The sequence below is a fragment of the Actinoplanes sp. NPDC051537 genome (genome assembly GCF_055586105.1).
Map to the genome: position 1 here is coordinate 209,763 of NZ_JBVJIU010000007.1, position 54,876 is coordinate 264,638.

At 72.2% G+C, this 54,876-nt stretch carries 58 protein-coding genes and 2 pseudogenes (1 of these 60 cut by a window edge); 28 read left to right on the plus strand and 32 right to left on the minus strand.

The features are described 5' to 3' along the window. Positions 1-233 precede the first annotated feature (233 nt). From mycP to ACZ6TB_RS18790, 3 genes are read right to left on the minus strand one after another with little or no spacing between them, the layout of a single operon-like run. Complete coding sequence (mycP, locus tag ACZ6TB_RS18780) at positions 234-1,475, minus strand: type VII secretion-associated serine protease mycosin (protein WP_465555783.1); 1,242 nt, start codon at positions 1,473-1,475, stop codon at positions 234-236. Between the two features lie 57 nt (positions 1,476-1,532). Continuing rightward, positions 1,533-2,294 carry a class I SAM-dependent methyltransferase gene (locus ACZ6TB_RS18785; protein WP_465555784.1) on the minus strand — a complete coding sequence of 254 codons (762 nt, stop codon included), beginning with the start codon at positions 2,292-2,294 and terminating at the stop codon, positions 1,533-1,535. Between the two features lie 27 nt (positions 2,295-2,321). After that, on the minus strand, positions 2,322-3,338 hold the full coding sequence (locus tag ACZ6TB_RS18790; RefSeq protein ID WP_465555785.1) for a phosphotransferase: 1,017 nt from the start codon (positions 3,336-3,338) through the stop codon (positions 2,322-2,324). 67 nt (positions 3,339-3,405) lie between these two features. Between ACZ6TB_RS18790 and ACZ6TB_RS18795 the strand changes: the two genes are divergently transcribed. From ACZ6TB_RS18795 to ACZ6TB_RS18805, 3 genes are read left to right on the plus strand one after another with little or no spacing between them, the layout of a single operon-like run. Next, on the plus strand, positions 3,406-4,020 hold the full coding sequence (locus tag ACZ6TB_RS18795; RefSeq protein ID WP_465555786.1) for an ArsR/SmtB family transcription factor: 615 nt from the start codon (positions 3,406-3,408) through the stop codon (positions 4,018-4,020). A gap of 2 nt (positions 4,021-4,022) precedes the next feature. Continuing rightward, on the plus strand, positions 4,023-4,676 hold the full coding sequence (locus ACZ6TB_RS18800; protein WP_465555787.1) for an SRPBCC family protein: 654 nt from the start codon (positions 4,023-4,025) through the stop codon (positions 4,674-4,676). 34 nt (positions 4,677-4,710) lie between these two features. Beyond that, positions 4,711-5,544: an alpha/beta fold hydrolase gene (locus tag ACZ6TB_RS18805; RefSeq protein WP_465555788.1), complete on the plus strand. Its 834-nt coding sequence runs from the start codon at positions 4,711-4,713 to the stop codon at positions 5,542-5,544. Here ACZ6TB_RS18805 and ACZ6TB_RS18810 read toward each other — a convergent pair. Further along, positions 5,495-5,701, minus strand: a complete 207-nt coding sequence (locus tag ACZ6TB_RS18810; RefSeq protein ID WP_465555789.1) for a hypothetical protein — start codon at positions 5,699-5,701, stop codon at positions 5,495-5,497. The genes ACZ6TB_RS18805 and ACZ6TB_RS18810 overlap by 50 nt on opposite strands. A gap of 180 nt (positions 5,702-5,881) precedes the next feature. Here ACZ6TB_RS18810 and ACZ6TB_RS18815 point away from each other — a divergent pair, with 180 nt between their 5' ends. From ACZ6TB_RS18815 to ACZ6TB_RS18825, 3 genes are all read left to right on the plus strand, one after another. Beyond that, positions 5,882-7,060 (plus strand): coiled-coil domain-containing protein, encoded by a 1,179-nt coding sequence (locus tag ACZ6TB_RS18815; RefSeq protein ID WP_465555790.1) that lies wholly within the window; start codon positions 5,882-5,884, stop codon positions 7,058-7,060. Between the two features lie 790 nt (positions 7,061-7,850). Next, a complete protein-coding gene (locus tag ACZ6TB_RS18820) occupies positions 7,851-8,174 on the plus strand; it encodes a hypothetical protein (protein WP_465555791.1) in 324 nt (107 codons plus the stop codon). Between the two features lie 324 nt (positions 8,175-8,498). Then, positions 8,499-8,837 (plus strand): RNA polymerase-binding protein RbpA, encoded by a 339-nt coding sequence (locus tag ACZ6TB_RS18825; protein WP_020517072.1) that lies wholly within the window; start codon positions 8,499-8,501, stop codon positions 8,835-8,837. A 74-nt stretch (positions 8,838-8,911) separates the two neighbouring features. Here ACZ6TB_RS18825 and ACZ6TB_RS18830 read toward each other — a convergent pair whose 3' ends face one another. From ACZ6TB_RS18830 to kdd, 9 genes are all read right to left on the minus strand, one after another. Further along, a complete protein-coding gene (locus ACZ6TB_RS18830) occupies positions 8,912-9,448 on the minus strand; it encodes an FxsA family protein (RefSeq protein WP_465555792.1) in 537 nt (178 codons plus the stop codon). A 51-nt stretch (positions 9,449-9,499) separates the two neighbouring features. Further along, a complete protein-coding gene (locus tag ACZ6TB_RS18835) occupies positions 9,500-10,285 on the minus strand; it encodes a polyprenol monophosphomannose synthase (protein ID WP_465555793.1) in 786 nt (261 codons plus the stop codon). Beyond that, on the minus strand, positions 10,282-11,889 hold the full coding sequence (gene lnt, locus ACZ6TB_RS18840) for an apolipoprotein N-acyltransferase (protein ID WP_465556054.1): 1,608 nt from the start codon (positions 11,887-11,889) through the stop codon (positions 10,282-10,284). Before lnt ends, ACZ6TB_RS18835 begins: the two co-directional genes overlap by 4 nt. Before the next feature lie 464 nt (positions 11,890-12,353). Then, a complete protein-coding gene (locus tag ACZ6TB_RS18845) occupies positions 12,354-13,631 on the minus strand; it encodes a glutamate mutase L (protein ID WP_465555794.1) in 1,278 nt (425 codons plus the stop codon). Next, entirely contained in the window at positions 13,628-13,993 is a 366-nt protein-coding gene (kal, locus tag ACZ6TB_RS18850; RefSeq protein ID WP_465555795.1) for a 3-aminobutyryl-CoA ammonia lyase, read from the minus strand. The genes ACZ6TB_RS18845 and kal overlap by 4 nt, the downstream gene beginning before the upstream one ends. Next, positions 13,990-14,730 (minus strand): lysine 5,6-aminomutase subunit beta, encoded by a 741-nt coding sequence (gene kamE, locus ACZ6TB_RS18855; RefSeq protein WP_465555796.1) that lies wholly within the window; start codon positions 14,728-14,730, stop codon positions 13,990-13,992. The genes kal and kamE overlap by 4 nt, the downstream gene beginning before the upstream one ends. Further along, positions 14,727-16,283 carry a lysine 5,6-aminomutase subunit alpha gene (gene kamD, locus ACZ6TB_RS18860; RefSeq protein ID WP_465555797.1) on the minus strand — a complete coding sequence of 519 codons (1,557 nt, stop codon included), beginning with the start codon at positions 16,281-16,283 and terminating at the stop codon, positions 14,727-14,729. The genes kamE and kamD overlap by 4 nt, the downstream gene beginning before the upstream one ends. 33 nt (positions 16,284-16,316) lie before the next feature. Continuing rightward, a complete protein-coding gene (locus tag ACZ6TB_RS18865; RefSeq protein ID WP_465556055.1) occupies positions 16,317-17,852 on the minus strand; it encodes an amidohydrolase in 1,536 nt (511 codons plus the stop codon). Then, positions 17,849-18,880, minus strand: coding sequence for an L-erythro-3,5-diaminohexanoate dehydrogenase (kdd, locus tag ACZ6TB_RS18870; protein WP_465555798.1), 1,032 nt, complete (start codon positions 18,878-18,880; stop codon positions 17,849-17,851). The genes ACZ6TB_RS18865 and kdd overlap by 4 nt, the downstream gene beginning before the upstream one ends. A 132-nt stretch (positions 18,881-19,012) precedes the next feature. On the opposite strand from kdd, the gene ACZ6TB_RS18875 reads away from it, so the two are divergent. Next, the gene (locus tag ACZ6TB_RS18875) at positions 19,013-20,374 is read left to right on the plus strand and encodes a KamA family radical SAM protein (RefSeq protein ID WP_465555799.1); all 1,362 of its coding nucleotides are present in this window, start codon (positions 19,013-19,015) and stop codon (positions 20,372-20,374) included. A 92-nt stretch (positions 20,375-20,466) separates the two neighbouring features. Here the strand turns inward: ACZ6TB_RS18875 and ACZ6TB_RS18880 are convergent, their stop codons facing one another. After that, the gene (locus tag ACZ6TB_RS18880) at positions 20,467-20,658 is read right to left on the minus strand and encodes a CsbD family protein (RefSeq protein ID WP_465555800.1); all 192 of its coding nucleotides are present in this window, start codon (positions 20,656-20,658) and stop codon (positions 20,467-20,469) included. A gap of 128 nt (positions 20,659-20,786) precedes the next feature. On the opposite strand from ACZ6TB_RS18880, the gene ACZ6TB_RS18885 reads away from it, so the two are divergent. Next, on the plus strand, positions 20,787-21,512 hold the full coding sequence (locus ACZ6TB_RS18885; RefSeq protein WP_465555801.1) for a class I SAM-dependent methyltransferase: 726 nt from the start codon (positions 20,787-20,789) through the stop codon (positions 21,510-21,512). Between the two features lie 379 nt (positions 21,513-21,891). On the opposite strand, the gene ACZ6TB_RS18890 is transcribed toward ACZ6TB_RS18885, so the two are convergent. Beyond that, complete coding sequence (locus ACZ6TB_RS18890; protein ID WP_465555802.1) at positions 21,892-22,371, minus strand: Lrp/AsnC family transcriptional regulator; 480 nt, start codon at positions 22,369-22,371, stop codon at positions 21,892-21,894. A gap of 123 nt (positions 22,372-22,494) precedes the next feature. Here ACZ6TB_RS18890 and ACZ6TB_RS18895 point away from each other — a divergent pair, with 123 nt between their 5' ends. After that, positions 22,495-23,052 (plus strand): hypothetical protein, encoded by a 558-nt coding sequence (locus ACZ6TB_RS18895; RefSeq protein ID WP_465555803.1) that lies wholly within the window; start codon positions 22,495-22,497, stop codon positions 23,050-23,052. A 55-nt stretch (positions 23,053-23,107) separates the two neighbouring features. Here the strand turns inward: ACZ6TB_RS18895 and ACZ6TB_RS18900 are convergent, their stop codons facing one another. Then, the gene (locus ACZ6TB_RS18900) at positions 23,108-24,247 is read right to left on the minus strand and encodes an acyl-CoA dehydrogenase family protein (protein ID WP_465555804.1); all 1,140 of its coding nucleotides are present in this window, start codon (positions 24,245-24,247) and stop codon (positions 23,108-23,110) included. Positions 24,248-24,256: 9 nt separating this feature from the next. After that, positions 24,257-25,249 carry a zinc-binding alcohol dehydrogenase family protein gene (locus tag ACZ6TB_RS18905; protein ID WP_465555805.1) on the minus strand — a complete coding sequence of 331 codons (993 nt, stop codon included), beginning with the start codon at positions 25,247-25,249 and terminating at the stop codon, positions 24,257-24,259. A 40-nt stretch (positions 25,250-25,289) separates the two neighbouring features. Between ACZ6TB_RS18905 and ACZ6TB_RS18910 the strand changes: the two genes are divergently transcribed. Both ACZ6TB_RS18910 and ACZ6TB_RS18915 read left to right on the plus strand, forming a co-directional pair. Beyond that, a complete protein-coding gene (locus ACZ6TB_RS18910) occupies positions 25,290-26,204 on the plus strand; it encodes a 5'-3' exonuclease (protein WP_465556056.1) in 915 nt (304 codons plus the stop codon). A 132-nt stretch (positions 26,205-26,336) separates the two neighbouring features. Beyond that, entirely contained in the window at positions 26,337-27,107 is a 771-nt protein-coding gene (locus tag ACZ6TB_RS18915) for a hypothetical protein (protein ID WP_465555806.1), read from the plus strand. Here ACZ6TB_RS18915 and ACZ6TB_RS18920 read toward each other — a convergent pair. Beyond that, the gene (locus ACZ6TB_RS18920; protein ID WP_465556057.1) at positions 27,046-27,294 is read right to left on the minus strand and encodes a hypothetical protein; all 249 of its coding nucleotides are present in this window, start codon (positions 27,292-27,294) and stop codon (positions 27,046-27,048) included. The genes ACZ6TB_RS18915 and ACZ6TB_RS18920 overlap by 62 nt on opposite strands. Next, positions 27,177-27,590 (minus strand): GNAT family N-acetyltransferase, encoded by a 414-nt coding sequence (locus tag ACZ6TB_RS18925; protein ID WP_465555807.1) that lies wholly within the window; start codon positions 27,588-27,590, stop codon positions 27,177-27,179. The genes ACZ6TB_RS18920 and ACZ6TB_RS18925 overlap by 118 nt, the downstream gene beginning before the upstream one ends. Before the next feature lie 47 nt (positions 27,591-27,637). Between ACZ6TB_RS18925 and ACZ6TB_RS18930 the strand changes: the two genes are divergently transcribed. Then, the gene (locus tag ACZ6TB_RS18930) at positions 27,638-28,195 is read left to right on the plus strand and encodes a TetR/AcrR family transcriptional regulator (RefSeq protein ID WP_465555808.1); all 558 of its coding nucleotides are present in this window, start codon (positions 27,638-27,640) and stop codon (positions 28,193-28,195) included. Positions 28,196-28,347: 152 nt separating this feature from the next. On the opposite strand, the gene ACZ6TB_RS18935 is transcribed toward ACZ6TB_RS18930, so the two are convergent. Next, entirely contained in the window at positions 28,348-28,710 is a 363-nt protein-coding gene (locus ACZ6TB_RS18935) for a hypothetical protein (protein ID WP_465555809.1), read from the minus strand. A gap of 199 nt (positions 28,711-28,909) precedes the next feature. Further along, positions 28,910-29,605: a DUF1775 domain-containing protein gene (locus tag ACZ6TB_RS18940; RefSeq protein ID WP_465555810.1), complete on the minus strand. Its 696-nt coding sequence runs from the start codon at positions 29,603-29,605 to the stop codon at positions 28,910-28,912. Between the two features lie 221 nt (positions 29,606-29,826). On the opposite strand from ACZ6TB_RS18940, the gene ACZ6TB_RS18945 reads away from it, so the two are divergent. Both ACZ6TB_RS18945 and ACZ6TB_RS18950 read left to right on the plus strand, forming a co-directional pair. Then, complete coding sequence (locus ACZ6TB_RS18945; protein WP_465555811.1) at positions 29,827-32,877, plus strand: putative bifunctional diguanylate cyclase/phosphodiesterase; 3,051 nt, start codon at positions 29,827-29,829, stop codon at positions 32,875-32,877. Positions 32,878-32,933: 56 nt separating this feature from the next. Beyond that, complete coding sequence (locus ACZ6TB_RS18950; protein ID WP_465555812.1) at positions 32,934-33,593, plus strand: GNAT family N-acetyltransferase; 660 nt, start codon at positions 32,934-32,936, stop codon at positions 33,591-33,593. A gap of 95 nt (positions 33,594-33,688) precedes the next feature. On the opposite strand, the gene ACZ6TB_RS18955 is transcribed toward ACZ6TB_RS18950, so the two are convergent. Beyond that, positions 33,689-33,949: a hypothetical protein gene (locus tag ACZ6TB_RS18955; protein ID WP_465555813.1), complete on the minus strand. Its 261-nt coding sequence runs from the start codon at positions 33,947-33,949 to the stop codon at positions 33,689-33,691. Positions 33,950-34,023: 74 nt separating this feature from the next. Between ACZ6TB_RS18955 and ACZ6TB_RS18960 the strand changes: the two genes are divergently transcribed. Next, the gene (locus ACZ6TB_RS18960; RefSeq protein WP_465555814.1) at positions 34,024-35,199 is read left to right on the plus strand and encodes an acyl-CoA dehydrogenase family protein; all 1,176 of its coding nucleotides are present in this window, start codon (positions 34,024-34,026) and stop codon (positions 35,197-35,199) included. A gap of 20 nt (positions 35,200-35,219) precedes the next feature. Here ACZ6TB_RS18960 and ACZ6TB_RS18965 read toward each other — a convergent pair whose 3' ends face one another. Beyond that, positions 35,220-36,800, minus strand: a complete 1,581-nt coding sequence (locus tag ACZ6TB_RS18965) for a purple acid phosphatase family protein (RefSeq protein WP_465555815.1) — start codon at positions 36,798-36,800, stop codon at positions 35,220-35,222. 22 nt (positions 36,801-36,822) lie between these two features. Further along, entirely contained in the window at positions 36,823-37,227 is a 405-nt protein-coding gene (locus ACZ6TB_RS18970) for a DUF1810 domain-containing protein (RefSeq protein WP_465555816.1), read from the minus strand. Positions 37,228-37,317: 90 nt separating this feature from the next. Between ACZ6TB_RS18970 and ACZ6TB_RS18975 the strand changes: the two genes are divergently transcribed. The 3 genes from ACZ6TB_RS18975 to ACZ6TB_RS18985 are packed head-to-tail and all read left to right on the plus strand — an operon-like array spanning position 37,318 to position 39,426. Beyond that, complete coding sequence (locus tag ACZ6TB_RS18975) at positions 37,318-37,800, plus strand: ricin-type beta-trefoil lectin domain protein (protein ID WP_465555817.1); 483 nt, start codon at positions 37,318-37,320, stop codon at positions 37,798-37,800. A 59-nt stretch (positions 37,801-37,859) separates the two neighbouring features. Further along, positions 37,860-38,753 carry a hypothetical protein gene (locus ACZ6TB_RS18980; RefSeq protein ID WP_465555818.1) on the plus strand — a complete coding sequence of 298 codons (894 nt, stop codon included), beginning with the start codon at positions 37,860-37,862 and terminating at the stop codon, positions 38,751-38,753. A gap of 49 nt (positions 38,754-38,802) precedes the next feature. Beyond that, the gene (locus ACZ6TB_RS18985; RefSeq protein ID WP_465555819.1) at positions 38,803-39,426 is read left to right on the plus strand and encodes a maleylpyruvate isomerase N-terminal domain-containing protein; all 624 of its coding nucleotides are present in this window, start codon (positions 38,803-38,805) and stop codon (positions 39,424-39,426) included. Position 39,427: 1 nt separating this feature from the next. Here the strand turns inward: ACZ6TB_RS18985 and ACZ6TB_RS18990 are convergent, their stop codons facing one another. After that, complete coding sequence (locus tag ACZ6TB_RS18990) at positions 39,428-39,889, minus strand: DUF4362 domain-containing protein (protein WP_465555820.1); 462 nt, start codon at positions 39,887-39,889, stop codon at positions 39,428-39,430. Between the two features lie 185 nt (positions 39,890-40,074). On the opposite strand from ACZ6TB_RS18990, the gene ACZ6TB_RS18995 reads away from it, so the two are divergent. Further along, the gene (locus ACZ6TB_RS18995; RefSeq protein WP_465555821.1) at positions 40,075-42,030 is read left to right on the plus strand and encodes a methyl-accepting chemotaxis protein; all 1,956 of its coding nucleotides are present in this window, start codon (positions 40,075-40,077) and stop codon (positions 42,028-42,030) included. Here ACZ6TB_RS18995 and ACZ6TB_RS19000 read toward each other — a convergent pair. The 3 genes from ACZ6TB_RS19000 to glgX form a co-directional block, all read right to left on the minus strand. Beyond that, complete coding sequence (locus ACZ6TB_RS19000) at positions 42,024-42,824, minus strand: transglutaminase domain-containing protein (RefSeq protein WP_465555822.1); 801 nt, start codon at positions 42,822-42,824, stop codon at positions 42,024-42,026. The genes ACZ6TB_RS18995 and ACZ6TB_RS19000 overlap by 7 nt on opposite strands. A gap of 546 nt (positions 42,825-43,370) precedes the next feature. After that, entirely contained in the window at positions 43,371-43,622 is a 252-nt protein-coding gene (locus ACZ6TB_RS19005; protein ID WP_465555823.1) for a hypothetical protein, read from the minus strand. Continuing rightward, on the minus strand, positions 43,610-45,718 hold the full coding sequence (gene glgX / locus ACZ6TB_RS19010; protein WP_465555824.1) for a glycogen debranching protein GlgX: 2,109 nt from the start codon (positions 45,716-45,718) through the stop codon (positions 43,610-43,612). Before glgX ends, ACZ6TB_RS19005 begins: the two co-directional genes overlap by 13 nt. Before the next feature lie 109 nt (positions 45,719-45,827). On the opposite strand from glgX, the gene ACZ6TB_RS19015 reads away from it, so the two are divergent. The 3 genes and pseudogenes from ACZ6TB_RS19015 to ACZ6TB_RS19025 form a co-directional block, all read left to right on the plus strand. After that, entirely contained in the window at positions 45,828-46,559 is a 732-nt protein-coding gene (locus ACZ6TB_RS19015) for an arylamine N-acetyltransferase family protein (RefSeq protein ID WP_465555825.1), read from the plus strand. A 45-nt stretch (positions 46,560-46,604) separates the two neighbouring features. Continuing rightward, complete coding sequence (locus ACZ6TB_RS19020; RefSeq protein WP_465555826.1) at positions 46,605-47,435, plus strand: hypothetical protein; 831 nt, start codon at positions 46,605-46,607, stop codon at positions 47,433-47,435. 256 nt (positions 47,436-47,691) lie between these two features. Next, positions 47,692-47,892 (plus strand): annotated as a pseudogene (locus ACZ6TB_RS19025) (replication-relaxation family protein); the annotation flags it as partial. A 180-nt stretch (positions 47,893-48,072) separates the two neighbouring features. Here ACZ6TB_RS19025 and ACZ6TB_RS19030 read toward each other — a convergent pair. The 3 genes and pseudogenes from ACZ6TB_RS19030 to ACZ6TB_RS19040 all read right to left on the minus strand — a co-directional run. Beyond that, positions 48,073-48,156: pseudogene (locus tag ACZ6TB_RS19030) on the minus strand (DUF4259 domain-containing protein); the annotation flags it as partial. A 22-nt stretch (positions 48,157-48,178) separates the two neighbouring features. After that, positions 48,179-48,619, minus strand: a complete 441-nt coding sequence (locus tag ACZ6TB_RS19035; RefSeq protein WP_465555827.1) for a hypothetical protein — start codon at positions 48,617-48,619, stop codon at positions 48,179-48,181. 51 nt (positions 48,620-48,670) lie between these two features. Then, positions 48,671-49,042: a VOC family protein gene (locus ACZ6TB_RS19040; RefSeq protein WP_465555828.1), complete on the minus strand. Its 372-nt coding sequence runs from the start codon at positions 49,040-49,042 to the stop codon at positions 48,671-48,673. An 86-nt stretch (positions 49,043-49,128) separates the two neighbouring features. Here ACZ6TB_RS19040 and ACZ6TB_RS19045 point away from each other — a divergent pair, with 86 nt between their 5' ends. The 4 genes from ACZ6TB_RS19045 to ACZ6TB_RS19060 are packed head-to-tail and all read left to right on the plus strand — an operon-like array spanning position 49,129 to position 52,921. Then, positions 49,129-50,541, plus strand: coding sequence for an MFS transporter (locus ACZ6TB_RS19045; protein ID WP_465555829.1), 1,413 nt, complete (start codon positions 49,129-49,131; stop codon positions 50,539-50,541). Positions 50,542-50,571: 30 nt separating this feature from the next. Beyond that, a complete protein-coding gene (locus ACZ6TB_RS19050) occupies positions 50,572-51,666 on the plus strand; it encodes an alpha/beta hydrolase (protein WP_465555830.1) in 1,095 nt (364 codons plus the stop codon). Next, positions 51,663-52,439: a class I SAM-dependent methyltransferase gene (locus ACZ6TB_RS19055; RefSeq protein WP_465555831.1), complete on the plus strand. Its 777-nt coding sequence runs from the start codon at positions 51,663-51,665 to the stop codon at positions 52,437-52,439. The genes ACZ6TB_RS19050 and ACZ6TB_RS19055 overlap by 4 nt, the downstream gene beginning before the upstream one ends. Before the next feature lie 8 nt (positions 52,440-52,447). Further along, entirely contained in the window at positions 52,448-52,921 is a 474-nt protein-coding gene (locus ACZ6TB_RS19060; RefSeq protein WP_465555832.1) for a P-loop nucleotide/nucleoside kinase family protein, read from the plus strand. Here the strand turns inward: ACZ6TB_RS19060 and ACZ6TB_RS19065 are convergent. Then, positions 52,903-53,595: an erythromycin esterase family protein gene (locus ACZ6TB_RS19065; RefSeq protein ID WP_465555833.1), complete on the minus strand. Its 693-nt coding sequence runs from the start codon at positions 53,593-53,595 to the stop codon at positions 52,903-52,905. The genes ACZ6TB_RS19060 and ACZ6TB_RS19065 overlap by 19 nt on opposite strands. Before the next feature lie 12 nt (positions 53,596-53,607). Between ACZ6TB_RS19065 and ACZ6TB_RS19070 the strand changes: the two genes are divergently transcribed. Next, the gene (locus tag ACZ6TB_RS19070) at positions 53,608-54,282 is read left to right on the plus strand and encodes an MOSC domain-containing protein (RefSeq protein ID WP_465555834.1); all 675 of its coding nucleotides are present in this window, start codon (positions 53,608-53,610) and stop codon (positions 54,280-54,282) included. Between the two features lie 170 nt (positions 54,283-54,452). Next, positions 54,453-54,876, plus strand: the 5' portion of a protein-coding gene (locus tag ACZ6TB_RS19075) for a TetR/AcrR family transcriptional regulator (RefSeq protein ID WP_465555835.1). It continues 182 nt past the right edge of the window; only the first 424 of its 606 coding nucleotides appear in the window; its start codon is at positions 54,453-54,455; its stop codon lies off the right edge, out of view.

Below are 54,876 nucleotides of genomic sequence, written 5' to 3' on the forward strand. Positions count from 1 at the left end.
CGCGCGGTGGGGTAGAGCGTGAGGCAGGGCAGGCAATGCCGCGCCGGCCCGGCGGGGCGAGCGCACGGAGAGGTCCGTCGTTTGCCCGCTGGGGGCGGGCAGATGGTGATGCCCCAGCGATGGCCTCGCGCTGGTGGGGACCGTGCGCGGACGCGGGCGGCACCCGCCCAGGCGGCCGGCGCCGCCCGCTACAGGCGGCCGGCGGCACCCGCCCAGGCGGCCGGCGGCGCCCGCTACAGGCGGACGCGGTCGGGCTCGGCGGCGTCCGGCTCGGGCTGCGCGGGATCGGCCGGCCGCCACCGGCGCTCGCGGCCGCGGCGGACGATCAGGGCGACGGCGGCCATCAGCAGCACCAGGCCGGCGCCGACCGCGGCGATCCACAACGCCATGTCCTGGGAGTGGGCCCGGCGCGACGCCAGGGCCTCGGCCGCCGGGTTGTTGGCGTGCATCACCTCGGGGGTGACGGGCGGGCGATTGCCGGCGGCCAGGGTCTCGGTGACCGCGCGGTACGGGTTGAGCAGGCCGGCGCCGTACTCGGGGCTCTTGCCGCCGCCGGGGGCCGGGTCGGCGGTGGCCTCCAGGCGGCGCTCGACGTCGGCGGGCGTGGCGTTCGGGAAACGCTCGAGGATCAGGGCGGCGGTGGCGGCCACCAGCGGCGTGGCGAAGCTGGTGCCGTCCTCGGCGGTGTGGCCGGCGCCGCGGGCGGCCATCGTCACGCCCTTGCCGATGGCGACCAGGTCGACGTAGCGGCCCTGCTGGGAGAACGACGCCCGGGTGCCGTCGGCCTGCACCGCGCCGACGCCGATGACGCCGTCGTAGTCCGCCGGGTACGGCACGGGACCGCCGCCGGCCTGGTCGCCGTGGTTGCCGGCGGCGGCGACGACCACGACGCCCTTCGCGATCGCGCGCTCGACGGCGGCCTCGACCTGGGCGTTGTCGGTGGTCATCACGAGCGACAGGTTGATTACCTGGGCGTGGCCCTGGTTCGCCGCCCAGTCGATGGCCTGCGCGAACTGGGCCGGGGTGCCGCGGTCGCCGACCGCCTTGCCGTCGATCTCCTGCTGCTCGCTGATGCGCACCGGCACGATCACGGCGCCGGGGGCGAGGCCCTGGAAGCCGGTGTCACCCTCGGGCTTGGCGGCGATCAGGCTGGCCACGCCGGTGCCGTGGCCGATGCAGTCCTGCAGGCCGTTGTCGTCGCCGTGCAGGAAATCCTTGCCCTGGTCGACCCGGCCGCGCAGCTGCGGATGGTTGCCGTCGACCCCGGAGTCGATCACCGCGACCCGCACACCCCGGCCGGTGGCCAGCGGCGCGAGCCGCTTCGGCGCGTACACCTGATCCTCCAGGGGTATGCCCTTGACGACCGGCAGCGGCTGGGCCGCCTGCTGGCACACCGCCGCGGCCCGGGCCGGCGCGGGCGCCACGAACACGGCGCACATCGCCACCGCAGCGGCCGCCAGTCGACGCCAGCCCATCGTGCCACTCCCCGATTCGAACGATTTGCATGGATGGTACCGAGGGGGTGCGACAGCTCAGCGGCAGGCGGTGATCAGCACGGTGTGCTTGCGCACCCGGAACACCCCGTCGGCCGCGATCCGTGCCTGCACGAGGTCCTGCACCGCCGCGCGCTGCGCCGCCGACAGCGGCCCCGCCGCCATGCTCTCCAGGTAGGCCAGCACCGGCGCCACGGCCGGCACCTCGAGATCGCACGGATACCGCTGCACCGTCACGTCCCGGAACACCCGGCCGGCCAGCGCCGGCCCGGTGGTCGCGCTGAAGTCGTTCTGGAACCGCCACAGGTCCACGCCGGGCCGGCCGATCGCGTCGCCGACCTCGGTCAGCTCGGCCATGTGGTCGAGCCCGTTGGTCGCCACCGCCACCCGCCCGCCGGGCCGCAGCACCCGGGCGAACTCCCGCAGCGCGGCCAGCGGATCGTCCACGTGGTACAGCATGTGGTTGGCGATCAGCGTGTCGAAGCTGCCGTCCGCGAACGGCAGCCTGGTCGCGTCGCAGCGCCGCACCTGGGCGCCGGGAATCGTGGCCAGCTGCGCGCACATGGCCGGCGAGAAGTCGGTCAGCGTCAGCCGCAACGCGTCGTGCCCGACGTGCGCCCACAGTTTCCCGGTGCCGGCGCCGACTTCCAGGACGTCGCCGGAAAGCGGCAGCCGGGAGGCCAGCCAGGAGAACCAGTCCTGCGGGTTGGTGCCGTAGCTGTGCAGGGCGATCCGGGCGGTGAGGTTCCCGGTGGTGCCGGCGTACTGCTGGACGGCGCGGGCGGACGGCGTCGAGGTCACGGCAGCGACCCTACCGAGATCGCGCCATCACCCGAGCACCTCGTCCGCCCACCGGGCGACCACCGCCAGGACCGGCGCCCGTCCCGCGAACGTGTCCGCGATCCCCCGCCGGTCGTAGGCGGCGACACCGGACGGGGGACGCATGGCCGCCATCACCATCCGCGGCGCGAGCCAGAAGTACTTCGCCGCCCCCGTGACCTTCATCGCCCGGCGCACCACCGCGGGGTCGAGGACGCCGGCCATCCCCCGCACGTATCCGTCGGTCACGACCCGAAGCACCTCGTCGAGCAGGCCGATATCGATCAGCCCGTCAAAGAACGTGTCGAGCGCCAGATTGGCCGCGTCCTCCCCCACCGCGCCGGGCCCGGTGAACGCCCAGTCGAACAGCACCGGCCCGCCCGGCGTCACGATCAGGTTCATCGGCCACACATCGTGATGGCACAGCGTGCGCGGAAGGTCATCGGCCAGCGCCAGCAGATCCGCCCGCCGCTCCCACTGCCGCCGCAACCCGTCGCGCAGCCCGGCCGGCCACGCCGCCGCCACGACCGGATGGTCCCAGTCCAGGTCGCCGGCGACCGGCTGGGCGAGCGTGTAGTCGCGCAGGAAGTCCGCCGCCAGCCACGGGTACGACGGCGGCCGCCCGACCCAGCCGGCCTGCCCGCGCCCGAGGGCGACGGCGAACGACCCGAGCTCGGCCGGGCCGCACGACGGACCCGGCCGGCCCGGCACGTCGGCCAGCCACAGCGCCACCGAACCGTCCGGGCGCGGGGTCACCGACTCCAGCGCGGGGGCGGCGATCCCCGCGTACGCGCTCATCGGAAGCCCGGCCTGGTAGGCGCGGATCTCGCGCCGCCAGTAGTTGAAGTGCCCGGGTGAGTCACTCGCCGCCAGGTGTGCGGCGGCGCCCGCCCGACGCGGCGTGACCAGCTTGAGGATCACGGTGTCCCGGTCCCGCCGCACCCGCCAGACCCCGCCGGTGACCTCGTTCGCGGTGGAGTGGGTCAGCGGCGTGGCCACCCATCCCGGCCGTAAAAGATCGTCCACGGGCACGAGAATAGCCGAACACGAAATTCGGCTGGACAACTTTTGTTTTCGGTGGGAGAGTCGTCCCATGCACGACGTAGCCGTCATCGAAGACCCCGCCGCCGCCGAGGTCTCCCTCGACCCGATCCGCAGCCGGCTCCTCGCCGAGCTCGCCCGGCCCGGCAGCGCCACCATGCTCGCCGCCAAGATCGGCCTGCCCCGGCAAAAAGTCAACTACCACCTGCGCACCCTCGAACAACACGGCCTCATCGAGCTCGTCGAGGAACGACGCAAAGGCAACGTCACCGAACGCATGATGCAGGCCACCGCCGCCTCCTACGTCATCTCCCCCGCCGCCATGGCCGCCGTCGCCCCCGACCCCGGCCGTGCCCCCGACCGACTCTCCGCACGCTGGCTGCTGGCCCTCGCCGGCCGCCTCGTCCGCGACGTCGGCACCCTGCTCACCGGCGCCACCCAGGCCCAGCAACGCGTCGCCACCTACGCCCTCGACGGCGAGATCCGCTTCGCCCACCCCGACGACCGCGCCGCCTTCGCCGCCGAGCTCACCGACGCCGTCACCCACCTGATCGGCAAATACCACAGCGACACCGGCCGCAAGCACCGCCTCATCGTCGCCGTCCACCCCGCCGTCGACTCCCAGTCATCCCCGCTGTCGTCCCCGCTGTCACCCCCGGAGAAATGATCATGGGCAAAGAGTTCGAAACCCACTTCGAAACCACCGTCGACGCCACCCCCGACCAGGTCTGGGACGCGATCGCCACCGGCCCCGGCATCTCCACCTGGTTCGTCGGACGCACCGAGATCGACCACGGCACCGTCCGCACCGCGTTCGGCGACGGCCTCATGCCCACCAGCACGATCACCACCGAAGATCAACCACACCATTTCGCGTACGGGTGGAAGCACGCACCCGACGGCCGATCCGTCGCCAGCGAATACCTCATCGAGGGCGCCGACCGATCCGCCACCGTCCTGCGCGCCGTCATCAGCGGCTTCCTCCCCGGCGACGACTGGGCCGACGAGTTCGAAGCCATGCAGCACGGCAACGCCATGTTCTTCGCCACCCTGACCGAATACCTGCGCCACTTCCCCGGCCGCACCCTCACCCCCGCCACCGAGTTCGGCCCGCCCGTCACCGACTGGGACGCCGCCTGGACCGACCTGCGCAAGACCCTCGGCCTCGGTGACGACCCGCAACCGGGCGACCGCACCGGCGACGGCGGCCACGTCTACTACGTCAACCCGCACACCCTCGGCATCCGCACCACCGACGGCCTCCACCGCTACCTGCGCGGCTTCCACGGCGCGATGGTCACCGTCCGCTCCGAACTCCCCTGACCCCCCGAACTCCCTCCCGAGGAAGGCCACCACCATGCCCACCGTCACCTCCGCCGACGGCACCACCATCGCCTACGAGACCACCGGCTCCGGCCCCGCGCTGATCCTCGTCGACGGCGCCATGTGCTACCGCGACTTCGGCCCCGCCCGTGGCCTGGCCCGCGAGCTCGCCGACACCTACACCGTCCACCTCTACGACCGCCGCGGCCGCGGCGAAAGCGGCAACACCCTGCCCTGGTCCCGGCAGCGCGAGATCGAGGACATCGCCGCCCTGATCGCCGTCGCCGGCGGCGAGGCGTACCTGGTCGGCACCTCCTCCGGCGCCGTCCTGGCCGCCGACGCCGCCGCCCACCTGACCGGCATCCGCGCCATCGCCCTCTACGAGCCGCCGTTCATCGTCGACGACACCCGCGCGCCCCGCGAGGAAACCTTCACCGCCGACACCGAGGCCCTGATCGCCCGCGGCGACCGCTCCGGCGCGCTGAAGAAGTTCATGAAGCACGTCGGAATGCCCGCCCTCATGGTCAACGTCATGGCCCTGACCCCGATGTGGAAGAAGCTCAAGACCGTCGCCCCGACACTCCCCTACGACCTGCACATCCTCGGCGACACCGGCCGCGGGGCGCCGCTCGACCCGGCGCGCTGGTCGGGGGCCACGATGCCGGCGCTGGTCATGGACGGGGGCAAGAGCCCGGCGTACATGCGCAATGGTTCGAAGGCTTGGAGCCGGGCCCTTCCCGACGGCGACTACCGCACCCTGCCCGGCCAGACCCATATGGTCAAGGCGGCGGTCATCGCGCCGCAGGTCAAGCAGTTCCTCAGTGCGGCCGGCCGAACCTCAGATAGAGAACCCCGCCGAGGGGAATGAGGAACACGATCACCAGCCGCCAGGTCTCCCGGGGCAGCACCGCCACGGCCGGCGCCCCGGCGAGATCGGCGAGACAGAACGCGATGAACCGGTAAATCACCGCGACGGCGCCCACCACCAGCAGCATCAACGCGGCAAGGCCCAGCGTCGCGCCCACCCGATGCAGATCCATCCCGACCGCCGCCCTCTTCCTTCGTCTCTCAAGTCTAGAGGCGGGTCGCCGTTGATTCCTTTTTGGTTTTCCTCGTCTTTTGACGACCGGTGACGGCGCGCACGCCACGTAGAGCGTCCTAGGATGCTGCCTTTGCGCAGTCGGCGCGCCTAGGGTCGGCAGGCGATGAGCGAGAACGACGCGACCACCGAGTCCGAGACCCGCCCCTGCGCCCACTGCGGCCGCCCGGTCCCGCAACGTGCCGCCGCCGGCCGGCCGTTCCGGTACTGCCGCGACAACGACGGCGAATGCCAGCGGGCCTCCCGCAACAGCCGCATGCGGCACCGCTCGTCCCCCGGCCTGGCCGGGCAGGTCGCCCGCACCTGGGAGGTCGTCGACCGCCTCGACCAGCTGGTCGTCACCCTCTCCGAGGCGCTGCACTCCGAGCTCTCCCCCGTCGGCGTCGAACGCCAGCTGGCCGAGCTGCGCGCCGAGACGTCCGGCCAGATCGCCGCCGCCCACACCGAACGCGACGACGCCCGCCGCGACGCCGACCGCGCCGAGACCTCCGCCGCGATCGCCCAGCAGCAGACCGCCGCCGCCGCGGCCGAACGGGACGAGGCCCGCCACGAGGCCGAGGAGTCCGACCGCCGGGCCGCCGCCGCCACCGAGGCCGCCGCCTCCGCCACCGCGTCCGCCGCCGCGGCCGCCGCCGCGGCCGCCGCCCTCAAGGACCGGGCCGAGACCGAACGCGACAACGCCCGCGCCGAGCTGGCCGCCTTCCGCGCCGAGCTGGCCGCCTTCCGCGAGCAGGCCCGCGCCGAGCTCGCCGCCGCCCACGAGGAGTCCCGCACCGAACTCGCGACCGCCCGCGACGAGCTGCGCCAGGCCCGCCGCGAACGGGACACCCTCGAGCAGTCGCTGGCCGGGGCGGTGCGGGAAGCACAGTCCGCGAACGCCCGCGCGTCGGACCTGCAGACCGCGCGGGGAGAGCTCACGGAGCGGCTCGCGGCCGCGACGAAGACCATTGAGGACGTACGCCGGGAAGCCGCGACCCTGACGGCGGCGGTCGCCGAGCGGGACGCCGCACTGAGCGCCGCTCGCGACGCAGCCCGTGAGGCCGCCCGTGACGCCGCTCGTAGCGCGCGGGAAGAGGTGAAGAGCGTGGCCGACCGGGCCGAGCGGGACCATGCCGACCTGGAGCGCAGGCTGGCAGGGGCGCGGGCCGAAGCGGAAGGGGCGCAGTCGCGGGTCGCGCAGCTGTCGGCTCAGATCAGCGATTTGGCGTCGGCGCTGGCGTCGCTGGGAGGCGCACGGCCCGCCCCGGCGCCGACGCAGGCGGACCGCACGCAGGCGCCCGCCTGAGGCACCCGGCTAGCACATCCGCCGACGAGCCGCGCGTTTTCCACATCGGCAGCTTGTCCACAGTCCCCCGGCATTCGAAGCGCCCCCACCGCATTTTCCGACCACAATGGCCGACGGGGGCTTCCCCCAGAGGAGGGCGGGCCCTGTGGTGACGCCATGATCCGCGGGTCTGATTTCGGGCGCTGAGTTCTTGCGACGTGTGGGTGACCGCTGGGCTGCCGGGGCAGCGGCGCTGCCTGGTTGCGGTGGGCTCGGCCCGATACGGCGGTGATTTGGGTCGCTTGCCCCTTTGGTTCCGCCCGACCTTCTAGACCTTGGAGAGTTCGTGCTCCCTGCGAGCAGAAAATCTACAAGATCTGCCGCGGCGACCTGCTTGGCGCGCGTCGTGGCGCGATTCGCGGCTGGGGTCGCGTTGTAGGCCGGAGGCGTTTAGGTCACCTGCATAGGCCGCGCCGGACCACGCCGCACCCGGATGGGCCGGCTGAACTGGGCCGGAGCGTATGGGTGAGCAGGGCGGGCACGCACGACGGATGCGGCGGCGCCTGGTGGTGAGCAGGGCGACGGCGCCGGACGGGTCTCGCGAGTGCGACGGATGCTGCGGCGCGCCGAGGTGAGCAGAGCAAAGGCGCCGGCGCACGGTGGCGCGTGGGGGTAAGCAGAGCAAAGACGCGGTGGCGCGTGGGGGTAAGCAGAGCAAAGAGGGGGCGGCGAGCGCGACGCCATGGCGGGGCATTGCGGGGCGGGCGGCCACCGTCGAATATGGAAGGCCGGCGACGGCGGGGGTGGCGGGGTGAAGAACGTTCTGCTGGTGGTCTATCGCGGGGTTGATCTCGACGAGGTGCGGGCGGCGGTCGGCGACCGGGACGTCCGATATGTCGTCGCGACGGGCCTTGACGAGGTGCGGGCGGCGTTCGCGGCGGGGACCGTCGATCATGTGGTCATGGGCGGCGGGCTTGATCTCGAGATTCGGCTCGAGGCGGTCCGGGAGGTCTTCCGGCTCAGCGAGGCGACTACCGTGCACCTGAAGGACCGGGCGTCGGGACCCGAGGGGTACGCGCGGTTCGTGGCGGCGGTGCTGTCCGGGGCCCTGGAGTATCGCGCGTCACGTGGGTGAACGTGGGGCAAACTCTGCTCAGGTTCGGCGGCGAGCGGACGAACATAACCGGACGACGAGCGGAACGGGGCGGCGAAATGCCGCGAAACGGGCTGGGTGACCGGGATCGCAGTAACCGTAGAACACCCATAAGCCGGTAAAGTGGACCAAGGTCCACTGCGGCACGGGGCTGCGGTGCCGGGAACGGGCCGGGTCCGGTTACGCTCGTAGCGTTAACACCGCCGTCACAACGGCGGTGCAGAGCTTTGGCGTCCGCTGGAATCTCACGGCCGCCCCTTTCGTTACATCAACGAGAGCAGCACCACGAGCGAGGGGAAGCCGATCATGGGCGAACGCATGCTGCGCGGCAGCCGTCTTGGCGCAGTCAGCTACGAGTCCGACCGCAACACCGAGCTGGCGCCCCGACAGACCCGAGAGTACCTGTGCGTCAAGGGTCACCAGTTCGAGGTGCCGTTCGCCGTCGACGCCGAGGTGCCCACCACCTGGGAGTGCAAGTTCGACGGCAGCGTCGCCCGTCTGGTGGACGGCAGCGAGCCCGAGCAGAAGAAGGCCAAGCCGCCGCGTACGCACTGGGACATGCTCCTGGAGCGGCGGTCGATCTCGGAGCTGGAGGACATCCTCAACGAACGGCTCCAGGAGGTCCGCACCCGCCGGGGTCGCTGACCAGCGCCACAGCTGGAAGCACCACACGAAAATGGCCGCCCCGATCAGGGGACGGCCATTTTTGCGTGCGTCAGCTATCGGAGGACTTCGCCCTCGATGACCTCGCCCTCGATCGCGCCGGCGGGGGCGGCGGGGGTGCGGACCGGCTGCTCGGGGATCACGTCGACGACCTCGACCGGGTCACCGCGGCGGACCTTGACCCGGCGCGGGCCGAAGAAGTCGCCGGCCACCGCGGCGCCGACCTGGCGCTCGGTGAAACGCTCGATGCCGCGGCGGGCGAAGACCCGGCCGGGCGGCACGAGCAGGGCGAGGCCGAGCACGCCGGTGATGAAGCCGGGCATGGCCAGCAGCAGCGCGCCGCCCAGGCCGGCCAGGGAGTTGCTCACCTCGGGGCCGGGCGGCCGGCCGGACTCGGCGGCGTCGCGGAAGGCCCGCCACCCGCGGATGCCCTCGCGGCGCAGCAGCGCCATGCCGGTGATGCTGAACGCCGCCAGCAGCAGCAGGGCCCATCCGCCGCCGATCGCGTGCGCCACGGTCAGGAACACCGCCACCTCGGCGACCGCGAGCGCGGCCAGCACGAGCGGCAGCAGGGCAAATCCTCGACGCTGCATGTGATCCTCCGTGTCACGCCTACTCCTCCAGCATGACACGGCGGCGCCCGGTCACGGCCAGGTCGAACCCTGGCTGGGCTTGCGCCCGAGGCGCCGCATCAGGTCGTCGCGGCGCGACTGCACCCCCCACACGGTGACCCTGAGCAGCTGTTCCTTGAAAATGTTGCCGCTCATCTTGCTGACGCCGTGTTCGCGCTCGGTGAACGTGATCGGCACCTCGACGAGCCGGAAGCCGTGCTTGTACGACCGCCAGGCGAGCTCGACCTGGAACGAATAGCCGGTCGAGGCGACGGTGTCCACGGTGATCGCGTCGAGCACCGGCATGCGGTAGGCGCGGTAGCCGCCGGTCGCGTCGCGGAACGGCATGCCCAGCGCCATCCGGATGTAGATGTTGCCGCCGCGGGAGAGCAGCAGCCGGCGCATCGGCCAGTTGTGCACGCTGCCGCCGGGGATGTAGCGGGTGCCGAGCACCACGTCGGCGCCGGCCAGGGCGTCGAGCAGCTTGGTCAGCTCCTCGGGGGCGTGCGAGCCATCGGCGTCCATCTCGACGACCGCGTCGTACCCCTTGTTCTTGGCCCAGGCGAAGCCGGCCTTGTACGCCGCCCCGAGCCCTTCCTTGCCCGCCCGGTGCAGCACGAAGATGTGGTCGTCGGCGTCGGCGATCTCGTCGGCGATCTGCCCGGTGCCGTCGGGTGAGTTGTCGTCGGCGACGAGGATGTCGACGGCGGGCACCGCGGCCCGGACCCGGCCGGTGATGGTGCGGATGTTGTCCGCCTCGTTGTAGGTCGGGATGACCACGAGGACCCGTCCCACTCCCGGGTAGCCTTCGTCGCTCACCGTGCCTCCGCCTTGTAGTCGCCGTTGACGCGCCGGACGCGCCGCCGCAGGGCGAACGCGCCGACCAGTGCGGCCACCGTCAGTGCGACGGCCGCGATCTCGGGCCACACGCCCAAGCGAGTCGCTAGCGTACGCGACGAACCCAGATGCATGGCACGCACCTGGACCGCCCTGACATTGAACCCCGTGTCCTGATGGACGCTGCCGTCGGTGTCGACGAAGCCGGACACGCCGACGGTGGAGACCATCAGCGAGTCGCGGCCGTGCTCGACCGCGCGCAGCCGCACCATGGCCAGCTGCTGGCGGGCCTCGGCCTCGTTGAAGGTCGCGTTGTTGGTCTGCACGGCGAGCACCTGGGCGCCGCCGGTGACCGTGTCGCGGACGATCCCGTCGTAGGCGACCTCGAAGCAGATCACGTCGCCGAGGGTCAGCGGCCCGGTCCTGATCACTCCGGGGTGGTCGCCGGGGAGCATGTTCCGCACCAGGTCGACCTTGTCGGTCACCAGGCGGGCGACCGAGCGCAGCGGCATGTACTCGGCGAACGGCACCGGGTGGCGTTTGACGTACTGCTGGGCGAGGTCGACGCCGGCGCCGGGCACCCACAGCAGGCCGGCGTTCTTGATGTCGTTCGGGTTGTCGGTCCGCAGGACGGCCCCGACCAGGATCGGGGCGCCGATCGCCGCGGTGGCCGCCGCGATCTCCGACGACGCGTCCTGGTTGCGCAGCGGGTCGATGTCGCTGGCGTTCTCCGGCCAGACGACCAGGTCGGGCCGGGGCTGCTTGCCGGCGGCGACGTCGGCGGCCAGCTGCAGGGTGGCCTTGACGTGGTTGTCGAGCACGGCCCGCCGCTGCTCGTTGAAGTCCAGCCCGAGCCGCGGCACGTTGCCCTGCACGATCGCCACGGTCTTGACCGGCCCGCCGGCGGACGCCACCGGCAGGGCGGCCGGCAGCAGAACCAGGGCGGCGAAGACGGCGGCGAAACCGAGCACCAGGCGCAGGCGGGCGCGGAACGGGCGCAGGAAGAACAGGGCGGTCAGGGCGCCGCCGGCGGCGGCCACCACGAAGGTGACGGCCGGGGCGCCGCCGTACGCGGCCAGGCGCAGGCTCGGCGCGTCGCCCTGGGAGAAGGCCAGCCGCCCCCACGGGAAGCCGCCGAACGGGGCCCGGTCGCGCGCGGCCTCCTGCGTCACCCAGAGCAGCCCGAGGAGCGGCGCCCACAACGCACCCTGCCACCGGTCCAGCAGCGGCCGCAGCCAGGCCGTGGCGAGGCCGGTGAGGCCCACGAACAGCGCCTCGGCCGTCGACAGCAGCGCCCAGGGCAGCCAGCCGGCGGCGAAGCTGGTCCACCGCAGCAGCGGGAAGAACAGCACCACCCCGGTGAGGAAGCCGAGCCCGAGCCCGGCCCGCAGCCGGCGGCGGTGGGTGGCGACGCCGAGCAGCGCCACGCCGACGGGGGCGAGCGGCCACAGATCGTAGGGCGGCAGGGCGAGAAGCAGGGCCGCGCCGGCCGCGATCGACAGGGCCACGGCCACCGGGAGCGGCAGGCGCCGAGGGGGCTCGCCGGGCGGCGTGGCCTGCGGCGCGGCCGGGGGCTGCAGCGTCATTTCCACCCGCGAGAGGCTACCGGCAGAAACTTGAAGGTGGGAACACGGGCGGGACGAGGCGCGGCCGGGATCGGCCGCGCCTCGTGTGCTCCCTTGTCGGTGCTGCTCATCCATCGGAGCGCGGCCGGTGGGTCAGCAGGACGTCCCGTACGCCTTCGGACCGGCGCGCCGGTGGCTGGCTGCCCCCGTCGTGCCGTTGTCTACTGGCGCCGTTCCGACCCCCTGCCCCCCGTCGGCGCGATCGGTCCGCTGCCGCCCCGCCGACCCCCTTCCACTGGACCTGGCTGAACGCGCGACCCCTGCGAGGACTGCGGCCAGTGGAGGAGGAACGAAGTAGACAACGATCGCTTGCCGTGCTCAGGACCTGAAGAAGGTACGTCCGGCCCCCGCCCGCCTGTCAACAGGCGTCCCCGTGCTTGGGCGTGTCGCGTTCCCCGGCGTGTCATGTGCCGTACGCGATCGGGTTACAGCGTGTTCAACAGGGCCGTCGCCGCGGCACGATGGTCGATGGCCAGCAGGCCCGCGGCGGCGAGCACATAGCGCTCGTCGACGACCGTTCGCGCCCCGGCCGGGGCGACCCAGCCGCCGGCCGTGTCGGCCAGCACAGTTTCCAGCACATATCGGCCGCCGCCGTGCCGAAGCACCCCGCCCGAGCCAACCACCAGGCGGACTTCCCGCAGGTCGCGGCCTCCCGTGCGGGGAAGGCCCGGTCCCGGAGAGTGACCGCGGGCGTGCCGGCGCAGGGCCACGACGGCGGCCGCGGCGGCCAGAGATCGATCACTCTCCGGCGTCGCCGGTTGTCCGGATTCCGGTAGTGCCAACTTGAGTGTCAATTTTTCCGTTGTGGCAGCGGCCACAGTTCCGGGCGCACCGACCGCCACACCGAGGTCGCCCTCGACCGTCCGGGCACGCCAGAGCGTGCCGGCGACGTCACGCCGCGGACCGGTCTCGGCCTCGGCGTCGGGGACCAGGGCCGAGTAGACGTCGGTGGTGGCGCCGCCGACGTCGACGACCAGCACGCCCTTGCCGGTGAGGTCGGCGAGCAGCTCGACCCCGGCGAGCACGGCGTCGGGCGTGGCGGCCCGCACCAGGGAGGCGAAGCGGCCGCCCCGGGAGAGCTTCTTGCCGCCGATCACGTGGCGCAGGAAGACCGAGCGGATGGCGGCGCGGGCCGGTCCGGGGTCGAGGACGCCGATGCGGGGCAGCACGTTCGACGTCACGGTGACCGAAATGTCCCGCGCGGACAGCAGCGACGCCGCCGAATCCGAAATGTCGGCATTACCGGCGACAACAACCGGCACGCGAAGGCGAGAGGTGGCCAGCCGCCGCGCGTTGTGCAGCAGTACCGACGAATCACCGCCGTCGGTGCCGCCCACCAGGAGGATCACGTCCGGCCGCGACGCGCGCAGGGCGGACACGGCATGACCGTCAAGACGGCCGGCGCCGACGTGGACGACCTGCGCCCCGGCCGAGAGACCCACGCGATGCCCGGCCTCGGCGGTGACGAGCGACTCGTACCCGATCACCGCGAGCCGCAGCCCCCCACCGGCGCTGGAACACACGTACAGTGGCGTCGAAGAGCAACCACCGACCGCCGCGACCGCCTCGTCCAGCCCGGCCAGCACGTCGGTCGCGGCCGTGGTCGGCACCTCGGCCCGAGCGACCAGGGAACCCGCCGCGAGATCGACCCGGCAGGCCTTGGTGTACGTGGACCCGACGTCGGCGCAGACGGCGAAGGTCATCCCTTCGGCGGCACGACGACCGTGCCGGTGGCCGTCACCGCCACGATCGGCTCCTCGAGCACGACCGCCGCCGACCCGCCGGTCCCCCGGCACACCACCGTCGACGTGAACGCGATCTTCCGGGAGCGGGTGCCCATCTTCGTCACCGTCGCGGTGACCTCCAGGACGTCGCCGGCCTGCACCGGCGCCTTGAACTGCACGTCGTCGTAGGAGGCGAACAGCCCCTCGTCGCCGTCCAGCCGGATGCACACCTCGGTGGCGACGTCGCCGAACAGGCCGAGCGAGTAGGCGCCGTCGACCAGGTTCCCGGCGTAGTGGGCGTGCGCGTAGGGCACGTAGCGGCGGTGCGTCACGGTGATCACTTGGTGCTCCCGGCGGAGGTGAGGGCGTGGACGAGGTAGGAGGCGACCTCGCGGGGCGTGGTGCCGCGGGTGAAGATCCGGTCGACGCCGAGGTCGCCGGCCATCAGCTCGTCGAAGCGCGGCCCGCCGACGATCAGCAGCGGCCGCCGGCCCTCGGGCAGCGCCTCGCGGAACGCCGCCGACATGGCCCGGGTGTTCTGCAGGTGCGCGTCGCGCTGGGTGACCACCTGCGAGACCAGCACCGCGTCGGCCTTCTGCGCGCGGGCCGTCTCGACCAGCTCCGGCACCGACACCTGGGCGCCCATGTTGGTCACCGACAGCTCGCTGTAGTACTCCAGGCCCTTCTCGCCGGCGATGCCCTTGAGGTTGAGGATCGCGTCGATGCCGACGGTGTGCGCGTCGGTGCCGATGCAGGCGCCGACCACGTTCAGCCGCCGCCGCAGCCGCCGCTTGATCGCCGCGTTGACCTCCTTGGCGCTCAGCAGCGGGAAGTCACGCTCGACGATCTGCACCTTTTCGGTGTCGACCAGGTGGTTCACCCGGCCGTAGACCACGAAGAAGGTGTACGCGTCACCCATCTGCTTGGCGTGCACCAGCAGCGCCGGTTCCATGCCCATCTTCGCGGCCAGTTGCAGCGCGGCGCCCTCGGCCCGCTTGTCGTGCGGGATCGGCAGCGTGAACGACAGCTGCACCATCCCGTCGCCGGTGGTGTCCCCGTAGGGGCGGACGATGCTCATGCCTCCAGGGCCTCCGTCACCGGGTTGAAGTAGCCGTCCTCGTGCTTCGCGACGCCGTCGAGGCCCTTCCCGCGGTCGGCGGGGCGCTTCATGATGCCGAACGTGCCGTCGGCGATCGCGTTCAGCAGGGTGTCGTCGACGATCTTCGCCAACAGATCAACGGCTTCTCCGAGTACGCGGTGAGCCCGCTGCTGGATGAAGCCGCCGGCCGCCGGCACGAAGTCCTCGTGCAGGTTGCCCGCCCCGTTCAGCACGTACCGCACGTTCTGCAGCGCCACGTCGCGGTCGGACAGCCACGGCGTCACCACCGCCTCGGTCATCATGCCGACCAGCAGGATCCCCTGCCCGGTCAGCGCGCCGACCAGGTTGAAGAAACCGTCGAGCAGGTTGCCACGGAACACGTCGCCGGTCATGTGCTTGGTCGGCGGCATCCACTTCAGCGGCGCCTCCGGGAACAGCTCCCGGGCCAGCAGCGCGTGCGCCAGCTCGAGCCGGAACGACTCCGGCAGGTCCGGATTGATCTCGAACGCGTGGCCCAGGCCGAGCTGCCAGTTCTCCAGGCCGGCCTCGTGCGCGAAGTACTCGTTGAGAAGCTGCGACACCGTCACCGTGTGGGCCGCCTCGACCGCGTCGGCGGTGGTCAGGTAGTTGTCCTCGCCGGTGTTGATGACGATGCCGGCCCGGGCGTGCACCTGACGGCTGAACCGCTGGTCGACGAAGGTGCGGATCGGATTGATGTCGCGGAACAGGATCCCGTACATCGAATCGTTCAGCATCATGTCCAGCCGCTCCAGGCCGGCCAGCGCCGCGATCTCCGGCATGCACAGCCCGGACGCGTAGTTGGTCAGCCGCACATACCGGCCCAGCTCCTTCGACGTCTCGTCGAGCGCCGCCCGCATCAGCCGGAAGTTCTCCTGCGTCGCGTACGTGCCGGCGAACCCCTCCCGGGTGGCGCCCTCGGGCACGTAGTCCAGCAGCGACTGGCCGGTCGACCGGATCACGGCGATGACGTCGGCCCCGGCCCGGGCGGCCGCCTGCGCCTGCGGGATGTCCTCGTAGATGTCGCCGGTCGCCACGATGAGATAGATCCACGGGCGCTGCGGCGGGTCGCCGTACCTCTTGATCAGCCGGTCCCGCTCGGCCCGGCGCCGGTCGACCCGCCGGACGCCGTCGCCGGTCGCCTTCTTCGCGGCCCGCCGGGCCGCCAGTGCGTCCGCCTTGCCCTCCGGCACGGTGAACCGCACCGCCCCCGCCGCCGCCTTCTGCGCCAGGACGGTGATGTCGTCGACGCCCGTCGCCCGCATGGCGTGGAACACCGGCAGCGCGACGCCGTGGCCGAGCCCGGTGTCGGCCCGCACGGCGTCGACCAGCCGGTTGACCCACGGGATGCCGTCCGAGTCGGCGCCCTGCACGCCGGCCAGCCGCAGTACGGCCCGCTCCACCGACACCGTGGTGTGTGACCGGGCGAGGTCGACCACGGGCCGGCCCGCCTTGGCGGCGAGCCGCCGTGCCTTGCGGACCACCTGCGGGTCCAGATTCAGCTTCCCGGCCACCCTTGCTCCCTCATCCCTCTACGCCTCGAACCTCTACGCCTCGAAGATCGTTTCGCCGGTCAGGACCGTGCGCCGGCAGACCGGCCGCGCCGGCTCGGCGCCGTCCACGTCCGGCAGCAGCACCGGCAGGCCGCCGGCGATCCCGCCCGGGGTCTCCCACACGGCGAACGTCGCCGCCTTGCCCGGCGCCAGCACGCCCGCGTCGGCCACCCCGGCCGCCCGCCAGCCGCCCCGGCTCGACGCCGCGAACGCCGAGCGCACGCTCATCCGGTGCACCGGGTTGGTCGGCGCCGCGGCCGCCACCACCACCGCCCACGGGTCGAGCGCCGTCACCGGCGAATCCGACCCGAACGCCAGCGGCACACCGGTCGCGTGCATCGTGCCGATCGGGTTGCTGGCCAGGGCCCGCTCCCGGCCGAGCCGCTGCGCGTACATCCGGTCGGCGCCGCCCCACAGCGCGTCGAAGACCGGCTGCACCGACGCGGTCACCCCGAACTCGACCATCCGCCCGATCATCTGCTTGTCGATCAGCTCGACGTGCTCGATCCGGTGCCCGCCCGCGCGGACCTCGTCGACGCCCACCCGCTTCGCCGCCAGCGCGAAGCCCTCGAGCACCGCCGCGATCGCCGCGTCGCCGATCGCGTGGAAGCCGCCCTGCACCCCGACCCGCATGCAGTCCAGCAGGTGCTCGGCCGCCTGCTCCGGGGTCACGAACGCCTCGCCCACGCCCCGGTCGCCGTCGTGGTACGCGTGCCGCAGCGACGCCGTCCGCGAGCCGAGCGCGCCGTCCGCGTACAGGTCACCGGCCGCGCCGACCGCGCCCAGGTCCCGCGCCCGCTCCGCGCCGCCCAGCTCGCCCCAGTAGCCGGCGACCAGCGGCAGCCCCTGACCGGACAGCGCCAGCACCGACCGCAGGTCGGCCTCGCTGGACGTGCCCGGACCGGCGCACTCGTGCACCGCGGCGATGCCCAGCGACGCCGCCCGGGCCAGCGCGGTGCGCTGCGCCGCCGACCGCTGCTCCGGTGTCAGCGAGTCGAGCGCGATCGCGCGTACGGCGTGATGGGCCTGCTCCCGCACCCAGCCGGAAGCGTCGTAGCCGGCCACGCCCTCCGCCGCGCCCAGCAGCGACGTCGACACCAGCGCCGAATGCACGCTGGCCTGCGACAGATAGACCCGGCGGCCGCCCGCCGCCCGCTCGAGCTCGTCCGCCGCCGGCGGCGTCTGCTCGGCCCACGTCGACTCGTCCCAGCCGTGCCCGTGCACCACCCCGCCCGCCGGACGGGTCGCCGCGAACGCCGTCACCCGCGTCAGCAGCTCGGCCGCCGACCGCACCCCGGACAGGTCGAGACCGTCGAAGGCCAGGCCGGTGTCGGTCGCGTGCACGTGCGCATCCACGAACGCCGGCGTCACCAGCAGACCATCGAGGTCCATGCGCCGGTCGGCGGCCGGGGCGTCGGCGGCGTCGCCCAGCCAGGCGATCTTGCCGTCGCGGACGAGCATGGCGGTGGCCCGCGGATCGGCGGCGGAGTAGAAGCGGCCGTTGGTGTAGAGAACCGTCATGCGCGTCAGTGTCCCGCGACGCGTGCCTCGAACAGCTGCCGGACCGCCGGGACGCGGCGCAGCAGGTCGACGGCGAACTCGGCGTGACCGGGCAGATACCCGTTGCCGATCAGCATGGTCACGTCGGCGGCCAGGCCCTCGGCGCCGAGCGCGGCGGCCGGGAAGCTGGTCGCCATCGAGAAGAAGATCACCGTGCCGCCGGAGGCGGTGGCGAGGATCGCGCCGTGCTCGCAGCCCGGGACGTCCACGCACACGACAGTTACCGTGGCCGGCGCGCCCAGCGCCGTCTGGACCGCCTGGGCTGTTTCGACCGGATTGCGGGCGTCCGCGATCGCGATCGCGTCGGCCAGACCGGCTTTCCGGACAATTTCCGCCTCGCGCTCGTGTGGGACAACCGCCACTGTCCGGGCGCCGGCCAGGCGGGCCGCGGTCAGCGACAGCGAGCCGCTCTTGCCCGCGCCCCCGAGCACCGCGACGGTCTTCTCCCCCTCGTACTCGCGGACGACCCGGTCGGTGAGCGCCGGAGCGCCGCACACGTCGTACACCGCGAGGGCCAGCTCGGGGGCCAGATCGTCGGGCAGCACGGCGGCCACCGACCGGCCGAACAGGATCGCCGTCCCGGCCGCCGGGACCTGCTCGGACTTCCCGTCCCAGTTCTTCAGCCCGTCGGTGATCCGCAGCGGGGTCAGGGTCAGCGACACCAGCGTCGCGACCCGGTCGCCGGCCTTCAGCGCCAGCGGCGACCGCGGGCCGACCGCCTCCACCACCCCGATCAGCATGCCGCCCGAACCGGTCACCGGGTTGTGCATCTTGCCCCGCGTGCCGACGATCTCCAGCACCTCGGCCCGGATCGCGGCGCCGTCACCCTCGTGTTTCTCCGCCAGCTGCCGATAACTCGCGGCATCCAGGTTGAGCCGCTCCACGGCGATGCGCACCTCGTCGGCCCCGATCTCCGGGCTCGCGTCGAGACGCCACGCCGCCTGCGGCAGCACACCGGCCGGCTCCAGCACCCGTTCCAGACCCACAGAAGCGGACATCAACCCCACCCTCACCAGAAATCAAGGCCTTGTTCGGCCGTCCTACCGTAAATCCTCCGGGCCAACGGTTTCTAGGCCGCAAATTATCCAGTACGTTGGTTCAGTCCGAACAGCCGACCCAGGGAGGCACCGATGACCGCACCCGCCGGTCAGCCCTACGACTACCAGCGACGCCCCCTGGTCGAGCCGGACTGGACCCGCTTCCCCGGCTGGCGTGACGTCACCGCCGCGCAGTGGGAGAACGCCCAATGGCAGCGCGTCAACTGCATCAAGAACATCAAGCAGTTGCGTACGGTCATGGGCGACCTGCTCGACGACCGGTTCTACGACGACCTGGTCGCCGACCAGCAGCAGCACGCCACCATGTCGATGCTGGTCCCGCCGCAGATGCTCAACACCATGGTGCCCGCCGAGACCCCCGGCACGGAGTCGTTCTACGCCGACCCGGTCCGCCGCTACATGATCCCGGTGGCCTCCGACCGCGACCCGGTCTGGCCGTCCCACCCGCACGCCACCCGCGACTCGCTGCACGAGCACGACATGTGGGTCGCCGAGGGACTCACCCACCGCTATCCCACCAAGGTCCTCGCCGAGCTGCTCTCCACCTGCCCGCAGTACTGCGGCCACTGCACCCGGATGGATCTGGTCGGCAACAGCACCCCGACCGTCGACAAGCTCAAGCTGTCGCTCAAGCCGGTCGACCGCTACGACGCCCACCTCACCTACCTCAAGGCCCACCCGGGCGTGCGCGACGTGGTGGTGTCCGGCGGCGACGTCGCCAACGTGCCGTGGAAACAGCTCGAGGCGTACCTCATGGGCCTGCTGTCGGTGCCGACCGTGCGCGACATCCGCCTCGCGACCAAGGCGCTGATGGGTCTCCCCCAGCACTGGCTGCAGCCCGACGTCGTCGAGGGCATGCAGCGGGTCGCCATCACCGCCTCCCGGCGCGGCGTCAACCTGGCCGTGCACACCCACGTCAACCACGTGAACTCGCTGACCCCGCTGGTCGCCAAGGCCACCCAGACGCTGCTCGAGGTCGGCGTCCGCGACGTGCGCAACCAGGGCGTGCTGATGCGCGGCGTCAACGCGACCACGGCCGACCTGCTCGACCTGTGCTTCGGGCTGCAGGGCGAGGCCGGCATCCTGCCGTACTACTTCTACATGTGCGACATGATCCCCAACGCCGAGCACTGGCGGGTCCCGGTCTGGTACGCGCAGCAGCTGCAGCACGACATGATGGGCTACCTGCCCGGCTACGCCACCCCGCGGATCGTCTGCGACGTGCCGTTCGTCGGCAAGCGCTGGGTGCACATGCTCACCGACTACGACCGGGAGCACGGCATCTCGTACTGGACCAAGAACTACCGCACGTCGATCGAGCAGCACGACGACGAGGCGCTGTCGAAGCTCTACGCGTACTACGACCCGATCGACACGCTGCCCCAGTCCGGCCAGGACTGGTGGCGCAAGCAGGAAGCCTCGGCTTCCGCCTGATCATTGCTCTTCTGGGGGTGTGAAACGGCCCCGGGGCTTTTCCTCTTTTGCCCCGGGGCCGTTTCAACTGTCCTGTTCAACTGTCCTGCTGACTAGCTGAACGCGTCCTTGACGTCCTTACCGGCGTCCTTGACGTGCTCGGCGGCCTTGCGGGCCTCGGCCGAAGCCTCCTGGGCCTCGCCCTTGGCCACCAGGCTCTCGTTGTCGGTGGCGCGGCCGACGGCCTGCTTCGTCTTACCGGCCAGCTCGTCGGCCTCGTTCTTGACCTTGTCGGTGAAGCTCATCGTCAACCCTCCATGGTTGTCTTTCGACAAGCTTTTGCCCCCGATGCGCGTTTCTGAAACCGTGCGCCTTGCGTCCGCGCACACATCGCGTAGAGCATCCTAGGATACTGCGATATAGGATCTTCGCCGTGAACGATCATGCCGCCCACGCCAACTCGTTCGGACCCGCCGCCGGCATCTACGAACGCGGCCGCCCCGGCTACCCCGCGGCCGCCCTCGACTGGCTGCTGCCGCTCGGCCTGCCCCGCGTCGTCGACCTCGGCGCCGGCACCGGGAAGCTGACCCGCCAGATCCGCGCGCGGGGCATCGCCGTCACCGCCGTCGACCCGTCCGACGGCATGCTCGCCGAGCTCACCCGCGTCGTGCCCGACGTGCCCGCCCTGGTCGGCACCGCCGAGAACATCCCGCTCCCGCCGGCGTCGGCCGACGTGGTGCTGGTCGCCCAGGCCTGGCACTGGGTCGACCCGGCCCGGGCCGTACCCGAGATCGCCCGGGTCCTCTCCCCCGGCGGCCGCCTCGGCCTGATCTGGAACCTGCGCGACGAGACCGTCCCCTGGGTCCATCGCCTGGGCGAGATCATCGGCAACCACTCCCACGACCACGACACCACGATCGGCGAGCCCTTCGGCCCGGTCGAGATCGAGCACTTCACGTGGTCGCAGACGATGGGCCCGGAGACGCTGCTCGACATGGTCGCCTCCCGCAGCCGCATCATCCTGATGCCGGCCGACGAGCGGGCCGCGGTGCTCAACGAGGTGCGCAGGCTGCTCGCGACCCATCCCGACCTGGTGGGCCGGACCGAGTTCGCTATGCCGTACGTCACGGAGTGCGCCCGGGCGGCCCTGCCGTCCTGATTGGCCGGCGGCCGGTTCGGCCGTTCCGGTCTCGGGGCGTCGTCGCGCGGGGTGGGGTCGCGTGGGGTGGGGTCGCGTGGAGGGCCCCGCCCGTCGCGACGAGCCGTGCCCGCCGTTGCGCCGAGTCGGCCACGCCGCGGTCGGCCCAGCCACACCCTCTAAGGCATCCTAGGAGGCTAGGTTAGTTGGCTCGGCCAGGGCGTAAAGGTGAGCAGAGCTACGCAGCACGCGCGTATCGGTAAGCAGAGCTGCACCAGCGCGCGTATCGGTAAAAGCAGAGCTGCACCAGCGCGCGTATCGGTAAGCAGAGCTGCACCAGCGCGCGTATCGGTAAGCAGAGCTGCACCAGCGCGCGTATCGGTAAGCAGAGCTGGGCCTGCTACGAGGCTTCCTCGGCGGGGGCGGCGGCCGGGAGCGGCTCGAGGCGGGGCGGGCGGTTCTCGTACGGCGTGGAGAGGACCACCGTAGTGCGGGTGGTGACGTTCGCGGCCGTGCGGATCTCCTGCAGCAGGCGCTCCAGGTCGGCGGGGCTGGCCACCCGGACCAGCAGCATGTAGAAGTCCTCGCCGGCCACCGAGTAGCACGAGTCGATCTCGGACAGGTGGGCCAGACGCTCGGGGGCGTCGTCGGGCTGGGACGGGTCGAAGGGCCGGATCGCGACGAAGGCGGTCAGCGGGAGCTCCAGCGCCTCGTACGAGACGCGGGCGGTGTAGCCGGCGATCACGCCGCGCTGTTCGAGGCGGCGGACGCGCTGGTGCACGGCGGAGACGCTCAGGCCGACGCGCTCGGCGAGGTCGGTGTACGACAGGCGGCCGTCCGCGGTGAGGGCGCCCACGATCGCCCGGTCGATCTCTTCCACGGGTGAAACGATACTTGCCCGGTCACCCGCATTTTCCGCCACCGACGGGTTCGGCAGATCGACTACGGCGGATCGGACGATCGGGCCATCGACGCGGTCACGGTGTGGGCGCATCGTGTGGCGATGCGTGATCGGACACCGCCGCCGTCGTTCCGGCTTCCCGTGCAGCCCGATCCGGGGCGGAACGAGCGGAAGGTCACCGGGGCCCAGGCGATCCTGTTGAGCGTCATCGCCATGGCGCTGGTGTGTTGTGCGGGCGGGTTCGCGATCAGCCTGTTCAGCGGCGACGACAAGAAGAAGGCGGCGGCGGTCACCACGGCGACGGCCGCGCCCCCGGCGGCGCCCACCACGACGACAAAAGCGGCCGAAACGGCGGCGGCCACCGCGACGGAGGCCGAGGTGGCCAAGGTCGCGGCAACCACGACAAAGCCCGCACCGACCAGCAAGGCGACCACAAAGCCGCCCACAAAGCCGCCCACAACGCCGACCACAAAACCGACCACGAAGCCACCGACGAAGCCGGCCCCGAAGCCGACGACGGGCGAGCCGACGATGCAGAAGCCCGTCCGCGCGGGCGCGTTCTGCTCCCCCGAGGGCAAGCTCGGCCACACCAGCAAGGGCACCCTGATGCGCTGCACCCGCAAGGCCGGCGAGGACCGCGCGCGCTGGCGAAAGGCCTAGAGCGGGCGAAAGGCCTAGGGCGGGCGAAGGAAAGGCCCAGGGGCGGGCGAAAGGATCAGCGCGTCAGGGCCCGGCTGATCACCAGCCGCTGGATCTGGTTCGTCCCCTCGACGATCTGCAGCACCTTGGCCTCGCGGAACCACCGTTCGACCGGATGGTCGGCCACGTAGCCGTACCCGCCGAGCACCTGCACCGCGTCCGTCGTCACCTTCATCGCCACGTCGGTCGCGAACAGCTTGGCCTTCGCCGCCTCGATCGAGAACGGCCGCCCGGCGTCCTTCAGCCGCGCCGCCGCGAGCATCAGCGCGCGCGCCGCCGACACCTGGGTCGCCATGTCGGCGAGCATGAACCCGATGCCCTGGAAGGCGGCGATCGGCTTGCCGAACTGGGTGCGCTCCTTGGCGTACGCCGCCGCGTAGTCCACCGCCGCCTGGGCGAGCCCGACCGCGCAGGCCGCGATGCCCAGCCGCCCGGCGTCGAGCGCCTCCATCGCGATGCGGAACCCGCCGCCCTCGGGGCCGATCAGGCGGTCGGCGTCGAGGCGCAAGTCTTCGAACACGATCTGAGCCGGCGCCGACGACCGCAGGCCCATCGTGCGCTCCGGCTTCTGCGGGAGCAGCCCGGGCGTGCCGGCGTCGGCGAAGAGACAGGAGATGCCGCCGGCGCCGTCCCCACCCGTACGGGCGAAGATGTTGTAGAAATCGGCGTGGCCCGCGTGCGTGATCCAGGCCTTCGTCCCGTTGACGACCCAGCCCTCACCGTCCGGGACCGCCCGCGTGGTGAGCGCCGCCGCGTCCGAGCCACCCTGCGGCTCCGACAGGCAGTACGCGCCGAGCATCTCCCCGCCGAGCAGATCGGGCAGCATCTTGCGCTGACGCTCCGACCCGTACGCGTAGATGGGGTAGCAGGAAAGCGTGTGCACGCTGACCGCCTCGGCCGCCGCCAGCCAGCTGCCGGCCAGCGTCTCGAGCACCTGGAGGTAGACCTCGTAGGGCTGCCCGGCGCCGCCGTCCGCCTCCGGGTAGGGCAGGCCGAGCAGGCCCGACCGCCCGAGCGTGCGAATGATCTCGCGCGGGAAGCGGCCGTCGCTCTCGAACGCGCCGGCGTTGGCGGCGAGCTCCCCGGCGGCGAGCGAACGGGTCAGGTCGAGGAGCTCGTAGGCCTCCTCGGTGGGCAGGATCCGGTCAACCGTCACTCCCCCATCTTAACGATCGTTTGGTTTTCGAGGCGTAATCGCCACCACCAGTTTTCCCGCCACCCGGTTCGCCTCCATGTCGGCGTGCGCCCGGGCGATCTCGTCGAGCTCGTAGACGCGCGCCACCGGGACCGAGGCCGTGCCGGCGGCAACCGCGTCGAGGAACTCCTGGAGCACCTCCGCCGGCAGGTCGTCGGCCTCCCCGCCGTACGCGGAAAGCCGCACCCCGCGCGGCAGGTAGCCGATCGGATAGAAGTCGCGGACCAGCCACTCGTTCGACAGCATCCCGGTGAAGCAGGCGACGCCGTGCACCTTCACCGCCCGCAGCGTGTCCGGCAGCGTCGGCGTCCCGACCAGCTCGAGCGCGAGATCCACGCCGTCGGGAAAGAGGTTCCGGACCTGGGCGGCCACCGCGCCGTCGTCGATCAGCACGTGGTCGGCGCCGATCTCGGAAAGAGCCGCCGCTTTTGCCGGGTCGCGGGTGGTCGACAGCACGGTCAGGCCGCGCCGCTTGGCCAGCACGGCGGCCGCCATCCCGACCGAGGAACTGCCTCCCCGGATCAGCAGCGACTGGCCGGGGCGAAAATCAAGACCGACGACCAGGCTCCCGTACGCCGTTTGCAGCATCTCCGGCACGGCCCCGAGCACCGGCCAGGGCAGTGCCGAGCGGAACGGGATAACCTGGCCGGCCGGGACGCAGGTGTACTCGGCGTAGCCCCCGTCGAACGTGCGGCCCATCCCGCCCATCATCGTCATGACCTGCTGCCCGGGCTCGAACTCGCCACCGGGCGCGGCCGCCACCACGCCGGTCGCCTCGATGCCCGGGACGCGCGGGAACACGACGCCGTCGGCGAGCCCGAGGCGGGTGTGCAGCTCGGAGCGGTTCAGCCCGAAGGCCCGCACCTCGATCAGCACCCAGCCGGGTTCCGGCACCGGGACGGGCCGATCGCGGACCTGCAGGGCGGACGGCGGACCGGGGGCGTCGAGGACGACTGCGCGCATGTGCCGCATTCTGCCCTGCCGGGCGGGTGGCTAAGGTGTCCTGGTGACCGCTCAGCCGCTGCTCGCCGTCGACGCTCCCAGCCTCTACTTCCGCGCCTTCCACGGCATCCCGGAAAAGGCGGCGCAGACCGCCGGCGGGGAACCGGTGAACGCGATCCGCGGGTTCCTCGACATGATCGCCCAGCTGATCCGCACCCGGCACCCCGATCGGCTGGTGTGCGCGCTCGACGCCTCGTGGCGGCCGGCCTGGCGGGTCGCGCTCGTGCCGTCCTACAAGAAGCACCGGGTCGCGCACGGCGACGTCGAGGTGGTGCCGCCGGCGCTGGAGAAGCAGGTCCCGGTGCTGCTCGAGGTGCTCGCCGCGGTCGGCATCCCGGCGTTCGGGGTGGACGGGTACGAGGCCGACGACGTGCTCGGCACGCTGGCCGCCACCCAGCCGGCGCCGGTCGAGGTGGTCTCCGGCGACCGCGACCTGTTCCAGCTCGTCGACGACGAGCGGGGCACCCGGCTGCTCTACTGCGGCCGCGGCGTGGCCAAGCTGGAGGATGCCGACAACGCCCTGGTCGAGGCCAAGTACGGGGTGCCGGCGCGGTGGTACGCGGACTTCGCGGCGATGCGCGGCGACCCGAGCGACGGCCTGCCCGGCGTGCCCGGCGTCGGCGAGAAGACCGCGGCCCGGCTGATCACCCGCTACGGCGGCGTCGACGAGATCATGGCGGCGCTCGACGACCCCGACTCCGGTTTCGCCCCCGGCGTGCGCACCAAGCTGGCGGACGCCAAGGAGTACCTGGCGGCCGCCCTGCCGGTGTGCCGGGTCGCGCTGGACGTCAAGCTGCCCGATTTCGACGCCGCGCTCCCCCGCGCCCCGAAGAACCCGGACGCGCTGCTGGCGCTGGCCGAGCGGTGGAACCTCGCGGGCTCGGCCCGCCGGCTGGTCGACGCGCTGGCCGGCTGAGCCGCGCGGGTCGTCCCCGGGGATGGCTCCCCGTGACCCGTGCAACACGGCTTCGGCTAACGACCGCGAAAGGTCGGACGATAACGACTCTGAACGGCCGGCGACCCGGCCCGAGGCGAGGAGTCATCGTTCATGCAGACCGGGCATCCGGCTTCCTGGTGGGCGCAGCTTCCGGAGGCGGCCGAGCGGTTCGACCGCGCCTCGGCGGCCGAGGGACTCAGCGACCTGATCGCCGCCAAGATCTTCTCGCCGCTGCTGCGCCGGGAGGCCCAGATCACCGCCGACGTCGTGGTGCGCCACCTCGGCCGGCCCGCGAGCCCGGAGCTGGCCGAGCGCGCCGCGCGGGCGACCGCGCGGCTGGTGAGCACCGTCGAGCGGCTCGGCGAGCGGCAGACCGGCACTGACTCCGGCGTCGGCGCGGCGCGCGCCCTGTGCCATGCCCTCCAGGGCCGGTGGGCGGACGCCGCCGCCGAGGCCGAGCCGTTCGTCGGCGCCCGGCCGCTGCTGCGGGTCTTCGTCGGCGCCATGCGGCTCGAGCACTTCGACGAGGCGCTGGCCGTGCGGCTGCTGGGCGCCGGGCAGAGCCCCGGGACCGCGGTGCGGGCGGCCCAGCTGATCGGCAAGCACGGCTGGTGGCCCACCTGGCTGCTCAAGATCGTCCACGCCCGGGCGCACGCCGGCACCCTCGACGAGGAAACCATCGCGGCGCTCGACCGGTGCGCCTACGCCGAGCTCAGCCCGGCCCAGGCGCGGATGGCGGCCCGCCTGCTCACCGGCGACGACGTGCTGGCCGAGTCGTCGGCGCGGCGGCTGGAGGGCCTGGGCGAGGCCGAGGCGGCGGTCAAGCTCCGGCAGGGCGACCTGACGGCGGTCGCCCTGGCGGCCCGGTCACTGCCGCTGTGACGGCGAGATCCAGCTCGTACGTCTGACCGATCAGCTCCGCCCCGAAGCTGGTGTGCGGCTCCGACGCCGTCAGCCGGAAGCCGCGCGCGAGGTACACGTGCCGGGCCGCCACCAGGGGATCGTTCGTCCACAACCGCATCCGCGCGTAGCCGGCCGCCCGCGCGAACGCCAGGCACGCGTCGACCAGGGCGCCGCCGAGGCCGTGGCCGCGGGCCGACGGGTCGACGGGTCGACCAGCAGGATCCGCAGCACCGCCGTGTCACCGCCGCCGTCCACGCAGAACACGCAGCCGGCCCGCTCGCCGCCGACCTCGGCGATCCACGCGTTCGACCGGGCCGGATCGCGGCCGGCCGCGTAGTCGGCGACGATCCGGGCGACCAGCGCCTCGAAGCTGGCGTCCCAGCCGTACTCCGCCGCGTACATCTCGCCGTGCGCCTTGATCACCCAGCCCAGATCGCCGGGCCGGCCGAGTTCTCGGATCATTTTCCGCCCCTTACTGAAACGACTGTTTCAGTTGGCATACTAACCGGGTGGCGGAGGGCAGGCGAGAGCAACTACTGGAGCTGGCGTACGGGTATGTGCGCGAGCACGGGCTCAGCGACCTGAGCCTGCGTCCGCTCGCCGCCGCCATCGGGTCCAGCCCGCGCGTGCTGCTGTTCCTGTTCGGCAGCAAGGACGGCCTGGTCAAGGCCCTGCTGGCGCGGGCGCGTGAGGAGGAGCTCGCGCTCCCGCACGGCCCGGGCGAGGGGCTCGACGCCGCCGCCGGTGCGGTGTGGGGCTGGCTGTCCGACGAGGCGAACCGGTCGCTGCTGCGGCTCTGGGTCGAGGCGTACGCGCGCAGTCTGCTCGACCGCGAGGGCCCCTGGGCCGGCTTCGCCGCGGGCACCGTCGCCGACTGGCTCGCCGTGCTGGCCGCCGCTCAGCCGCCGGCCGAGCGCGACACCCCCGCCGGCGTGGCCGAGCGCACCGCCGTCCTGGCCATCCTCCGCGGCGCCCTGCTCGACCTGCTCGCCACCGGCGACACCGCCCGCACCACGTCGGCCGTCACGACGGCCATCGGGCGGCGGGCGATTCCGCGTCCGGGATGAGCACCGACGGCGCCCCGCCCCCGTCGGCCGGCACCGACCACACGTCCGCGTCCCGGGCGTGACCGTCCTGCCGTCGTACCACGCGGCCTGGTCGTCGATGCTCCGCGTCTCGGCGAGATGCGTGCGGCCTCCCGTGGCCAGGTCGAGAACGGTCAGCCGCCACCCCTCGGCCGGGTTGCCGCCGCGCGCCTCCTGAACACGATCCGCGTCCCGTCCGGCCTTCGACGTTCCCGGCCGGCGCCCGTACGGTCTGAGCACGCACGTCCCCCGCGACCAGATACCGCTTCCCCGCCGTCGACATGGGCGAACGTCACGCCCCAGAAGTTGAGATCGACCTTCCGGCAGGGCCGCCCGTCCACGGTCACCGCGAACTTCTCCAGCGTGTCCACGGTCGTGCCGCCGGCCGTGTTCAGCATGCCGAGCCGGGTGGAGAACTTCCCGCCGTTGCAGCGGTCCCCGGCCACGAAGACGGCCAGCGCCACCAACGGGCCCGCGAACGCGCCGGCGCTGTCCATCGCCCGGGTGCGCGCCGAAGGCGCGGCCGAGGCCGCCGGCCGGCGTGGAGAGGGTGATCAGCGCGTCCCGTGGCGCGGTCCGCAGGCCCTTGCCGGCCCGGTCGGCCACGATCGCCGCGCCGATGCCGCCGGCCGCGAGGAGGCCGGCCTGGGCGGTCGGAGCGGCGGCGGCGGCGGACTCAGAATAGAGAACCGTCGATCAGGAATCGTCGCGGGCCGGATTGCCTCTCCCCCGCCTGACCAGGAAGAACCCGGCCACGGCGGCGATCACGACGACGGCGGTTACCCAGATCCACCAGTTGCTGCTGCCGTTGTCGGCGGCCGGCTCGGCGACCGGAACGGCGGCCGCCGACGTCACCAGCGGGCTCGGCGAAACCAAGGACGGGGACGGGGACGACGAGGGAGCGGTCGAGGGACCCGGCTTCAGGGTGACCAGCGGCGCCGGGTGGTCGGGCTCGTCCTGACCCGGCTGCTGGATCTCGATCCAGCGCACGATCGAGCCATCGCCGTACGTCTCGAGCGTCTTGAAGCTCAGCCGGGTCTCGCCCGCCGGCAGCTTCGCGATCTTGACCTTCCAGACCGCGTCCTGCCCGACCTTCAGCTCCTTGCCGCTCACGGTGAAACCATCACCGCCCCTCTGGTACGTCCACCCGGCCGGCGCCTTGATCAGGCTCACCGAGGACGGGTCGATCCCCGCGGGCAGCACCACCCGCTCGGCGCTGATGCCCGCCTTGTCGTTCTCCGCCTCACCGGTGAAGGTGAGCGTCACGTTCTCCGCCCCGGCCGTGGTCTTGTCCGCGCTCACCTCGACGTGGGCCAGCGCCGGTCCCGCCAGGCCCAGCACCATGCCGCCGGCGATCGCCCCCATCGTCACCATCCGTGACCCGAACCGCACTCTCCGACCACCTTCGCTGCGCATTGTCGAGACCGCCGGGCGACGGGCACGAGAACACAGTCGCTCGCCGGTCCCGGAAAGTTCCGGCGAATCCCGCGGGGATCACCGGCGCGGGCGTTTCAGATGGGTTGCCGACCGGTCCCGCCCTGGTGGAAGGCTCAAGCTCGGCCCGCCCGGCCCGATGAATCGCGTGAACTGGCCCGTAGATGATCGGAGAACGGATGACGACGCGAGCCGCGCGCACGTGCTTCGGCGCGTGGATTGTGGTGCTCACCGCCGTCTACTACGCCTTCCCCGACAGCCACCTCTACACGTGGGCGGCGCTCGGCTACTCGAGCGCGGGCATGGTGCTGCTGGGCGTACGGCTGAACAAGCCGTCCCGGAAGTGGCCGTGGTACCTCATCGCGGCGGCGCTGGTCTTCTTCAACACCGGCGACAACCTCTACAACCTGATCATCGCGCTCGGCCGCACCCCCGAGTTCCCCGGCCCCGCCGACCTGCTCTACCTGCTCGTCTACCCGCTGCTCACCGGCGCGTTCGTGCTGCTCGTGCGCTACCGCTCGGGCGGCGCCAGCAACCGGGCCGCGCTGCTGGACGCGCTGGTGCCGACGGTCGGGCTCGGCCTGCTCTCCTGGATCTACTGGATCGCGCCGTTCACCCGCTCGCACGAGCTGTCGACGCTGGAGAAGCTGGTCTCGGTCGGCTACCCGCTCGGCGACGTGCTCGTGCTCGCCATGACCCTGCGCATGATCACCACGCCCGGCCGCCGGCCGCGCGCGCTGTCGGTGATCGGCGCGGCCATGGTCGGCCTGCTGATCTCCGACATCTTCTACGGCCAGTCGCAGCTCAACGCGGCCTGGTCGCTGGGCGGCCCGGTCGACTTCGGCTGGATCGTCTTCTACGCCGCGATGGGCTTCGTCGCGCTGATGCCGTCGATGCGCGACCTCTCCGAGCCGGCGCCGCACGGCGCCACCGAGGGCGGCCCGCGCCGGATCATCTGGATGGCCTCGGCCGCGCTGATCGCCCCGGCCGTGCTCTACGTCGAGTGGATCCACGGCGCCGAGGTGGAGAATCTGCGCGACGGCGTGGTCGACGCGCCGGTCATCGCCGGCGCCGCGGCCCTGATGTTCCTGCTCGTGCTGGCCCGGGTGAACGGGCTCGCGCTGGCCCAGCGCCGGGCCCGGTCCCGGGAGCGGGCGCTGCGGCACGCCGGCGCGACGCTGTTCGGGGCGGCCACGGTCGAGGACGCGCTGGAGGCGACCCGCGCGGCCATCGGCACCCTGATGCCGCCGGACAAGCCGTACGAGCTCATGTTCGTCTTCGACGCGGTCGCCGAGCCGCAGCGGGCGCCGCTGCGCATGATCACCGCGGCCGAGCTGCCGGCCGGCCTGGAGCCGCGGGGGTTCGACGCGTTCCTGCTCGGCAAGCTGCCGCTGCCGGGCGACCCGCCCCGGCAGTGGGTGGGCGTGCTGGCCGCGCCGGCCGACGTGCTGGCCGACCTGCGCGACGCGTTCGAGGCGCTGTTCGCCCAGGTCGAGGTGCTGCTCCAGCGGATCACGCTGACCGGCGAGGTCAACCGCCGGGACAGCGAGGCCTGGTTCCGCACGCTGATCCAGAACGCGTCGGACGTCATCCTCATCGTCACCGACGAGGACGAGATCCGGTACGCGAGCCCGTCCGCGGCCACCGTTCTCGGCCACGCCGACCTGGCCGGCACCCCGCTCGCCGCCCTGGTCGCGGTCGGCCACCACCGGACCATGCAGGAGATCCTGGCCGCCGTCCGGGCCGGCCGCGGCACCCACGGCGCGCCCGACCTGACCGTGCTCTGCGCCGACGGCCGGCTCATGCAGGTCGAGGTCGACGGGCGGGATCTGCGGGCCGACCCGACCGTGCGCGGCCTGGTGCTGACGATCGGCGACGTCACCGAGCGGCGCCGCCTCGAGGAGGACCTGTCCCACCTGGCGTTCCACGACGGGCTGACCGGGCTCGCCAACCGGGTGCTGTTCCGCAACCGGCTCGAGCAGGCGTACGCCGAGGCCGGCCGGACCGGCAGCACGCTGTCCGTGCTGTTCGTCGACCTCGACGACTTCAAGGAGGTCAACGACACGCTCGGGCACGCCGTCGGCGACGAGCTGCTGGTCACGGTCGGCCAGCGGATCTCGGCGATCATCGGCGACGGCAGCGTGGCGGCCCGGATGGGCGGCGACGAGTTCGCCATCCTCATCGAGGAGGGCCACCACGCCGGCAGCGCCGAGGAGGTGGCGGCCGCGATCGTGGCGACCCTGGCGGTGGCGGTCGAGGTCTCCGACGGCATCGGCGGCACCCACAGCGTCAGCGGCGCGGCCAGCGTCGGCGTCGCGGCGAGCACCGACGCGGCCAGCGCCACCGAGCTGCTGCGCCACGCCGACCTGGCCCTCTACCAGGCCAAGGGCGGCGACAAGGGCACCTGGCAGCGCTACCAGCCCGAGCTGCACACCGCGATGGTGCAGCGGCTCGAGGTCCGCGCGGCGCTGCACGAGGCGATCGAGGCCGAGCAGTTCCGGCTGATGTACCAGCCGATCGTCGACATCAACACCGGCCTGATCACCGGCGTCGAGTCGCTGGTGCGCTGGGAGCACCCGGCCCGCGGCCTGCTCGGCCCGTACCACTTCATCGAGGTGGCCGAGGAGAGCGGCGCGATCGTGGCGATCGGCGGCTGGGTGCTGCGCGAGGCGCTCGAGGAGTTCGCCCGCTGGCGGGCGGCCGACCCGGACATGTCGCTGAAGTACATCAGCGTCAACGTGTCGGCGCGGCAGTTCCGCACGGCCGGCTTCGTCGGCCAGGTGCGCGACGCCATCGCCGCCGCCGGCGCCCGGCCCGAGTGGCTCCTGCTGGAGATCACCGAGAGCCTGGTGCTGCGCGACGTCGAGCAGGTGTGGGCCGATCTGCGGGCGCTGCGGGCGATGGGCGTACGCATCGCGATCGACGACTTCGGCACCGGGTACTCGTCGCTGAGCTACCTGCGGCAGATGCCGGTCGACGTGCTCAAGCTCGACAAGTCGTTCATCGACGACATCCTGAGCAGCGACCAGCAGCACACCATGGTTGACGCGATCGTCACCCTGGCGCGCAATCTCGACCTCGCGGTCGTCGCCGAGGGCATCGAGGACGCCGGCCAGCGGGCCGCGCTCGCGGGCATGGGCTGCCCATATGGACAGGGATACCTGTTCTCGAAGCCGGTCTGGCCGGCCGAGATCCTCGCGCTCGCGCACAGCGTGCCCGCGCTCGTCTGAGGGTTTTTGACGGATATTCACTAGCGGTGGCGGCTCGCGCGGGGCAAATTCGAGACGTGCTCGAAAACCCCGTGTGGGCCGCCCTCTCCGGGCCACAGGCCTGCTTCGCCGAAGCGTCCGGTGACGCCGCCCGCTATTCGTCCGACATCTCCCCGTTCGCGGCACTCGCCGACATCGGCGACCCGGCCGGCTGGCGCGACCTCGCCCGGCTGACCGACCTCGCGCTGCTGACCGCGCCGACGATCACCCCCGGGCCCGGATGGGAGGTGGCGGTATCGATCCCGGGCGTGCAGATGGTCGGCCACGGCATGACCGGCGTGGAGGACCCCGAGGCCGTCGCGCTCACCGAGACCGACGTGCCCGAGATCCTCGACCTGGTCGAGCGGGCCCAGCCCGGGCCGTTCCGCAAGCGCACCATCGAGCTCGGCCGCTACCTCGGGCTGCGCATCGACGGGCGGCTGGTGGCGATGGCCGGTGAGCGGTTCCACCTGCCCGGCTGGACCGAGATCAGCGCGGTCTGCACCGACCCCGACTTCCAGGGCCGCGGGCTCGGCGCCCGGCTCACCCTGGCCGTCGCGGCCGGCATCCTGAGCCGCGGCGAGCTGCCGTTCCTGCACGCCGCCGCCGACAACGACCGGGCCCTGCACCTCTACGAGCGGCTCGGCTTCGAGGCGAGCCACGACGTGGTGTTCGCCTCGTTCCGGCACGTGGGCTGAGGGCCGGCCGCAGCTGAGGGCCGGCCGCCGCTGAGGGCCGGCCGCAGCAGAGGGCCGGCCGCAGCTTGGGGCCGGCCCGCGAGGTGGGGGCCGGCCTACTCGCCGAGCGCGCCGTCCTTCGCGGGCGGCGCGTTGCCGGCGTCGGCCCAGCGGTCCTTGAGGTCGCCGATGCTCTGCAGCACGTCGGCGAGCTCGGCGCGTACCCGCTCGAGCCGGTTCTGCTGGTCGGCGGGCAGGCCGCCGCCGTGATCGTGCGAGACCAGCGTCGTCTCGCGCTCCTCGAGCTCCTCGCGCCGCTCGTGCAGGCGGTTCAGCTCGGCCTCGTACGCGTCCTGGGTGATCGGTTCGGGCTGCATGCCGTCATCTCTACACCCGTTGCTGTCCGATCGCGGACCCCGGTGACCGGCGTCGCGGGCCTAGGATCGAGCGCGTGCCGCTCTTGACGACCCACGACGAAGCCGTTGCCGCCGCCCGCGCGCTGGCCGAGGGCCTCGCGCCCGGCGCCGCCGACCGTGACCGGGCCGGTGCTGACGCCGTACCACGGGAAGCCCTTGATCTGCTGGATTCCTCCGGGCTGCTCGCGATCACCGTGCCCGCCGCCGACGGCGGACCCGGGCTCGGGCCGCGCACGCTGGCCGAGGTCACCCGGATCATCGCGTCCGCCGACCCGGCCATCGCGCAGGTGCCCCAGGCGCACTTCCTGATGATCGACCTGATCGCCGTGCACGGCACGCCCGAGCTGCGCAAGCGGCTCTACGCCGAGGTCCTCGCCGGCCGGCGGATCGGCAACGCCCTGGCCGAGCGCGGCGGCAAGCACGCCCAGGACCTGAAGACGACGTTCGCCGGCGGCCGGCTCGACGGCGTCAAGTACTACACGACCGGGGCCCTGACCAGCGCCTGGATCGGGGTCAGCGCGATCACGCCGGAGGGCCGGGTGGCGATGGTCTTCGTGCCGCGCGACGCGCCCGGCGTCGAGGTCGGCACCGATTGGGACGTGATGGGCCAGCGGGCGACGATCAGCGGGACGGCCACCTTCACGTCGGTGCCGGTGGAGCTGGCGATGGACTACACGTCGGTCTACGAGGTGCCGCAGCAGTTCGGGGCGCGGGCGCAGCTGACGCACGCGGCGATCGAGGTCGGCATCGCGTGCGGCGCGCTCGCCGACGCCCGCGTCTACCTGCGGGACAAGGCGCGGCCGTCGACCGAGGCGGTCCGGGCCGGCGCCGCCCGGGCCGGCGACGATCCGCACGTGATGTATCGCTACGGGCGGCTGGCCACCCGCGTACGGGCCGCGGTGGCGCTGCTGACCGACGCCGCCGCCACGCTCGAGTCGGTCGGGCTGGTGCCCGCGTCGGCCGAGGCCGCCGCCGAAGGGTCGCTCGCGGTGGCGGCGGCCAAGGCGTTCGGCAGCGAGGTCGCGGTCGAGGCCGGCTCCGAGCTGTTCGCCCTGTGCGGGACGAGCTCGACGGCGAGCAAGTACGACCTCGACCGGCACTGGCGCAACGCGCGGACGCACAGCGTCCACGACCCGGTCGACTGGAAATATCACCACCTGGCGGCCTACGAGCTCGGCGGGACGCTGCCGCCCAACCACGGTCAGATCTGAACGGGCCGCGCCCGCCGCCCTCAGGCCACGTCGTCCCCGAGCGCCAGGCGGCTGCCGGCGGTGGCCGTGCGGGCGATGACGACCCGGTCGATCTCCCGGCCGCGCTCGGTGACGGCCCGCAGCGTGAGCGTCGCGGTGTGGCCTTCGGCGGCCGGCTCGGAGTCGACCGCCACGAACGAGTAGCCGGTGTAGCGGACCCGTGACCAGGACACCTTCTCCGGCACCCGCTCGCGGCCGGCCGCCCAGACGTACGACTCGACCTCGCCCGTCTCCTTCTCGTGGCCGGCGTAGGTGTCCGGCGCCGAGAAGCCGTACAGGCCGCGGCCGCCGGCGCCCGCGGTCACGTAGACCGTGCCGTCCCGCTCCGGTCGCACGGTGCCGCCGATCGGGGTCTCGGTGGACACCCCGTGGCGGATCGCGTCGGCTCGCTCGTACACGTGGTTGTGGCCGTTGATCACCAGGTCGACCTGGTACTTGTCGAACAGCGGCACCCACAGGCTGCGGACGCCGCCCTCGGAGGCGTGCGCCGTCGTCGTCGAGAAGGCGCAGTGGTGGAAGAAGACCACGACGAAGTCGACGTCGGACTGCTCGCGCAGGAACTTCAGCCGCCGGTCGAGCCACCGGGTCTGGGCGCCGCCGGTGTAGCCGCGGTTGTGGTCCCGCTCGAAGCAGACGTCGTTGGCGTCGAGCGCGACGACGCCCACGTTCCCGTAGATGAACGAGTAGATCCCCTTCTCGGGGCCGTTGTCCGGAAAGCTCCAGCGCGCCTTCTGCCCGCCGTAGCCGTCGTGCGAGTACATCGCCTCCATGTCGTGGTTGCCGAAGCACGGCATCCACGGGACGGACGCGGCGATCGGCTCGGTCTGCAGCAGGAACTCGTCCCAGGTGCCGGGGTCGTACACGTCCGACTTGAGCGCGTGCCCGGTCTCGTCGGCGTAGCAGAGGTCGCCGGCGTGCAGGTGGAACACGGGCCGCTGGGCCGCCACCATGCCGTCGTTGCGCAGGGCGTGCACGCTGACGCCCTGGTCGCCGAACGCGGTGAAGGTGAACGGCTCGGCCAGCCGCCGCCGGCTGGGCGCGGTGGTGAACGAGTCGATCCGGCCGAAGTCGGCGAGGTCGGTCGGGTCGAAGCCGGCGTGCCCGACCGCGTAGTAGTACGTCGTGCCCGGGGTCAGGTCGTCGAGCTCGGCGTGCAGGTAGTACTGGTCGATCGGGGCGACCACGTCGTCGATCTCGGAGTGCAGGGCGCGCACGTCGGCGGCGATCTTCTCGCCCAGGCTCCAGGGCTGGTCGCCGATGCGCACGTACGGCCGATGCACCCGGTACGGCGTCTGCCAGCCGACCCGCATCTGGGTCCGCGGGTTCGCGCCCCAGGCGAGGTGCCGCCCGAACGGGACGACCATGCGGCCGGGCACCGTCTCGGACCGCGCGAACGCCGGACCGCCCCCGGTGAGGGCCGCCGCGGCGGCGCCGGCGGTCGCGGCCAGCAGCGTACGACGTCTGGTCCGGCGGCTTCGAAGTATCTCGTGCTGCTCGGCGATGGTCAGCCGCGCGGCGAGACGGTCGGGCAGGCCCATTCGGGGGATGTCGATTCCCGGCACGGGTTGAACCGTATCATCCCGCTTAATCCGATTTGTCGCGGTCTAGCAGCTCGAGGGTGCGCTCGTCCGGTCCGCCGCACATCTCGTCCCGGATCCGTGCGAACGGCGACGGGTCGATCGCGGCGAACAAGGTCATCGACGAGCGGAACTTCAGGTCGTCGGGATACCCGAACGTGGTGCCGCTCGTGAACGCCGCCGCCGCGCAGGTCCGCAGGCGCGGGCCGAGCACCGGATGGGCCAGATAGGCGGCCGCCTCGGCCCGGTCCCGGATCGCGTAGCGCTGCGCGGCCGGGCTCGACCCCAGCCCGGCGATCTGCGGGAAGACGAACCACATCCAGTGCGTGCGCTTCTCCCCCGCCTCGATCTCGGCGAGGGCCCGCTCGTGGACGCCCTCCTGGGCCACGACGAAACGCTCCAGATCAGCCATTCGGCCAGTCTGCCGTCATTCCGGTCCGGGCGTGCGGGCGCCCGGCCTACAGTCCAGTCGACCCCCCACCGTTCAGAGGGGAACAGCACGATGCGTGCGGTATTCGGCAAGGCTCTCGCCGCGGTGCTCATCACGGGCGCCGCCATCCTCATCCCGGCCGGACCGGCCCTCGCGGCCACCGGCGTCTTCATCAGCAGCAACGACGGGCGGTGCCTGGACGCGGACATCGCCAGCCCCACGCACAACGGCACCAAGGTGCAGGCGTGGCAGTGCATCGGCGGCGAACGCAACCAGACATGGACCTGGTACACCGACGGCACGATCCGGACGGCGTGGGACGGCCGCTGCCTCGACGAGGACATCGCCGGCGGCACCCACAACGGCAGCAAGGCCCAGCTCTGGGACTGCAACGGCCAGCTCAACCAGAAGTGGAACGTGAACGCCGACCACACCATCACCAGCCGGTGGGACGGCCGCTGCCTCGACGAGGACATCGCCGGCGGCACCCACAACGGCACCAAGGTGCAGGTGTGGGACTGCAACGGCTGGCTCAACCAGAAGTGGCACCGGTAAAGCTACATTTTGGCGCTTGCCGTCCGATATGGGGAGAGTTCCCTCTCTAGGAGTCACCCATGTCGGACGGCGAGTTCCACGCCTACGTCGGCCTGCTGGCGTTCAGCGGGCTTGTGCTGTCGGTGCTGGCCGTGCGCGGGTTCGGCCAGCGGCCCTTCTCCCGGGTGATCGACGGCCTGTTCGCCGCCGGTTTCCTCGGCTACGCGGGCTTCCTCGTCGTCACCGACCCGCCGACCGTGATGATCTTCTACTACGCCTTCGCCGCGCCCGTGTGGCTGGTGTGGCGCATGTGGCGGGAGCGGGCGCGGGAGCGGCGTAAGCGGTTCGCCGCCGGCATCACCACGCAGATTTACGCGCCGCCGCCCGCACCCACCCCGCTGACCCCTTTTCCGCCACCGCCGCCGCCGTTGGAGTCGTCGCCGCCGAAGGATGAGCGGCCGGAGCATCAGCAGCACCGGACCTCGTATCAGCCGCGGCCGTCGGGGTTGCCGTCCGCCGACGGGGCCGACTCCGCCCTTTCTGCCGCATCCGCGCCACCGGCTGCGTCCGCGCCGCCCTCCGCGGCTTCCGCGCCGTCGATGCCGCGGCCGTCGGGGCTGCCCGCGGCGGTGTCGCCGGGTGCGCCCGGAAACGCGCCGGCCGCTCGTCCGGGAAGGCCGTCGGGCCTGCCGGGGCGGGGCGAACCGTCGGTGCCGGCGCCCGCTCCCGATCCCGGCCCTCACCACCTGGCTCCGCCGTGGGCGCGCGACGACCTGCCGCACGCCGTCCAGCAGCCGGACTTCGACCAGGCCGGGCATGACACCCACGGCGAGCAGAACGCGGCGCACGAGACCAGCACCCGGCTGCGGCAGCCCGCCTACCTCGCGGACCACGCCAACCGTGGCCGGCACCGGGCGTCCGACGACAACCCGGCGCCGGAGTCCTCGCCCGACGAGTGGCCGCCGCGCCACTGACGGACCCGCCGGGGCGCCGCGCGCTCGCCGGGCGTGGCAGATTGGCGGGATGGACTACCGCCGGACCTTCCGATCGGCCGCCGTCAGCTATGTCGACCTGGTCAGCCGCATCCCGGCCGAGCGCTGGGACGGCCCCGGCCTCGGCGACTGGACCATGCGCGACCTGGTCGGCCACACCACGAGCTCGGCGTTGCGCCAGGTGCCCGAGGTCCTCGGCAACCCGGCGGCGGAGGTCACCGTCGGCACGGCGGAGGGCTATTGGGCGTACGCCCGGAGCGTGCCCGCCGACATCCTGGCCGCCGCCACGGCCGCGTCGGCGGCGGACGCGCACGCCACCGGACTGCTGCTCGGCGCCGATCCCGCGGGCGTCGTCGGCGAGCTGGCGGGGCGAGCCACCCAGGCGCTGGCCGCGGTCGGCGACGACGACATCGTGACGACCCCGCTGGGCGGGATGCGGGCGCGCGAATGGCTGCGCACCCGGACGTTCGAGCTCGTCGTGCATGGTCTCGACACGGCGGCTGCGGGCGGCGTACCTCATGGGATCGCTCCGGAAGCGCTCGCCGAGGCAGCCACCCTGGCCGCCCGCCTGACCGTCGCCCTCGGTGACGGCGAGGCCCTGCTGCGCGCGCTGACCGGCCGGGGTGAGCTGCCGCCGAAGTTCTCGATCGTCTGACCTAGGCGCAGGTCGCGAACTCGATGCCGGCCGCGGTCACGGCCGGCTTCACGCAGGTCTGCGTGGTGATCCTCTTCGGCCCGAAGTTGTCCTGGCGGGTGTCGGTCACCACCTCGACCCGGCCGTCCGCCAGCGCCGTGAAGGTCATCGGGATCGGGTCGCCCTCGGTGGTCGGGCGGGTCACCGCGAGGCGGGCCGGGCGGTTCGCCTTCGCGGCGTCCACCAGGCAGCGGGCCGCGTCCGCCGGGAAGCGCTCGCCCTGGTCGAGCGTGAACGTGCCGCAATCGGTGCCGGTCGCGCTCGGCGCCGGGCCGGCCGGCGCCGTCCCGGACGGTGTCGTCCCGGCCGTTGTCGTCCCGGCCGGCGGCGTCCCGGGCGTTGCCGCCCCGGCCGGCGTCGTCACGGGCGAGGCGCAGGCGGCCAGCGCCGAGGCCGCAATGATCAAGCGCAGTACTCGCGTCATGGGAGGTCGGACGCTCGCCGGCGGCCGCGCGTTCCCGCCTCGGCCTTTCCGGCTCGGCGTTTGCGGCTCAGCGTTTGCGGCTCAGCGTTTGCGGCTCAGCGTTTGCGGCTCAGCGTTTGCGGCTCAGCGTTTGCGGCTCAGCGTTTGCGGCTCAGCGTTTGCGGGCGGTCGCCGATCATGACGATGTGGTCCGTGGTTTCACGATCAAGGTGCGCGTCGTCGCGTCCATGGTGCTGATGCTGGTCGTCGCCATGACCGTCGTGGTCTGGTACATCGCCAACCGGAACTCCGAGGATGCGCGGAAGACCGGTTTCGCGTACGCCGACGAGGTCGCCCAGCGCAACGCCGGCGCGGTCCGGCAGGTCGTTCTCGGCGGCCTCGGCACCGCCCGCGACATGGCGCGCGTGCTCGAGGCGACGGCGGCCGGCGGCACCGGCAGCCGGAAGATCGCCGACGCGCAGATGCGGTCCGTCCTCGAGGAGCACGGCGAGTACCTGGGCGTCTGGTCGGGCTGGGAGCCGAACGCGTTCGACAAGCGCGACGGCAAGTTCCGCAAGGCCGGCGCCGGGGACGACGCGACCGGGCGGTTCGTGTCGTACTGGTACCGGGACGGCGACAAGATCGCGCTCGCCCCGCTGACCGACTACACCAAGTCCGGGCCGGGCGACTACTACCAGATCCCGTTCACCAGCCGCGCCGACAAGGTGATCGAGCCGTACCTGTACAACGTCGGCGGGGTCGACACGCTGATCACCTCGGTGGCGACGCCGATCATCCGGGACGGGAACGCGGTCGGCGTCTCCGGCATCGACATGGCCCTGACCAGCCTCCAGACGCTGGTCGGCGGGATCCGGCCGTTCGGCACCGGCAGCGCCATGCTGATCAGCACCGCCGGCGCGGTCGTCGGCGGCGGCACCGCGGACCAGGCCGGCAAGGCCGCCCCGCCGGAGATCGCCGCGCTCGCCTCGGGCGCGGTCTCGGCCGGCGCGTCGACCCAGCGGCTCGCCGGCGGCACGCTGCAGATCGCGGCGCCGGTCAAGCTCGGCGACACCGACACCTGGACGCTGGTCGTCTCGGTGCCGACCGCCACGATCCTGAGCGCCGCCGACTCGACCGAGCGGATCAGCATCCTGCTCGCCGTGGCCGCGGTGGTGATCGCCGGACTCGTGGCGTTCTTCCTGGCCCGGACGATCGTGCGCCCGATCGAGCGGCTGCGCGACCGGATGGCGGAGATCGCCGACGGGGACGGCGACCTGACCCAGCGGGCGGCGGCCGACCGCGACGACGAGGCCGGGCAGCTGGCGGGCGCGTTCAACCGGTTCGTGGAGAAGGTCGCCACCACCATCCGCGGCATCGCCGAGTCGACCGGGCAGCTGGCCGCGGCGGCCCAGGACCTCGACCGGGTCAGCGGCCAGCTCCAGTCGGGCGCGGCCAACGCCTCGGACCGGGCGGTGACCGCGCGGTCGGCGAGCGAGCAGGTCAACGCCGGCGTGCAGTCGATCGCCGCCGGCGCCGAGCAGATGAGCGCGTCGATCACCGAGATCTCCACCAACGCGACCCGGGCCGCGCAGGTCGCGGCCCAGGCGATGAGCGTCGCCGAGCGCACGAACGGCGAGGTCGCCGCCCTCGGCGCGGCCAGCGCCGAGGTGGGCGAGGTGGTCCGGCTGATCACCACGATCGCCGAGCAGACCAACCTGCTGGCGCTCAACGCGACGATCGAGGCGGCCCGGGCCGGCGACATGGGCAAGGGCTTCGCGGTGGTCGCCGGCGAGGTCAAGGAGCTGGCCCAGCAGACCGCCCAGGCCACCGAGCAGATCACCGCCCGGATCGCCGCCATCCAGGCGTCGAGCGGGGCGGCGGCGGACGCGATCGGCGAGATCGCCCTCGTGATCACCCAGATCAGCGACTACACGACCACGATCGCCTCGGCCGTCGAGGAACAGACGGCGACCACGTCCGAGATGAGCCGCACGGTCATCGAGGCCGCCGCCGGCAGCGGCGACGTCGCCCAGACGATCACCGGCGTGGCCGACGTGGCGTCCTCGACCGCCGGCGTGGCCGGAACGACCCAGCAGGCCGCCGCCAACCTGTCCCGCCTGGCCAACGACCTGACCGCGCTGGTGGGAGCCTTCCGCTACTGACCTTCCCGGCGCAGCATCGCGGCCGGCACCGCGAGGTCCTCCGTCGCGTACAGCTCCGCGACGCCCTCATCCCCGCCCGCCGCGATCCGGTCGATCAGTGCGTCGTACTCGTCGCCGGTCCTGCCCTCGTAGGAGGCGGTCATCCGCCCCCACTCGTCCCACGGCAGCATCTCGGCCTTGTTCAGCGCGGCGAGGTCCCGGACCGCGTTGCCCCGGATCTCGGCCGGCCCCCAGTTCTCCGTGCCGTACACGCCGAACGTCGTGGCGTCGATCCGTCCGGCCCGGTGGGCCCCCCACGCCTCGCCCCCGGTGAGGAACAGCCCCGGCTCGAGGTCCTCGGGCCGGGGCAGCACCGTGCCGCCGAGGATCTCGGAGTCGATCCGCACCCAGCGCCCGCCGTCCCGGTATTCGGTGATCCAGTGGTCCAGCCCCTGCCCGCGCTGGAAGTAGGTGGCGAACCCGCAACGCGCCCGCGCCGGAATGCCCCGGTACCGCAGCAGCGCACAACTGAGCACCGCGAAGTGCCGGCAGGTGCCCACAACCCGCCGCGCGGCCGCCCGCCCCACCGTGACCGGCGCCGGGTCGAGGGCCAGCAGTGTCGCGAGGATGTCCGCGGCCGGCCGGAGCTGGTTCTCGCCGAACCTCTCCTCGGGAAGCCCCAGCTTCTGCGCGTCGCCCGGCTGGATGACGAGGTGGCGAGCCAGCCCGCAGATCGCGACCGGATCCCCCGGCACGTCGTCGAGCGCCGCCCCGCCGATCGTCGTCAATGGACCCGGCGCCGCGTAATCGATCATCCCGGCATCCTAGGCAGACGGACCACGCATCGGCGTCCGCCATCGGCCCGCCCGACGGCGAGAACGCACCGTCCGGTTTTGGGTGAGCGGAGGTCGCCCCCACGGGGTGAGCGTTCTGGGCGCCGCCCCAGCGCCCTGCTCGCTGGGGCGACGTCCTGACCTCCATAGGCGGTAGGTCCACGTCTCCGGGCGCCAGGGCTCACGACCACGCGATCGCGCCGATGAGCCCCAGTCCCGTGCTCCGAGCGGAAGGCTCGGGCTCATTGAGCTTTCCGCCGGCGGCCTGGGTGGCGTTTGTCGATGGCGTCAAGTGGGCGAGTTCGACGTCTGAACGGTTCGCGGTGGCCCGGCTCGGGTCGCCGAAGACTCAGCCGGTGGCCTTGGTGGCGCCCATCAGGAGCGGTCGCCGGCTGTTGTTTGGGGTGAGCGTTACCGCTCACGCAGGTCGCCCGGTCGGGGTGAGCGTCTTGGGCGCCCCGGCGCCCTGCTCGCCCCGGCCGGGTCCCGGCGGGAGCGACGTCTCGTACCCACCACCCAGGCACGACATCATGCCTTTGACTCTCGGCCGGAAACGCAGCGCAACAGCAATTCCCGCGTCGATCCCATTCCATACCGATCGAGATCGGACGCTGTCGACGCCACCTCGCGCAGAATCGGCGCCGCGTCGATGCCCGCGCTCTCCGCCGCCGCCAGCAGGTCGCGCAGGCGCAGGAGCATGTCGCGGGTGTCGTCGCCCTGGTCGTCGACCGCGAGATTTCGCAGCTCGCGTTGCAGATCGGCGGGCGTCAATACCGGCATCGCAGGACCTCGAGGGTGTGGCCGGGCACTTCGACCTGACTGCCGGCGCGCGCGGTTTTGCGGCGGGTGGCCAGCAGTGGGTCGGCGGTGTTGACGACGACCTCCCAGGTGCGGCCGAATTCGCGGGGCGGCAGCGTGAAGGAAACGGGGTCGCCGAGGGGGTTGAACAGCAGCAGGAACGAGTCGTCGGCTATTTCCTCGCCCAGGGCGTCCCGTTCGGGAATGCCGTGGCCGTTCAGGAAGACCGTCATCGTCATGCCGCTGCTGGTGTTCCACTCGGCGTCGGTCATCGGCTGGCCGTCGCGGCGCAACCAGGCGATGTCCGGCGTCTTCGCGTCGCCGACCGGGTCGCCGGTGAAGAAACGGCGGCGGCGGAAGATCGGGTGCTCGGCGCGCAGTTTGGTCAGGCTGCGGACGAAGCCGGTGAGCACGTCCTGGTTGCGGGCGTCCTCCCAGTCGATCCAGCTGATTTCGTTGTCCTGGCAGTAGACGTTGTTGTTGCCCTGCTGGGTGCGGCCGAGCTCGTCACCGTGGGAGATCATCGGGACGCCCTGCGAGAGGAGCAGGGTGGCCAGGAAATTGCGTTTCTGCCGTTCCCGCAGCGCCACGATGTCGGGGTCCTCGGTGGGGCCCTCGACGCCGTAGTTGAAGGAGCGGTTGTAGCTCTCGCCGTCGCGATTCTGCTCGCCGTTCGCCTCGTTGTGCTTGTCGTTGTAGGAGACCAGGTCGTTGAGCGTGAACCCGTCGTGCGCGGTGACGAAGTTGATGCTCGCCACCGGGCGCCGGCCGTCCACCTCGTAGAGGTCGGAACTGCCGGTGAAGCGGGACGCGAACTCGCCGAGGCTGGCCGGCTCGCCGCGCCAGAAATCGCGGACCGAATCGCGGTACTTTCCGTTCCACTCGGTCCACAGCGGCGGGAATCCGCCGACCTGGTAGCCGCCGTCGCCGACGTCCCACGGCTCGGCGATGAGTTTTACCTGCGACACCACCGGGTCCTGGTTGACCAGGTCGAAGAATGCGGCCAGCCGGTCGACCTCGTGGAACTCGCGGGCCAGCGCGGCGGCCAGGTCGAACCGGAATCCGTCGACGTGCATCTCGGTCACCCAGTAGCGCAGCGAGTCCATGATGAGCCGCAGCGATTCGTGGTGCCGCACGTTGAGGCTGTTCCCGGTGCCGGTGGTGTCGTAGTAGTACTGCTTGTCGGCGTCGACCAGCCGGTAGTAGGCCGGATTGTCGATGCCCTTGAACGACAGGGTCGGGCCCAGGTGATTGCCCTCGGCCGTGTGGTTGTAGACGACGTCGAGGATGACTTCGATGCCGGCCTTGTGCAGCGCCTTCACCATCGACTTGAACTCCTGCACCTGCCCGCCGTGCCCGCCGAACGAGGCGTAGTCGTTGTGCGGCGCGAAGAAGCCGATGGTGTTGTAGCCCCAGTAGTTGGTGAGGCCGCGGTCGATCAGCGTCGAGTCGTGCACGAACTGGTGCACCGGCATGAGCTCGACGGCGGTCACCCCGAGCCGCTGGAAATGCTTGATCATCACGGGGTGGGCGAGGCCGGAATAGGTGCCGCGCACGTCCTCCGGAATGGCCGGGTGCCGCATCGTGATGCCCTTGACGTGGGTCTCGTAGATGACGGTCTCCCAGAACGGGATCCGCAGCGGCCGGTCGTTGCCCCAGTCGAAGAACGGGTTCACCACCACCGACTTCTGCGCGAACGGCGCCGAGTCGGCCTCGTTGCGGGAGAGCGGATCCCCGAACTGGTACGCGAACAGGGCCTCGCTCCACTCGTTGTGGCCGTCGATGGCTTTCGCGTACGGGTCGAGCAGCAGTTTGCCGGGGTTGCACCGGAGCCCGCTGTGCGGGTCGTAGGGCCCGTGCACGCGGTAGCCGTACCGCTGACCGGGCACGACGCGCGGCAGGTACCCGTGCCAGACCAGCGCCTCCCGTTCCGGCAGGTCGATCCGCGTCTCGGTTCCGTCGTCGTCGAACAGGCACAGCTCGACCCGCTCGGCGACCTCCGAGAACAACGCGAAATTCGTGCCGCCGCCGTCATAGGTGGCGCCCAGCGGATACGGATTGCCCGGCCAGATCTTCATGCCCGCACTGCTTCCCACAAGTCCCCCCAGACAATCCCGCCCTGGGGCCAGCCTTCCACGTGTGCGGCCGCTTGACCTCAATCCGGGTTGAGGTTGAAAGCTTGGCCACATGGACGTGGACGCCTACCTTGCCCGCATCGGCGCGACCCGCGACACCGGTCTGCGTGATTTGCACCGTCTGCACCAGACCGCGGTGCCGTTCGAGAACCTGAGCATCCACCTGGGCGAACAGATCTCGCTCGAACCCGGCGATTTGTTCGACAAGGTGGTCACCCGCCGGCGCGGGGGCTTCTGTTACGAGCTGAACGGATTGTTCGCCCTGTTGCTGACGGCGCTCGGCCACCAGGTCGCCCGGGTCGGCGCCCGCGTCGGCGACGGCCCGCTGTTCGACCATCTCGCGCTGCTCGTCGACGACCGCTGGCTGGTCGACGTCGGCTTCGGCGGCCACAGCACCTATCCGTTGCGGCTCGGCACCCGCGACCCGCAGGACGATCCGGGCGGCACATTCACGCTCGTCGACGAGCCGTTCGGCGACATCGCGGTGCACAAGAACGGCGAGGCGCAGTACCGCCTGGAACGCCGCCCGCGGGCGATGACCGATTTCGAGCCGGCCTGCTGGTGGCAGCAGACCTGGCCGCAGTCCCATTTCCGGGACAAGCCGGTCTGCTCCCGGATAGCCGGCGACGGCCGCATCACGATCAGCGGCCGCACCCTCATCGTCACCACGGCCGGGGCCGGCCGCACCGAATCGGCACTCACCACCGACGATGAGGTTCTGACCGCCTATCGCGAGAGTTTCGACATATCACTTCCGCGCCCGCCGGGCCTGAGCGAATCCTGAGCCGCCCTCAGCCGCGTCAAAGGCCCCGCGTTCCAGACTGCCCCGATGAGGCTCCACGCGGCGATCGGGCTGGCGGTCTACGGCCTGGTCCACGCGTGGTGGGCCATCGCCGGCCCGCCGCATTTCCTCAACGGCTCCGAGTCGTTCTTCCCCGGCGGCTGGCTTCCGGCGATCCTCGCCGCCGTCGCCCTCGTGGCGCTGGCCGGCAAGGGCAGGCTGCTGCTCGCCCCCGCCGGGGCCGCCCTCTGCCTCTACGCGGTCCTCTTCCCGATAGTCGCCGTGTCGTTCGTGTTCGAGGGCCCCGCCACCGACAAACTGACCAGCCTCCTGGCCAATGGAGCCGGCGTGGCGTGCGGCGTCCTCTGCCTGATGCTGGCCGCCCGCCGCCCGAAGGCCGGCCTCGACCAACGTTTCGCATACATCGGCGCCTATGTCGCGGTCGCCGGCTGCCTCATGCGCATGGCCGTCTGGCTGACGACCGTCATCAATGGCACGTGGCCCTCCACCGACGTTTCCGGGCCGGCCATGACCGTCTTCATCCTGCTGATGTCCCTGGCCGGCACCGTGCTCCCGCTGGCACTGGCCCACCGCTGGGGCCGCGTCTGGCCGTCCTGGGTGCTTCCGTGGCGCGGCCGGCCGGTTCCCCGATGGCTGGTCCTGGGGCCGGCCTTCTTCGTCGGCGGCAGCCTGACCGCGTATTTCGGAATAGCCGGCATGATGGCCTGGGTGGGCGGCGACTTCGGCGGCCCGTTCTGGCCGCTGCTGCTGGAAATGGTGGGCTACACCTTGTGGGGAATCGGGTTGCTGCTCGCGGCGGCTTCCTATTTCGAGATGACGCGGGCGGTTTCTCCCTCGCCGGAACTGCAATCCGTTTGAAGGGCGAGAGTCAAATGCATGATGTCGTGCGTGGGTGGTGGGTACAAGACGTCGCTCCCGCCGGGACCCGGCCGGGGCGAGCAGGGCGCCGGGGCGCCCAAAACGCTCACCCCGACCGGGCGACCTGAGTGAGCCGTAACGCTCACCCCGAACAAAACAACACCCGCCGGCCGACCCCGACGAGCACCACCGACGCCACTGGCGGAAACCCGGCGACGCAAGCCGGGCCTCCGCAAACTGCCGGCGCGGCGACCCGGCGCCTCGCCGCGATCAGACCCGCCAGCGGCGGTGGCATCTGACCAGTCGGGCGAACCTGCCGCACCTGCTCGGCGTCAACGGGTTCTTCACCGACCTCGCCGGATACGCCCGCACCCACCCGGAAGCAGCCATCGAGCGATGGTGGCCGGCGACCCGGTTCACCACGATGGTTCCGGTATGCACCGAATCGCCCCGCTGACCCCGAACTATGAGGCGGCGGTGGCACGCTCGAGAGCCGCACGGATCGGCTGCCGGTCCTCGAGCACCTGGCCGTAGTCCTTTCCCAGAGGCTCGGCAACTCGGAGTTGTCGCCATCGACGCGATCGAGGGCCTCATGCTCTGCCGCGACGGTCAGCGCCCTCCGGATCAGCTCGACGCGCTTCCCGACCTCCGTGTTGTCCAGCAGGTCGCACCACTGGACCGCGGCGTCGTTGTCGAGCGGGCCGGTGTCCCACGTGCCCATGTCGTGTCTCCCATTCCAGGCTTCACTGCGGATCTTTCACCCGGAGCCGTTCCGCCGTCTTGTTGGGCCGGCCCGCGTAGTGATCCTCCAACCGCTCCTCGACGTTCCCGGCTGACCAGACGGCCGATTTTTCAAAGGCCTTCGCGTCCTCGACGGAGATGGGGGTCTCGTTCCCATACGCGTCGACGGTGATGCAGTGGCTCAGCCGCATGATGTCCTGCCGGACAAACGTGGGAATCGCCGGCAGTGCGGACTCGGGAAGCTGCTTTGTGATCCTTCCCCACCGCCCGCGCGAATAGGCCGCCTTTGTCACGGCGACGGCGAAGATGGCACCTCGGTGCACGACCTTCTCGTGGTGCCGCGGCCGGTGGTCGAGCTGGTTCGCGTCTGTTCGGCCTCGTCTGTGCGCGGCGTTGCCGATGGCTTGGTGGCGGTCGAGCACGAGATTCTGGCCGGGCGCCACGAGCGGATCGACCGGCCCGTCGCCGAGGCGGTGCAGCAGCGGAGGACGCGGTCAGCTGATCAGGGTCTGCTTCGGGCGGATCACGCAGAACTCGTTGCCCTCGGGGTCGGCCAGTACGGTCCAGGACTCGTCGCCGGTCTGGCCCACGTCGGCGGGGCGGGCGCCCAGGGCCAGGAGGCGGGCTATCTCCGAGTCGCGCTCGCCCGCGGGCGGCGTGAGGTCCAGGTGGAGGCGGTTCTTGACGACCTTGGCGTCGGGGGACGGCATGAAGCAGATGCCCACGGGGGCGTTCTCGTCGGGGCCGATCACGACCTCGCGCTCGCGGGTGGAGAGGATCCGCCAGTTCAGGGCGGCGGACCAGAAGCGGGCCTGGGCCAGCAGGTCGTGGGCATCGATGACGATGTGGTGCAGGGCGACGGTCATGGTCGTCAGTATCCGGGCGGGCGGTGTGACGCAGGCGCCAGGTCGAAGACTGCATTATGCATGCATGCGCGGGGTAGAACTGACGGGTGCACCGTCGGTACCTCGTCCTCGCCATCTGCTGCATGAGCCTGTTCATCGTGGGGCTGGACGCCACGATCATGAACATCGCGCTGCCCTCGTTGCGGGTGGACCTGGGCGCGTCGGTGTCGGGGCTGCAGTGGACGATCGACGCGTACACGCTGGTGCTGGCGAGCCTGCTGGTGCTGTCGGGGTCGACGGCCGACCGGGTCGGGCGGCGGCGGACCTTCCAGACGGGGCTCGTGCTGTTCACGGCGGGATCGCTGCTGTGCAGCCTGGCGCCGGGACTGGGGTGGCTGATCGCGTTCCGGGCGGTGCAGGCCATCGGCGGCTCGATGCTCAACCCGGTGGCGATGTCGATCATCACGAACACGTTCACCGAGCCGCGCGAGCGGGCCCGGGCGATCGGCGTCTGGGGCGCGGTGGTCGGGTTCAGCATGGCGCTCGGGCCGGTGCTGGGCGGCGCGCTGGTCGACTCGCTCGGCTGGCGGTCCATCTTCTGGGTCAACGTGCCGGTCGGCATCGCCGCTTTCCTGCTGGCCTGGCGGTTCGTGCCGGAGTCGCGGGCGCCGCGGCCGAGGCGGATCGACCCGGTCGGGCAGGTGCTGGTCTTCCTGGTGCTGGCGACCGTCACCTACGGGATCATCGAGGGGCCGGTCGCGGGCTGGGACTCGTACCGGATCTGGGGTTGTTTCGTCCTCGGCGCCCTCGCCCTCGTGACCCTGCTCGCCTACGAGCCGCGCCGCGCGGAACCCCTCATCGACCTGCGGTTCTTCCGGAGCGTCCCGTTCAGCGGCGCCACCCTCATCGCGGTCTCGGCGTTCGGCTCGCTCGCCGGGTTCCTGTTCCTCAACTCGATCTATCTGCAGGACGTACGCGGCCTGTCGCCCCTGCATGCCGGCCTGTGGACGTTGCCGATGGCCGCCACCACGGTGATCGTCTCGCCGCTGTCGGGCCGGCTGGTCGGCGCGCGCGGCACCCGGCTGCCCCTGACCATCGCCGGCGTCGCGTTCGTGGCCGGGATGCTGCCGATGACCCGGATCAGCGCGGACACCCCGATCTGGCAGCTGAGCGTCTGCTACGTGCTGTTCGGGGTCGGCTTCGCGATGGTCAACTCGCCGATCACCAACACCGCCGTCTCCGGGATGCCGCGCGAGCAGGCCGGAGTGGCGGCCGCGATCGCGTCGACGAGCCGGCAGGTCGGCGGCGCGCTCGGCGTGGCGGTGATCGGGGCGGCGGTCTCGTCGGCCTCGAACGCCGACTTCGCGGTGGCCTCCCGGACCGGCTGGTGGATCATCACCGGGCTGGGCGTCGCGGTCCTGGTCCTCGGCCTGGTCACGACCGGTCGCTGGGCGCGCTCGACGACCGAGCGGGTGGCCGCGGGCATCGAGTCGCCCCAGGCGGCGCCGGTCGCCGGGTGACCGCGAGCCGGCGGGCGCAACAATAGCCGGGTGACAATCAAGCGGGTGGTGGCGGTCGCGGTCGCCGCCGCGTTGCTCCTCCTCGGGACGTACGCGGGATTCCTCGTCCACCGGTCGCGCCACGTGATCGCCTTGTTCAAGGGCGGGCCGTACCCGGTCGGGCGGGCCCAGCACGAGCTCGCCGACCGGTCACGCACGGACGAGTTCGCGCCGCTCGGCGGCAACCCGCGGGTGCTGTCGGTGTGGCTCTGGTACCCGGCGGCGGCCGCGACCGGGAAGCCCTCGGCCTACGCGCCGGGCGCCTGGGCGGGACTGCACAAGTTCGGGCCGGCCGAGACCTCGTTCGGCCGGATCACCACCGGGACGTACGACGACGCGCCGCTCGCGAGCGGACGGTTCCCCGTGGTGGTGCTGCTGCCGGGGCTCGGCTTCTCGGCGCCGCAGTACAGCGCGCTCGCGGCCGGGCTCGCGAGCCGCGGCTACCTCGTGGCCGGCGTGACCCCGACCTACAGCGCCAACCTGACCGTGATCGGCGGCCACGCGGTGCCGGCGTCAGCGGCCGGCGATCCGTCCGATCTGGACGGCCCGCGCGGCGACCGGCTGAACGCGGTCTGGGCGGCGGACGCGCGGTTCACGGCCGGGCAGGTGGGCGTGCTGCTGGGGCCACACGCGGACAGGACCCGGGTGGCCTACGTGGGGCACTCGTTCGGCGGGTCGGCGGCGATCACCGCCTGCCACGACGACCCGGCCTGCGTGGGGGCGGCCGACCTCGACGGGACGCCGTACGGGCCGGTGGTCGGCGACGGGCTGCGGCGGCCGTTGCTGATGCTGAGCTCGGAGCGGGACGGCGCCGACCAGGATGTGGCCTCGCACACGCTCTTCGCGAACAGCGGGAGCTCGGCCCGGGCGTACACGATCGCCGGCGCCCGGCACTTCGACTTCACCGACTACGGGGCGTATTGGCTGGCCGCGCCCGTGCGGGCGGTGCTGCCGCTCGGGTCGCGGCGCACGCTGCCGATCGCGTCGCGGTACCTGTCCGCGTTCCTCGAGGCGGCACTGCGCGGCACGGCCTGGACACCGCCGGCGACGGCCGGGGTGCGCGCGGCTGACATGCTGGTCCGATGAGCTCGATCATCAACGTGTTCGATCAGGCGTCATCGACGTACGAGAATGTCGGGGTCGGCTTCTTCGGACCGATCGCCGCCGCCCTGGTCTCGGCCGTCGCCCCCGAGCCGGGATGGCGCGCGCTGGACGCGGGCTGCGGCACGGGCGCGGTGCTGCTGCGGGTGGCCGAGGCGGTCGGGCCCGAGGGGCACGTGACCGGAATCGATCTCGCGCCGGGGATGGTCGAGCGGGCCCGCGCGGCGGCGACCGGGCTCGACAACGTGATCGTGACGACCGGCGACGCGCAGGCGCCCGGCTTCCCGGAGGGCTCGTTCGACCTGATCACGTCGGGGCTCGTGCTGTTCTTCCTGCCCGACCCGCCGGCGGCGCTCCGGGCGTACGGGCGGCTGCTGAAGCGCGGGGGCCGCCTCGGGGTGAGCAGTTTCGCCCAGCATGACCCCCGCTATCCCCAGGCCATGAAGATCATTTCGCGGTACGCCGAAACGCCGCCCCCGCCGCGGAAGCTGCACCCGATCTTCGACTCGGCCGAGAGCCTGCGCGCGGCCGCCCTGGACGCCGGGTTCGCGAGCGCCGGCGTGCGCGAGGTGGAGATCGTCAGCTCGTTCCGCGACGTGGCCCACCTGTACGAGTGGATCGGCTCGCACGGCGGGCGGCAGCTGGTGTCGGCGGTGCCGCAGCAGCGGCGGGCGGCGGCGATCGCGGCGATGGCGAGCGAGATGCCGGAGCCGATCGACTTCACCACCCGGATCAGGATCCTGGTCGCGGAGAAGTGAGGCGCCCGATGCTGATCATCGTGAGCGGGGCGCCCGGCACCGGGAAGAGCACCCTCGCCCACGCGCTCGGCCGCGAGATCGGCTGCCCGGTGGTCAGCCGGGACGAGATCCGCGAGGGCCTGGTGCACGCGGGCACTCCCGACGACGGCTTCCTCACGACATACCGGATATTTCGTGAAATGGTGGCGGGGCTCGTCGGCGAAGGAGTCACGCTGATCGCGGAGGCGGCGTTCCAGGATCACCTTTGGAGACCGCTGCTCGACCTCGGCGAGACCCGGATCGTCCGCTGCGTGACGACGCCGGAGGTGGCTCGCGAGCGGGTCGTCATCCGGGCCGCCCATCCGGGCACGCCGATCGGCGTCGACGCGTGGGCGCCGATCGACTCGCCGCACCCCACGATGATCGTCGACACCACCGCCGGGTACTCCCCCGCGCTCCCGGAGATCGTCGCGTTCGCCGCCGGTCAGACCCCGCTCGGGTAGGTCTCCGGCTCGCGCGTGTCGATGTGCGCCGGATGCAGCGGCCGCAGCGCGCTCGTCTCGTCGATCCAGAGGAACGCGTCGTAGCGGTCGCCCAGCACCGACGGCACATAGTTGGCCCAGTTGTCGCGTTCGGGCTTGTAGACGACCCCGATCGCGCGCTGATGGACCTCGTCGACCAGCAGGCCGGGCCGGTCGCCGAGCGGCGGGACGACGAACAGCGCCCGCTCCGGGGCCTCGGCGTGCAGCACTTCCTCGAGCGAGCCGCGCCGCCCCCCGGGGACGCCCATGACCTGCATCGGCGCGCCCCACTCGCGGGCGGCGATCACGGTGCCGCGGTGCGAGCCGAGGCCGACCAGCACGACCCGGTCGTCGCCGAACCGGGCGCGGGCCAGCTCGCCCAGGGTGACCTCGCCGTGCCGGGACTGGTCGGTGGCCCGGGCGTCGCCGACATGCGTGTTGTGCGCCCAGACCACGGCCTTCGCGCCGTCGCCGTAGTGGTCGAGCAGGCGGGCCAGGGTCCGATCAGCACCACCCGCGCGTCGCCGGCCCGGTCGAGCAGCACATCCAGGTCGCCCGGGTCGCGCAGGGGCCGTGCGATCGCCGCCACCTCGTCCCCGTACCGGTGCATGACCTGCGGATACCCGCCGTCCCCCCGCCCATGCGTCCGACCTCATACAGTGAGCGGGGTGAGGCTCGCCGAGATCCGCCGCTACCCGGTCAAGTCCCTGCTCGGCGAGGTGCTCCCGGCGGCGCCGGTGGGCTCGCGCGGCCTCGACGGCGATCGGCTGTGGGCGGTGCGCGACGAGGACGGCAAGTTCGGCAGCGGCAAGAGCACCCGCCGGTTCCGGCGGATGACGGGACTCTTCGACCTGCGGGCGTGCTTGGCAGGCGACGTCCCGTCGGTGACGCTGCCGGACGGCCGCACGTTCCGCGCCGACGACCCGGCCGGCTCCGCGGCGGTCGGCACGCACCTGGGCCGCCCGGTCACGATCGCGCGCGAGGCGGCGATCCCGCACCACGACGAGGGCCCGGTCAGCGTGATCACCACGGCCGGGCTGCGGGCGCTGGGCGGCGTCGAGGCGACCCGGTTCCGGGCCAACCTGCTGATCGACGTCGGCGGGACGGGCTTCCCGGAGGACGCCTGGGTGGGCCGGCCGCTGCGGGTCGGCCCGTCGGTGATCCTGCGGCCGCAGCGTCCGCTCACCCGCTGCGCGATGATCGACATGTGCCAGGACGGGCTGCCCGAACGCCATGACCTGCTCAAACGGGTGGCCGAGGTGCACGACCTGACCTTCGGGCTGTGGGCGACCGTGCTGCACCCGGGGACGGTCACCCTGGGCGACACCTGCGCCGTCGGCTGAGCACCGTACGCGTGGACCGCCGGGCTTCAGTTCTGACTTCGGTTCTGGCTTCGGTTCTGGCTTCGGTTCTGGCTTCGGTTACTGGGGAGTAGGAAACTGTTCCGAGAAATTGAACTTCATGACATCATCGTTACTTGCCAGTAACGTAGGTCACTCCCGAGGAGGCCGCGGTGCTCTACGGTGCCCAGCCGGCCCGCCGCCGGGACGCGCAGCGCAACCGCTCGGCGATCCTGGAAGCCGCCTGCGAGGTGATGACCACCCAGCAGCCGATGGTCGGCATGCCGGAGATCGCCCGCCGGGCCGGGATCGGCCAGGCCACCCTCTACCGCCACTTCCCGGACCGGTCGGCGCTGGCCGGCGCCGTGATCGGCTACCTGATCGACCGGCTCGAGCAGTTCGTGGCGGCCGGGCGGGAACAGCCGGCGACCTTCCGCACGGCGCTCGACGAGATCTTGCGGACCCAGGTGACGATGCGGCCCCTGGTGCTGCTGACCCGCCGGCTCGACGCGCCGACCCGGGGAAGATATCTACGGCGGATCATCACGGTGCTGACCGAGCCGCTCACCCGGGCGCAGGACCATGGGCACGTACGCG

Bases quoted from the DNA above. Each gene is read 5' to 3' on its own strand.
- ACZ6TB_RS18915 (WP_465555806.1), top strand. From the start codon at position 26,337: ATGCAGACCGGGCATCCGGCTTCCTGGTGGGCGCAGCTTCCGGAGGCG.
- ACZ6TB_RS18945 (WP_465555811.1), top strand. From the start codon at position 29,827: ATGACGACGCGAGCCGCGCGCACGTGCTTCGGCGCGTGGATTGTGGTG.
- kdd (WP_465555798.1), bottom strand. From the start codon at position 18,880: ATGTCCGCTTCTGTGGGTCTGGAACGGGTGCTGGAGCCGGCCGGTGTG.
- ACZ6TB_RS18990 (WP_465555820.1), bottom strand. From the start codon at position 39,889: ATGACGCGAGTACTGCGCTTGATCATTGCGGCCTCGGCGCTGGCCGCC.
- ACZ6TB_RS18875 (WP_465555799.1), top strand. From the start codon at position 19,013: ATGACCGCACCCGCCGGTCAGCCCTACGACTACCAGCGACGCCCCCTG.
- ACZ6TB_RS18800 (WP_465555787.1), top strand. From the start codon at position 4,023: ATGGGCAAAGAGTTCGAAACCCACTTCGAAACCACCGTCGACGCCACC.
- ACZ6TB_RS18955 (WP_465555813.1), bottom strand. From the start codon at position 33,949: ATGCAGCCCGAACCGATCACCCAGGACGCGTACGAGGCCGAGCTGAAC.
- kamE (WP_465555796.1), bottom strand. From the start codon at position 14,730: ATGAGCATCGTCCGCCCCTACGGGGACACCACCGGCGACGGGATGGTG.
- ACZ6TB_RS19005 (WP_465555823.1), bottom strand. From the start codon at position 43,622: ATGCCGGTATTGACGCCCGCCGATCTGCAACGCGAGCTGCGAAATCTC.
- mycP (WP_465555783.1), bottom strand. From the start codon at position 1,475: ATGGGCTGGCGTCGACTGGCGGCCGCTGCGGTGGCGATGTGCGCCGTG.
- ACZ6TB_RS18935 (WP_465555809.1), bottom strand. From the start codon at position 28,710: ATGGACAGCGCCGGCGCGTTCGCGGGCCCGTTGGTGGCGCTGGCCGTC.
- ACZ6TB_RS18825 (WP_020517072.1), top strand. From the start codon at position 8,499: ATGGGCGAACGCATGCTGCGCGGCAGCCGTCTTGGCGCAGTCAGCTAC.
- ACZ6TB_RS18880 (WP_465555800.1), bottom strand. From the start codon at position 20,658: ATGAGCTTCACCGACAAGGTCAAGAACGAGGCCGACGAGCTGGCCGGT.
- ACZ6TB_RS18975 (WP_465555817.1), top strand. From the start codon at position 37,318: ATGCGTGCGGTATTCGGCAAGGCTCTCGCCGCGGTGCTCATCACGGGC.
- ACZ6TB_RS19000 (WP_465555822.1), bottom strand. From the start codon at position 42,824: ATGATCGATTACGCGGCGCCGGGTCCATTGACGACGATCGGCGGGGCG.
- ACZ6TB_RS18830 (WP_465555792.1), bottom strand. From the start codon at position 9,448: ATGCAGCGTCGAGGATTTGCCCTGCTGCCGCTCGTGCTGGCCGCGCTC.
- ACZ6TB_RS18985 (WP_465555819.1), top strand. From the start codon at position 38,803: ATGGACTACCGCCGGACCTTCCGATCGGCCGCCGTCAGCTATGTCGAC.
- ACZ6TB_RS18980 (WP_465555818.1), top strand. From the start codon at position 37,860: ATGTCGGACGGCGAGTTCCACGCCTACGTCGGCCTGCTGGCGTTCAGC.
- ACZ6TB_RS18895 (WP_465555803.1), top strand. From the start codon at position 22,495: ATGCGTGATCGGACACCGCCGCCGTCGTTCCGGCTTCCCGTGCAGCCC.
- ACZ6TB_RS19020 (WP_465555826.1), top strand. From the start codon at position 46,605: ATGAGGCTCCACGCGGCGATCGGGCTGGCGGTCTACGGCCTGGTCCAC.
- ACZ6TB_RS19040 (WP_465555828.1), bottom strand. From the start codon at position 49,042: ATGACCGTCGCCCTGCACCACATCGTCATCGATGCCCACGACCTGCTG.
- glgX (WP_465555824.1), bottom strand. From the start codon at position 45,718: ATGAAGATCTGGCCGGGCAATCCGTATCCGCTGGGCGCCACCTATGAC.
- ACZ6TB_RS19065 (WP_465555833.1), bottom strand. From the start codon at position 53,595: ATGAGGTCGGACGCATGGGCGGGGGGACGGCGGGTATCCGCAGGTCAT.
- ACZ6TB_RS18815 (WP_465555790.1), top strand. From the start codon at position 5,882: ATGAGCGAGAACGACGCGACCACCGAGTCCGAGACCCGCCCCTGCGCC.
- ACZ6TB_RS19060 (WP_465555832.1), top strand. From the start codon at position 52,448: ATGCTGATCATCGTGAGCGGGGCGCCCGGCACCGGGAAGAGCACCCTC.
- ACZ6TB_RS18805 (WP_465555788.1), top strand. From the start codon at position 4,711: ATGCCCACCGTCACCTCCGCCGACGGCACCACCATCGCCTACGAGACC.
- ACZ6TB_RS18845 (WP_465555794.1), bottom strand. From the start codon at position 13,631: ATGACCTTCGCCGTCTGCGCCGACGTCGGGTCCACGTACACCAAGGCC.
- ACZ6TB_RS18905 (WP_465555805.1), bottom strand. From the start codon at position 25,249: ATGCGCGCAGTCGTCCTCGACGCCCCCGGTCCGCCGTCCGCCCTGCAG.
- lnt (WP_465556054.1), bottom strand. From the start codon at position 11,889: ATGACGCTGCAGCCCCCGGCCGCGCCGCAGGCCACGCCGCCCGGCGAG.
- ACZ6TB_RS18970 (WP_465555816.1), bottom strand. From the start codon at position 37,227: ATGGCTGATCTGGAGCGTTTCGTCGTGGCCCAGGAGGGCGTCCACGAG.
- ACZ6TB_RS18795 (WP_465555786.1), top strand. From the start codon at position 3,406: ATGCACGACGTAGCCGTCATCGAAGACCCCGCCGCCGCCGAGGTCTCC.
- ACZ6TB_RS19015 (WP_465555825.1), top strand. From the start codon at position 45,828: ATGGACGTGGACGCCTACCTTGCCCGCATCGGCGCGACCCGCGACACC.
- ACZ6TB_RS19055 (WP_465555831.1), top strand. From the start codon at position 51,663: ATGAGCTCGATCATCAACGTGTTCGATCAGGCGTCATCGACGTACGAG.
- ACZ6TB_RS18925 (WP_465555807.1), bottom strand. From the start codon at position 27,590: ATGATCCGAGAACTCGGCCGGCCCGGCGATCTGGGCTGGGTGATCAAG.